General features: G+C 58.9%; 52 protein-coding genes. 31 read left to right on the plus strand and 21 right to left on the minus strand.

Annotation, left to right across the window (positions count from 1 at the left end):
- Positions 1-396: 396 nt before the first annotated feature.
- Positions 397-1,617: a CaiB/BaiF CoA-transferase family protein gene (locus JUI81_RS29785; protein WP_028940048.1), complete on the minus strand. Its 1,221-nt coding sequence runs from the start codon at positions 1,615-1,617 to the stop codon at positions 397-399.
- Between the two features lie 13 nt (positions 1,618-1,630).
- Entirely contained in the window at positions 1,631-2,812 is a 1,182-nt protein-coding gene (locus tag JUI81_RS29790) for an acyl-CoA dehydrogenase (protein ID WP_019580269.1), read from the minus strand.
- Between the two features lie 157 nt (positions 2,813-2,969).
- On the opposite strand from JUI81_RS29790, the gene JUI81_RS29795 reads away from it, so the two are divergent.
- The 10 genes from JUI81_RS29795 to JUI81_RS29840 all read left to right on the plus strand — a co-directional run bounded on the left by JUI81_RS29795 (position 2,970) and on the right by JUI81_RS29840 (position 12,824).
- Positions 2,970-3,869: a LysR family transcriptional regulator gene (locus JUI81_RS29795; protein WP_018927227.1), complete on the plus strand. Its 900-nt coding sequence runs from the start codon at positions 2,970-2,972 to the stop codon at positions 3,867-3,869.
- Between the two features lie 434 nt (positions 3,870-4,303).
- Positions 4,304-5,425, plus strand: a complete 1,122-nt coding sequence (locus JUI81_RS29800) for a Re/Si-specific NAD(P)(+) transhydrogenase subunit alpha (protein WP_019580270.1) — start codon at positions 4,304-4,306, stop codon at positions 5,423-5,425.
- 15 nt (positions 5,426-5,440) lie between these two features.
- Positions 5,441-5,764 (plus strand): NAD(P) transhydrogenase subunit alpha, encoded by a 324-nt coding sequence (locus JUI81_RS29805; protein ID WP_007940759.1) that lies wholly within the window; start codon positions 5,441-5,443, stop codon positions 5,762-5,764.
- Entirely contained in the window at positions 5,764-7,212 is a 1,449-nt protein-coding gene (locus JUI81_RS29810) for an NAD(P)(+) transhydrogenase (Re/Si-specific) subunit beta (RefSeq protein WP_019580271.1), read from the plus strand. Before JUI81_RS29805 ends, JUI81_RS29810 begins: the two co-directional genes overlap by 1 nt.
- A gap of 188 nt (positions 7,213-7,400) precedes the next feature.
- Positions 7,401-8,894, plus strand: coding sequence for an acetyl-CoA hydrolase/transferase family protein (locus JUI81_RS29815; RefSeq protein WP_019580272.1), 1,494 nt, complete (start codon positions 7,401-7,403; stop codon positions 8,892-8,894).
- Between the two features lie 325 nt (positions 8,895-9,219).
- Positions 9,220-9,435, plus strand: a complete 216-nt coding sequence (locus tag JUI81_RS29820) for a DUF1127 domain-containing protein (protein ID WP_018927231.1) — start codon at positions 9,220-9,222, stop codon at positions 9,433-9,435.
- A gap of 340 nt (positions 9,436-9,775) precedes the next feature.
- Positions 9,776-10,093 (plus strand): DUF2388 domain-containing protein, encoded by a 318-nt coding sequence (locus tag JUI81_RS29825; protein WP_028940050.1) that lies wholly within the window; start codon positions 9,776-9,778, stop codon positions 10,091-10,093.
- 107 nt (positions 10,094-10,200) lie between these two features.
- Positions 10,201-10,518, plus strand: coding sequence for a DUF2388 domain-containing protein (locus tag JUI81_RS29830; RefSeq protein ID WP_018927233.1), 318 nt, complete (start codon positions 10,201-10,203; stop codon positions 10,516-10,518).
- Positions 10,519-10,545: 27 nt separating this feature from the next.
- Positions 10,546-10,866, plus strand: a complete 321-nt coding sequence (locus tag JUI81_RS29835) for a DUF2388 domain-containing protein (RefSeq protein WP_018927234.1) — start codon at positions 10,546-10,548, stop codon at positions 10,864-10,866.
- Positions 10,863-12,824, plus strand: coding sequence for a DUF4105 domain-containing protein (locus JUI81_RS29840; RefSeq protein WP_096481528.1), 1,962 nt, complete (start codon positions 10,863-10,865; stop codon positions 12,822-12,824). Before JUI81_RS29835 ends, JUI81_RS29840 begins: the two co-directional genes overlap by 4 nt.
- An 87-nt stretch (positions 12,825-12,911) precedes the next feature.
- Here the strand turns inward: JUI81_RS29840 and trpA are convergent, their stop codons facing one another.
- Together trpA and trpB are read right to left on the minus strand one after the other, a co-directional pair.
- Entirely contained in the window at positions 12,912-13,724 is an 813-nt protein-coding gene (gene trpA / locus JUI81_RS29845) for a tryptophan synthase subunit alpha (RefSeq protein WP_019580275.1), read from the minus strand.
- A complete protein-coding gene (trpB, locus tag JUI81_RS29850) occupies positions 13,724-14,959 on the minus strand; it encodes a tryptophan synthase subunit beta (protein WP_007940749.1) in 1,236 nt (411 codons plus the stop codon). Before trpB ends, trpA begins: the two co-directional genes overlap by 1 nt.
- A 112-nt stretch (positions 14,960-15,071) precedes the next feature.
- On the opposite strand from trpB, the gene JUI81_RS29855 reads away from it, so the two are divergent.
- Positions 15,072-15,965 (plus strand): LysR family transcriptional regulator, encoded by an 894-nt coding sequence (locus JUI81_RS29855; protein ID WP_026331796.1) that lies wholly within the window; start codon positions 15,072-15,074, stop codon positions 15,963-15,965.
- Here JUI81_RS29855 and JUI81_RS29860 read toward each other — a convergent pair.
- Positions 15,962-16,288: a YqjD family protein gene (locus tag JUI81_RS29860; RefSeq protein ID WP_019651183.1), complete on the minus strand. Its 327-nt coding sequence runs from the start codon at positions 16,286-16,288 to the stop codon at positions 15,962-15,964. The two genes, JUI81_RS29855 and JUI81_RS29860, sit on opposite strands and share 4 nt — an antisense overlap.
- Before the next feature lie 156 nt (positions 16,289-16,444).
- Between JUI81_RS29860 and JUI81_RS29865 the strand changes: the two genes are divergently transcribed.
- Both JUI81_RS29865 and JUI81_RS29870 read left to right on the plus strand, forming a co-directional pair.
- Positions 16,445-16,660 carry a dodecin gene (locus JUI81_RS29865; RefSeq protein WP_018927240.1) on the plus strand — a complete coding sequence of 72 codons (216 nt, stop codon included), beginning with the start codon at positions 16,445-16,447 and terminating at the stop codon, positions 16,658-16,660.
- 130 nt (positions 16,661-16,790) lie between these two features.
- Positions 16,791-17,015, plus strand: a complete 225-nt coding sequence (locus JUI81_RS29870) for a DUF1161 domain-containing protein (RefSeq protein ID WP_018927241.1) — start codon at positions 16,791-16,793, stop codon at positions 17,013-17,015.
- 62 nt (positions 17,016-17,077) lie between these two features.
- Here JUI81_RS29870 and JUI81_RS29875 read toward each other — a convergent pair whose 3' ends face one another.
- On the minus strand, positions 17,078-18,079 hold the full coding sequence (locus JUI81_RS29875; RefSeq protein WP_064615703.1) for an LLM class flavin-dependent oxidoreductase: 1,002 nt from the start codon (positions 18,077-18,079) through the stop codon (positions 17,078-17,080).
- Between the two features lie 237 nt (positions 18,080-18,316).
- Here JUI81_RS29875 and JUI81_RS29880 point away from each other — a divergent pair, with 237 nt between their 5' ends.
- On the plus strand, positions 18,317-18,748 hold the full coding sequence (locus tag JUI81_RS29880; RefSeq protein WP_019580279.1) for an OsmC family protein: 432 nt from the start codon (positions 18,317-18,319) through the stop codon (positions 18,746-18,748).
- A gap of 177 nt (positions 18,749-18,925) precedes the next feature.
- Positions 18,926-19,159: a DUF1161 domain-containing protein gene (locus JUI81_RS29885; protein ID WP_019580280.1), complete on the plus strand. Its 234-nt coding sequence runs from the start codon at positions 18,926-18,928 to the stop codon at positions 19,157-19,159.
- A 6-nt stretch (positions 19,160-19,165) separates the two neighbouring features.
- On the opposite strand, the gene JUI81_RS29890 is transcribed toward JUI81_RS29885, so the two are convergent.
- Both JUI81_RS29890 and JUI81_RS29895 read right to left on the minus strand, forming a co-directional pair.
- On the minus strand, positions 19,166-19,585 hold the full coding sequence (locus tag JUI81_RS29890; RefSeq protein WP_018927244.1) for a hypothetical protein: 420 nt from the start codon (positions 19,583-19,585) through the stop codon (positions 19,166-19,168).
- Between the two features lie 40 nt (positions 19,586-19,625).
- The gene (locus JUI81_RS29895; protein WP_019580281.1) at positions 19,626-20,042 is read right to left on the minus strand and encodes a hypothetical protein; all 417 of its coding nucleotides are present in this window, start codon (positions 20,040-20,042) and stop codon (positions 19,626-19,628) included.
- A 59-nt stretch (positions 20,043-20,101) separates the two neighbouring features.
- On the opposite strand from JUI81_RS29895, the gene JUI81_RS29900 reads away from it, so the two are divergent.
- Positions 20,102-21,193 carry an aminopeptidase gene (locus JUI81_RS29900; protein ID WP_026331797.1) on the plus strand — a complete coding sequence of 364 codons (1,092 nt, stop codon included), beginning with the start codon at positions 20,102-20,104 and terminating at the stop codon, positions 21,191-21,193.
- 54 nt (positions 21,194-21,247) lie between these two features.
- Here JUI81_RS29900 and JUI81_RS29905 read toward each other — a convergent pair whose 3' ends face one another.
- Positions 21,248-21,898, minus strand: coding sequence for an HAD family hydrolase (locus tag JUI81_RS29905; RefSeq protein ID WP_019580283.1), 651 nt, complete (start codon positions 21,896-21,898; stop codon positions 21,248-21,250).
- 45 nt (positions 21,899-21,943) lie between these two features.
- Positions 21,944-22,489: a gamma carbonic anhydrase family protein gene (locus tag JUI81_RS29910; protein ID WP_007940736.1), complete on the minus strand. Its 546-nt coding sequence runs from the start codon at positions 22,487-22,489 to the stop codon at positions 21,944-21,946.
- 62 nt (positions 22,490-22,551) lie between these two features.
- On the opposite strand from JUI81_RS29910, the gene prlC reads away from it, so the two are divergent.
- The gene (gene prlC, locus JUI81_RS29915) at positions 22,552-24,642 is read left to right on the plus strand and encodes an oligopeptidase A (RefSeq protein ID WP_204125568.1); all 2,091 of its coding nucleotides are present in this window, start codon (positions 22,552-22,554) and stop codon (positions 24,640-24,642) included.
- A complete protein-coding gene (locus tag JUI81_RS29920) occupies positions 24,639-24,926 on the plus strand; it encodes a YheV family putative zinc ribbon protein (protein WP_018927249.1) in 288 nt (95 codons plus the stop codon). The genes prlC and JUI81_RS29920 overlap by 4 nt, the downstream gene beginning before the upstream one ends.
- Before the next feature lie 46 nt (positions 24,927-24,972).
- On the opposite strand, the gene JUI81_RS29925 is transcribed toward JUI81_RS29920, so the two are convergent.
- Together JUI81_RS29925 and JUI81_RS29930 are read right to left on the minus strand one after the other, a co-directional pair.
- The gene (locus JUI81_RS29925) at positions 24,973-25,620 is read right to left on the minus strand and encodes a dual specificity protein phosphatase family protein (RefSeq protein WP_026331798.1); all 648 of its coding nucleotides are present in this window, start codon (positions 25,618-25,620) and stop codon (positions 24,973-24,975) included.
- Positions 25,621-25,875: 255 nt separating this feature from the next.
- Complete coding sequence (locus JUI81_RS29930; protein ID WP_019580285.1) at positions 25,876-26,181, minus strand: hypothetical protein; 306 nt, start codon at positions 26,179-26,181, stop codon at positions 25,876-25,878.
- A 242-nt stretch (positions 26,182-26,423) separates the two neighbouring features.
- Here JUI81_RS29930 and JUI81_RS29935 point away from each other — a divergent pair, with 242 nt between their 5' ends.
- The 3 genes from JUI81_RS29935 to JUI81_RS29945 all read left to right on the plus strand — a co-directional run bounded on the left by JUI81_RS29935 (position 26,424) and on the right by JUI81_RS29945 (position 30,114).
- Positions 26,424-27,482 (plus strand): PA0069 family radical SAM protein, encoded by a 1,059-nt coding sequence (locus tag JUI81_RS29935; RefSeq protein WP_019580286.1) that lies wholly within the window; start codon positions 26,424-26,426, stop codon positions 27,480-27,482.
- 243 nt (positions 27,483-27,725) lie between these two features.
- Complete coding sequence (locus tag JUI81_RS29940) at positions 27,726-28,457, plus strand: carbonic anhydrase (protein WP_018927254.1); 732 nt, start codon at positions 27,726-27,728, stop codon at positions 28,455-28,457.
- A gap of 130 nt (positions 28,458-28,587) precedes the next feature.
- Complete coding sequence (locus tag JUI81_RS29945; protein ID WP_019580287.1) at positions 28,588-30,114, plus strand: SulP family inorganic anion transporter; 1,527 nt, start codon at positions 28,588-28,590, stop codon at positions 30,112-30,114.
- A gap of 58 nt (positions 30,115-30,172) precedes the next feature.
- On the opposite strand, the gene JUI81_RS29950 is transcribed toward JUI81_RS29945, so the two are convergent.
- Positions 30,173-30,823, minus strand: a complete 651-nt coding sequence (locus JUI81_RS29950; RefSeq protein WP_019580288.1) for a hypothetical protein — start codon at positions 30,821-30,823, stop codon at positions 30,173-30,175.
- A 372-nt stretch (positions 30,824-31,195) separates the two neighbouring features.
- Between JUI81_RS29950 and coxB the strand changes: the two genes are divergently transcribed.
- The 4 genes from coxB to JUI81_RS29970 all read left to right on the plus strand — a co-directional run bounded on the left by coxB (position 31,196) and on the right by JUI81_RS29970 (position 35,594).
- Entirely contained in the window at positions 31,196-32,323 is a 1,128-nt protein-coding gene (gene coxB, locus JUI81_RS29955) for a cytochrome c oxidase subunit II (protein ID WP_019580289.1), read from the plus strand.
- Positions 32,324-32,405: 82 nt separating this feature from the next.
- Positions 32,406-33,998 (plus strand): cytochrome c oxidase subunit I, encoded by a 1,593-nt coding sequence (ctaD, locus tag JUI81_RS29960; RefSeq protein WP_019580290.1) that lies wholly within the window; start codon positions 32,406-32,408, stop codon positions 33,996-33,998.
- A gap of 117 nt (positions 33,999-34,115) precedes the next feature.
- On the plus strand, positions 34,116-34,673 hold the full coding sequence (locus tag JUI81_RS29965; RefSeq protein ID WP_018927259.1) for a cytochrome c oxidase assembly protein: 558 nt from the start codon (positions 34,116-34,118) through the stop codon (positions 34,671-34,673).
- Positions 34,674-34,706: 33 nt separating this feature from the next.
- Entirely contained in the window at positions 34,707-35,594 is an 888-nt protein-coding gene (locus tag JUI81_RS29970) for a cytochrome c oxidase subunit 3 (RefSeq protein WP_018927260.1), read from the plus strand.
- A gap of 15 nt (positions 35,595-35,609) precedes the next feature.
- Here JUI81_RS29970 and JUI81_RS29975 read toward each other — a convergent pair whose 3' ends face one another.
- Positions 35,610-35,813, minus strand: coding sequence for a twin transmembrane helix small protein (locus JUI81_RS29975; protein WP_018927261.1), 204 nt, complete (start codon positions 35,811-35,813; stop codon positions 35,610-35,612).
- Between the two features lie 70 nt (positions 35,814-35,883).
- Between JUI81_RS29975 and JUI81_RS29980 the strand changes: the two genes are divergently transcribed.
- The 5 genes from JUI81_RS29980 to JUI81_RS30000 are packed head-to-tail and all read left to right on the plus strand — an operon-like array spanning position 35,884 to position 39,792.
- Positions 35,884-36,624 carry an SURF1 family protein gene (locus tag JUI81_RS29980; protein WP_064615678.1) on the plus strand — a complete coding sequence of 247 codons (741 nt, stop codon included), beginning with the start codon at positions 35,884-35,886 and terminating at the stop codon, positions 36,622-36,624.
- Positions 36,590-37,183, plus strand: coding sequence for a hypothetical protein (locus JUI81_RS29985; RefSeq protein ID WP_026286508.1), 594 nt, complete (start codon positions 36,590-36,592; stop codon positions 37,181-37,183). Before JUI81_RS29980 ends, JUI81_RS29985 begins: the two co-directional genes overlap by 35 nt.
- Before the next feature lie 10 nt (positions 37,184-37,193).
- Positions 37,194-38,273 (plus strand): heme A synthase, encoded by a 1,080-nt coding sequence (locus JUI81_RS29990; protein ID WP_204125569.1) that lies wholly within the window; start codon positions 37,194-37,196, stop codon positions 38,271-38,273.
- A complete protein-coding gene (gene cyoE / locus JUI81_RS29995; protein WP_018927265.1) occupies positions 38,261-39,160 on the plus strand; it encodes a heme o synthase in 900 nt (299 codons plus the stop codon). Before JUI81_RS29990 ends, cyoE begins: the two co-directional genes overlap by 13 nt.
- On the plus strand, positions 39,157-39,792 hold the full coding sequence (locus JUI81_RS30000; protein ID WP_018927266.1) for an SCO family protein: 636 nt from the start codon (positions 39,157-39,159) through the stop codon (positions 39,790-39,792). The genes cyoE and JUI81_RS30000 overlap by 4 nt, the downstream gene beginning before the upstream one ends.
- Positions 39,793-39,869: 77 nt before the next feature.
- Here JUI81_RS30000 and JUI81_RS30005 read toward each other — a convergent pair whose 3' ends face one another.
- The 7 genes from JUI81_RS30005 to zur all read right to left on the minus strand — a co-directional run bounded on the left by JUI81_RS30005 (position 39,870) and on the right by zur (position 45,450).
- Positions 39,870-40,643, minus strand: a complete 774-nt coding sequence (locus JUI81_RS30005) for a MetQ/NlpA family ABC transporter substrate-binding protein (RefSeq protein ID WP_204125570.1) — start codon at positions 40,641-40,643, stop codon at positions 39,870-39,872.
- 78 nt (positions 40,644-40,721) lie between these two features.
- Complete coding sequence (locus JUI81_RS30010) at positions 40,722-41,396, minus strand: methionine ABC transporter permease (protein WP_018927268.1); 675 nt, start codon at positions 41,394-41,396, stop codon at positions 40,722-40,724.
- Positions 41,396-42,403, minus strand: coding sequence for a methionine ABC transporter ATP-binding protein (locus JUI81_RS30015; RefSeq protein WP_007940716.1), 1,008 nt, complete (start codon positions 42,401-42,403; stop codon positions 41,396-41,398). Before JUI81_RS30015 ends, JUI81_RS30010 begins: the two co-directional genes overlap by 1 nt.
- A gap of 244 nt (positions 42,404-42,647) precedes the next feature.
- Entirely contained in the window at positions 42,648-43,364 is a 717-nt protein-coding gene (locus tag JUI81_RS30020; RefSeq protein WP_019580297.1) for a PA5502 family lipoprotein, read from the minus strand.
- Positions 43,365-43,401: 37 nt separating this feature from the next.
- The gene (gene znuB / locus JUI81_RS30025) at positions 43,402-44,190 is read right to left on the minus strand and encodes a zinc ABC transporter permease subunit ZnuB (protein WP_019580298.1); all 789 of its coding nucleotides are present in this window, start codon (positions 44,188-44,190) and stop codon (positions 43,402-43,404) included.
- Positions 44,183-44,968 (minus strand): zinc ABC transporter ATP-binding protein ZnuC, encoded by a 786-nt coding sequence (gene znuC / locus JUI81_RS30030; RefSeq protein WP_007940713.1) that lies wholly within the window; start codon positions 44,966-44,968, stop codon positions 44,183-44,185. Before znuC ends, znuB begins: the two co-directional genes overlap by 8 nt.
- Positions 44,968-45,450 (minus strand): zinc uptake transcriptional repressor Zur, encoded by a 483-nt coding sequence (gene zur, locus JUI81_RS30035; RefSeq protein WP_026286509.1) that lies wholly within the window; start codon positions 45,448-45,450, stop codon positions 44,968-44,970. Before zur ends, znuC begins: the two co-directional genes overlap by 1 nt.
- A 66-nt stretch (positions 45,451-45,516) precedes the next feature.
- Here zur and JUI81_RS30040 point away from each other — a divergent pair, with 66 nt between their 5' ends.
- A complete protein-coding gene (locus JUI81_RS30040) occupies positions 45,517-46,437 on the plus strand; it encodes a zinc ABC transporter substrate-binding protein ZnuA (protein ID WP_028940058.1) in 921 nt (306 codons plus the stop codon).
- Positions 46,438-46,459: the final 22 nt, after the last annotated feature.

Genomic DNA, 46,459 nt, shown 5'->3' on the forward strand with positions numbered 1-46,459 from the left:
GTAAGAAACATCAGCAACTTCAACCACTTGCGCTTCCGATCTCTCGTTAGCGGGAGGCGAATTCTACAGCGTTAGTCGCTGCTGTCAACACCTCTTTTTCTCCGCTTTCGACCGAGAAGATCGAACCGTCAATAAGGCGACAACTCTCTGCCTTACCAACTCCTTCTGGCTTCGATGAACTGAAGCGTAACCGCTGTCGAAAACTGCGTAACTCGTTGTTTACCAAGGAGTTTTCCGTTTCGACTGCGCCGGAAGTGGGGCGAATTATAGACGTCCAGAATCTGCCGTCAACCTCTAATTTGGCTTTTCTATCAATAGCTTGCAAAAAGCCGGAAAACCGCCCGCTTTTCTTCTATAAAGGAGAGCAAAACCACTCCCTCTATATATAAGAGGACTTCAGAGCACCCCCGCCTCTTTGAAAGCAGCGACTGCACCGGCATCCAGACCCAATACCCGCTGCAAAACCTCCAGCGTGTGCTCACCCAATAAAGGAGGTGCGCTACGGTACTCCACTGGCGTCTCGGACAGGCGTATCGGGCTCGCAACTTGAGGTACGATCCCGGCCAAAGCATGAGGCAGCTCAATAGCCAACCCACGAGCCTGAACCTGAGGGTCCGCAAACACCTGGGCCAAATCATTGATCGGTCCACACGGCACGCCTGCCTGCTCCAACTGCGCCACCCATTCAGCAGTGGTCTTGAACACGGTTGCCTGGCGGATCAGCGGGATCAGCACCGCCCGATTTGCCACCCTTAACTTATTGGTCGCAAAACGCGGATCATCCGCCCACTGCGGCTGCCCGGCCACCTCCGCAAATTTGCGGAACTGCCCATCATTACCCACGGTGAGGATGAAGTCGCCATCGGCTGTAGGGAAATCCTGATAAGGCACGATATTCGGATGGGCGTTACCCAGGCGCTTAGGCGCAATGCCCGTAGTCAGGTAGTTCATCGCCTGGTTCGCCAGACACGCCACCTGAACGTCCAGCAATGCCATATCAATGTGCTGACCGCCACCACCATGATCCCGATGAGCCAGCGCAGCCAGGATCGCTACCGTTGAATACAGCCCAGTCAGAATGTCTGTCAGCGCCACGCCGACTTTCACCGGGCCCGCACCTTCATCTCCTTCGGGGCGACCGGTCAAACTCATCAGACCGCCCAAGCCCTGGATCATGAAGTCATAACCCGCACGCTTGGCATACGGGCCGGTCTGACCGAACCCGGTGATCGAGCAATAGATCAGCTTCGGATTGGCCACCTTTAGCGACTCGTAGTCCAGCCCATACGCCGCAAGACCACCGACCTTGAAGTTCTCGATGAGGATATCCGACTTCGCCGCCAACTCACGCACCAGCCGCTGACCCTCTGGCCGCGTGAAGTCGATGGTCACCGATTGCTTGTTGCGGTTGGCGGACAAGTAATAGGCCGCCTCGCTAGTGTTCTCGCCATACGCGTCTTTAAGGAACGGAGGCCCCCAGGCACGCGTGTCATCGCCATTGCCCGGGCGCTCGACCTTGATGACGTCAGCGCCAAGGTCCGCAAGGATCTGCCCGGCCCAAGGCCCGGCGAGCACCCGCGACAAATCCAGTACCCGTAGATGCGAAAGCGCGCCCATAGCCGTTCTCCTATTAATAGAACGCCTGGAGGCCGGTCTGCGCGCGACCGAGGATCAGCGCATGGACGTCATGCGTACCTTCATAGGTATTCACCACTTCCAGATTGACCAGGTGGCGGGCCACACCGAACTCATCGGAGATACCGTTGCCACCCAGCATGTCGCGCGCCATGCGGGCGATGTCGAGGGACTTGCCGCAGGAGTTGCGCTTCATCATCGAAGTGATCTCGACCGCGGCAGTGCCTTCATCTTTCATACGTCCCAGACGCAGGCAGCCTTGCAGCGCCAGAGTGATTTCGGTCTGCATGTCGGCCAGCTTCTTCTGGATCAATTGAGTGGCCGCCAATGGACGACCAAACTGCTGACGATCCAGGGTGTACTGGCGAGCGGTGTGCCAGCAGAACTCGGCAGCGCCCAGTGCGCCCCAGGAAATGCCGTAACGCGCCGAGTTAAGGCAGGTAAAAGGGCCTTTCAAACCACGGACATCCGGGAAGATGTTCTCTTCAGGAACAAACACGTTGTCCATGACGATTTCGCCGGTGATGGATGCACGCAAGCCGACCTTGCCGTGAATCGCCGGAGCGCTCAGACCTTTCCAGCCCTTCTCGAGCACAAAGCCACGAATGTCGCCCGCATCGTCCTTGGCCCAAACCACGAATACATCAGCGATCGGACTGTTGGTGATCCACATCTTGCTGCCGGTCAGGCTGTAGCCACCGTCCACTTTGCGTGCACGAGTAATCATCGCGCCCGGGTCGGAGCCGTGGTTGGGCTCGGTCAGACCGAAGCAACCAATCCATTCACCCGTGGCCAGCTTCGGCAGGTATTTCTGCTTCTGTGCTTCGGTGCCGAATTCATTGATCGGAACCATGACCAGCGAAGACTGCACACTCATCATCGAGCGATAGCCGGAGTCGACACGCTCGACCTCACGGGCAATCAGGCCGTAGCTGACATAGTTCAGGCCGCTGCCACCGTATTGCTCAGGGATGGTCGCACCCAGCAGACCCACCTCACCCATCTCACGGAAGATCGCCGGGTCAGTCTTCTCATGACGGAAAGCTTCGAGAACACGCGGTGCGAGCTTCTGCTGAGCAAACTGCTCGGCCGTGTCGCGAATCATGCGTTCTTCTTCAGTGAGCTGTTGATCCAGCAACAGGGGATCGATCCAGTTGAAGCTAGCTTTACCGCCCATGAGTGAGTCCTCTCGAATCAGGTCAAATAACGTGGATTGATCCTAGGCCGGGTTCGGCGTCCCGGCAAACGAGGTTTTCGCATACTGTTGTGCTAATTTCTCACTTCGAAACGTTGCAAAATCGCCTTTATGCAATGCATTAGTGAGGTTGACGTACATGCGCAGGAAGATCCCCAGCACAACAGCCCTGATCAGCTTTGAAGCGGCAGCGCGCCACGAGAGCTTTACCAAGGCGGCCCAGGAGCTTTCTCTCACTCAGGGAGCGATTTGCCGACAGATCGCCAGCCTCGAGGAGTTCCTCAATGTCGAGCTTTTCCGGCGTTCACGGCGCGGAGTGAAGCTGACAGAAGCCGGGCTTTCCTACAGCCGCAGGGTGGCCACCCAACTCGACGCGGTTGAACGGGACACCTTGTCAGTGATGGGCCAACAAGGAGCCAACTCGATCGAACTGGCGGTGGTTCCGACCTTCGGCACTCAATGGCTGCTGCCACGACTCAAGGATTTCCAGCACAAACACCCGGAGGTGACAGTCAACCTCACCAACCGTACGCGCCCCTTCCTGTTTGCCGACACCGACTTCGATGCCGCCATTTATTTCGGCGACGCCGACTGGCCAGGTACCGAATCCCACAGGTTAATGGGCGAGAACCCGATGCCGGTGTGCAGCCCCACGCTGCTGGGCCAAAAAACCAACCTGAGCCCCGGTGAAATCGCCGAGCTGCCCTTGCTGCAACAGACCACTCGCCCTTATGCCTGGCGCCAATGGTTCAACTCCCAGAACCTGAATATCCCGCGAGACATGACAGGACCGCGTTACGAGCTATTCTCCATGCTCGCCCAAGCAGCGATGCATGACATGGGGATCGCGCTGATTCCGCCATTCCTGATTCAACGCGAATTGGCGGAGAAGCGTCTGGTCATTGCCAATACCCAAGCACTATCGAGCATCAAGGCCTACTACCTGATGATTCCTGATCGAAAGGTCGAATCAGCCTCTTTGAAGGCTTTTCGCGATTGGCTGGTAAATCAGGCACACAGCTACAACCTAGAAGGATAAAGGCTCACACCCATTAGTTGACCGCGTAGTCAGCAAAACAAAAGCACTACAGATATAAGTATTTGTCGCATATTGACAGACTGTACCGACAAACAGCACAAACGTCCCACAAGCGTTTGAGTACGTGGCTTTGAGCCTCTATTGGCAGGCAATGACAACCTATTCACCGTGCGGATGTGTAAATTCTTGAATTTTGGCAAAAATCCTTAGAAGCCACGGCCTGCAAGGGATTTAACGGAAAGGTGCGACATTCGGTCACGGGGTGACTTGTAGTTAATTTTCCGTCACCCGTCATAATCCCTTGAAGGGCACAAAGTTCGCCTGCAAAATGCCGCGCCCCGCCCTGATTTGGCGGGATCGTGCTGATCGGCCGCCCCAGCCGCACCATCCGAAGTGCCTGGGTTTACTCAATAAGATCACGCAGGAGATTTGACGTGCACATTGGTGTTCCTCTCGAAACCCAAACGGGTGAAACACGGGTTGCTGCAACCCCGGAAACCATCAAGAAGCTGATCGGCCAGGGTCATAAGGTCACTGTACAAAGCGGCGCCGGCATTAACGCCAGCGTTGTCGACAGTGCTTATGAAGCGGCAGGCGCAACCATTGGCAGCGCCACCGATGCGTTTGGTGCCGAGCTGATTCTCAAGGTGGTCGCCCCCAGCGACAGCGAACTGACGCTGATCAAGAGCGGCACCGTCGTGGTGGGCATGCTCAACCCGTTCAGCAATGAAACCATCGCCAAACTGGCCGAATGCGGCATTACCGCGTTTGCGCTGGAAGCTGCGCCACGCACCTCCCGCGCCCAGAGCCTGGACGTGCTGTCCTCCCAAGCTAACATCGCCGGTTACAAATCCGTATTGCTGGCCGCTCACTACTACCCTCGCTTCATGCCGATGCTGATGACCGCTGCGGGCACCGTGAAAGCGGCGCGCGTGCTGATTCTCGGTGCCGGCGTGGCCGGTCTGCAGGCGATCGCCACCGCGAAACGTCTGGGTGCCGTGATCGAAGCGTCCGATGTGCGTCCTGCGGTGAAGGAGCAAATCGAATCCCTGGGTGCGAAATTCGTCGACGTGCCGTACGAAACTGATGAAGAGCGCGAATGCGCCGTCGGTGTCGGCGGTTACGCGCGTCCCATGCCGGCCAGCTGGATGCAGCGTCAGGCCCTGGCCGTACACGAACGCGCCAAGCAGGCTGATATCGTCATCACCACGGCACTGATCCCGGGCCGCAAGGCGCCGACACTGCTCAGCGCCGAAACTGTGGCGCAGATGAAGCCAGGCTCGGTGGTTATCGACCTCGCCGCAGCCCAGGGCGGCAACTGCCCGCTGACCGTGGCGGACCAGGTCGTGGTCTCGAATGGCGTGACCATTGTCGGCCCGACCAATCTGGCCGGTGCGGTGGCGGCAGACGCTTCGGCGCTGTACGCACGCAACCTGCTGGACTTCCTGAAGCTGGTCTTCAACAAGGAAGGCCAGTTCGAAGTGAACCTAGAAGACGACATCGTCGCCGCGTGCCTGATGTGCCGCGACGGCCAAGTCATCCGCAAAAACGCCTAAGCAGGGATTCAGACGATGGAAGAGCTTATCTCCCCCGGTATCTACAACCTGATCATCTTCGTGCTGGCGATTTATGTCGGTTATCACGTGGTCTGGAACGTTACACCTGCACTGCACACGCCATTGATGGCGGTGACCAACGCCATTTCGGCGATTGTGATTGTCGGCGCGATGCTGGCGGCCGCTTTGACCGTAACACCATTGGGCAAAACCATGGGCACCCTGGCGGTGGCTCTGGCGGCCGTGAACGTGTTCGGTGGTTTCCTGGTCACCCGTCGCATGCTTGAGATGTTCAAGAAAAAAGCCCCGAAAGCCGTACAAGAAGAGGCGCCCAAGTAATGAGCATGAATCTGGTAACGACGCTGTACCTGATCGCGTCGATCTGCTTCATCCAGGCCCTCAAAGGCCTGTCGCACCCGACCACGTCGCGGCGCGGCAACGTGTACGGCATGCTCGGCATGGCCTTGGCGATCCTCACCACCATCGGTCTCATCTATAAGCTGGCAGCGCTCTCCATTGAGCAAGGCGGTGCTACCGCCGGCATCGGCTACGTCATCGTCGGTCTGCTGGCCGGCGGTACCGCCGGTTCGATCATGGCCAAGCGCGTTGAAATGACCAAAATGCCGGAGCTGGTCGCCTTCATGCACAGCATGATCGGTCTGGCAGCGGTGTTCATCGCCATTGCAGCCGTCGTCGAGCCGCAATCGTTGGGCATCGTTAAACATCTGGGCGATTCGATTCCGGCGGGTAACCGTCTGGAGCTGTTCCTCGGCGCGGCCATCGGTGCAATCACCTTCTCCGGTTCGGTGATCGCGTTTGGCAAGCTGTCGGGCAAGTACAAGTTCCGCCTGTTCCAGGGCGCACCAGTACAGTTCAGCGGTCAGCACAAACTGAACCTGCTGTTGGGTCTGGCGACGCTGGCACTGGGTGTCACGTTCATGCTGACCGGAAACTTCAGCGCCTTTGCCCTGATGCTGGCCCTGGCCTTCGTGATGGGTGTGCTGATCATCATCCCGATCGGCGGCGCCGACATGCCCGTCGTGGTGTCGATGCTCAACAGCTACTCCGGTTGGGCAGCAGCGGGTATCGGCTTCTCGCTGAACAACTCGATGCTGATCATTGCCGGCTCGCTGGTGGGCTCAAGCGGTGCGATCCTCTCGTACATCATGTGCAAGGCGATGAACCGTTCGTTCTTCAACGTACTGCTCGGCGGCTTCGGCAACACCGCGGATGCTGGCCCGGCGGGCTCCAAAGAAGCCCGTCCGGTGAAATCCGGTTCGGCTGATGACGCCACCTTCTTGCTGACCAACGCCGACACCGTGATCATCGTTCCAGGCTATGGCCTGGCGGTAGCACGGGCGCAGCACGCCTTGAAAGAGCTGACCGAGAAACTGAGCCACCGCGGCGTAACCGTGAAGTATGCGATTCACCCGGTTGCCGGCCGGATGCCTGGCCACATGAACGTATTGCTGGCCGAGGCCGAAGTGCCTTACGACCAGGTGTTCGAGATGGAAGACATCAACTCCGAGTTCGGCCAGGCCGACGTGGTGCTGGTGCTCGGCGCCAACGACGTGGTGAACCCGGCAGCCAAGAACGACCCGAAATCGCCGATTGCCGGCATGCCGATTCTCGAAGCGTTCAAGGCCAAGACCATCATCGTCAACAAGCGCTCGATGGCCAGCGGCTATGCCGGTCTGGACAACGAGTTGTTCTATCTGGACAAGACCATGATGGTTTTCGGCGACGCCAAGAAAGTCATCGAAGACATGGTTAAAGCCGTCGAGTAAACCCCTTCGGCAACCTGAACGCCCCGACTCGTCGGGGCGTTTTTGTTTGCGTCTGTTACCGATCCTGTAAAGGTGTTTTGCCTGAAAGCACCGGAATAGACGCCCCGAATGCGACCTTGGTAGCGGGACGGGCACCGCTCGAATTCACTAGACTGCGTACCTTGCTTCCGTTGCCCGAGATAACAATCATGTACCGTGACCGTATTCGCTTGCCTTCATTGTTGGACAAGGTAATGAGCGCCGCCGACGCTGCCGCTCTGATTCAGGACGGCATGACCGTCGGCATGAGCGGCTTTACCCGAGCCGGCGAAGCCAAGGCCGTGCCTCATGCACTGGCCGAGCGCGCCAAGGTCACGCCGCTGAAAATAAGCTTGATGACCGGCGCCAGCCTGGGCAACGACCTCGACAAACAGCTGACTGAAGCCGGTGTACTGTCGCGACGCATGCCGTTCCAGGTGGACAGCACTCTGCGCAAGGCGATCAATGCCGGCGAAGTCATGTTCATCGACCAGCACCTGTCGGAAACCGTAGAGCAGCTGCGTAACCAGCAACTCAAGCTGCCGGACATCGCGGTGATCGAAGCCGTGGCGATCACCGAGCAGGGCCATATAGTGCCGACCACTTCGGTAGGCAACTCGGCCAGCTTCGCGATTTTCGCCAAACACGTGATCGTCGAGATCAATCTGGCGCACAACCCGAATCTCGAAGGCTTGCACGACATCTATATCCCTACCTACCGGCCTACCCGCACGCCTATTCCACTGGTGAAGGTCGATGACCGTATCGGCAGCACTGCCATCCCGATACCGCCGGAAAAAATCGTCGCGATCGTGATCACTAATCAATCCGACTCGCCCTCTACTGTGCTGCCGCCGGATGTGGACACCCAGGCCATCGCCGACCACCTGATCGACTTCTTCAAGCAAGAAGTGGCTGCCGGTCGCATGACCAACAAACTCGGCCCGCTGCAAGCCGGTATCGGCAGTATCGCCAACGCGGTGATGTGCGGCTTGATCGACTCGCCATTCGAAGACCTGACCATGTACTCCGAAGTGCTGCAGGATTCGACTTTCGATTTGATCGACGCCGGCAAGTTGAGCTTCGCTTCGGGCAGTTCGATCACCCTGTCGAGCCGGCGCAATGCCGATGTATTCGGGAATCTGGAGCACTATAAGGACAAGCTGGTGCTGCGCCCCCAGGAAATCTCCAATCACCCCGAAGTGGTGCGGCGCCTGGGCATCATCGGCATCAACACTGCGCTGGAGTTCGACCTGTACGGCAACGTCAACTCCACTCACGTCTGCGGCACGCGGATGATGAATGGCATCGGCGGCTCGGGCGACTTCGCGCGCAATGCGCACCTGGCGATTTTTGTCACCAAGTCGATCGCCAAGGGCGGGGCGATTTCCAGCGTGGTTCCCATGGTCAGCCACGTCGATCACACAGAACATGACGTCGATATTCTCGTGACCGAGATCGGCCTGGCCGACCTCCGAGGCCTGGCGCCGCGTGAGCGTGCCCGCGTCATTATCGATAACTGTGTTCACCCGGACTATCGCCCGGCCCTGAATGACTACTTCACTGCTGCTTGCGCAGTCGGCGGGCATACCCCGCATATCCTGCGTGACGCACTGAGCTGGCACATGAACCTGGAAGAAACCGGGCGCATGCTGGCGGTGTAATTGATACAGATAGCAGCTGACGCAAACACAGTTTCGTCAGCTCGCTGTTGCAGCATTCTTTTCAATCAAAAACTGTACTGCTGTACCGGTCTTTTCCTACCGTAATTGCCTACCTTTTCCAGCCTAACCCCTATAAATGCACCACAATGGTGCCGATAGGTACAGTTGCCTCAATTTAGACCAGTACACCACCGTTTAACAGTTAACTGGTCTCTCACAATACAGGTGAACTGTATCTACAGAGACTGGCCAAACGAGAGGATCATTGGCATCAGTCAAAGTTAAACCACTACCTAATCCCGCCATAAGCGGAAGGATGTCAACCATGGAACGTACACTCAGTTCCGAGCTGTTCTTCGAAGACACTGCTGCAAAAACCCAGGCTTCCCTGCCTTTGCGCGTTATCGCCAACCTGATGCTGTGGCAGCGCCGCATCTCCAGCCGCCATCAACTGGCTCGCCTGGATTCGCGTCTGCTGGCTGACGCCGGGATTAGCGAAGCACAACGCTACGAAGAGCTGAGCAAGCCGTTCTGGCGCTAAGTTAGCGTCGCTGGCTCTGACCCACCGGGTCCACCGCCAGCAACCCGAATTGAACAAACAGAACCCGTCGTGGGAAACCACGACGGGTTTTGTCGTTTCAGGGCTTCATATTGGGGGCGTACAGAAGAGAAAATCACCGACATTTACAGTTTTTAAATATATAAAAACAACCAGTACAGTTTATTCTAAGTGTGTCTGCGCTCGCCTGCATGAACAAGCGGGACTGTTCTAACCGATGCATGCAGGCCTAATATCTGTATAAAACGTGGCGAACGCTTTAAGACGACAGGCGTCTGATCCTGTGCCACCTCTCTATCGGTCTATCCAAAGGAGCTACCTCATGTCCCCCCTTCGCCTGCTCAGCGCTGCAGCCCTGCTTGCCATGACTGCCAATGCCCACGCCTCCAGTTTTATCGTGACCACCGACTCCATCGTTAATGGCCTGAAGGCTTCCTCCGACGCGACTTCGGATGTCTCGTCCTCCTTTCGCGACAACAAAATCGTCCGTGCTGCCCGTGACGATGCCGCCAGCTTCGTTGCCAGTGAAGGTGCCATCCGTGGCGTGAAACTGGAAAGCGCGCTCAACCATATCCGCCAACAGGCTCCACAACTGAATGCGACCGACGCACAGCTGGCCCAGGCCATCCTGACGATCTAGGCAACTGCGCTGAACCGGGACACGCCCGTCGTGTCCCAATGTTTCGGCGCTGGCTCTAGCCCGGGCATTGCGCTAGCCTTGGGGCTCGCTTTCAGCTATCGAGCCTCATGCGTTTTCTTTCAAGTCTGTTGATCACTCCGGTTTTTCTCGCGGCCTGCTGGTCGGGTTCGGCCCATGCCTTCGACGCTTTCAACCTGTCTACACAAGGCACCGTAGCCAGTGGTTACGCCACCAGCATGGTGACCTCCGCGCCCTTCGACCATAAAATGCTGATCGCCGCCCGGGATGACGCTGCAGCGTTCATCGCCAGTGACGGCCAACTGCGAGGAGCACAACTGGAATCGGCCTTGATCTACCTGCGCCGGACCCAGCCAAAACTTCATGCCAGCGACCTTGAACTGGCGCAGGCAATTCTCGTCCAATAGTTATCCTTGTTTCTCCGGAGTCACTCCATGCGTAGCCCGCTGATTGCTGCCACCCTTGGCCTGCTGTTGTTGGCCGACGTGGCCCAGGCCCACACCCTGGTAGCCACCAGTAACATGATCATTCGTGCCTCCCAGCGCACGCTTGATTTCACTTCCGATACCACCACGTCCATCCGTGATTCGAAGATCGTCCGTGAAGCCCACGACGATGCGGCCAGTTTCGTCGCCAGCGAGGGTGAAATCCGTGGTGCACACCTGGAAGCGGCCTTCGACACCTTGCGCACCCGCGTACCGGAAGCCCGCGACGCCAGTGATCAGGTTCTCGCCGAAGCCATCCTCGCACTGTGAAATCACTAAGCGCCTGGCTGCTGGCCGGGGTTGTGTTGCTGCTTGGCAACACGGCCCAGGCCGGCCTGCAATTACGGCTCAAGACCGAAGGCCTGAGCCCCGCGCAACAGCAGGCCAGTCAGGGGCTGCTCGATGAAGCCATGCAGGCGTTACCGCCACGCTTCATCGAGCAGCTGGACCGGCACATCGATGTCGGCTGGACCGACAACATGCCGAGCAATGCCTATGGCCAGGCATCGCTGGTGTCCGAGCTCGACCTGAATCGCAACCTGCTCGCCAGCCTCACCGACGGCAGCGCCGCGACCAAAAAAACCTATCGTCCCCACGGCACCGTGCGCCAGGAACTGCTCGCCACGGTGTTGCACGAACTCACCCACATCTACGACCGCGCACGCCTGTGGCCGGACGCCGAGCGCACACTGATCCAGCGCTGCACACAACGTAACAGCAGCTCCGGACTGATCGGCATCCCGGATCAGTGCCGCGGACAGACCGACCGACGCTGGACCCTCAGCGACGACCCTCGCCTGCTCGATCTGGCCGGCTGGCCGCAATACGTCGGTCGGCGCGGTGAGCGCGAACAGCACAACCGGCAGATTGCCCGCAGCCCGGACATCTACGAGACGAGCAGCCCGAAGGAGTTCGTCGCGGTCAACATGGAGTACTTCCTCCTCGACCCAAGCTATGCCTGCCGTCGCCCTGCGCTGTATCGCTACTACAAAGAACACTTCGGCTGGGCGCCCGCCGCCAAAGACACCTGCGCCCGATCATTCGCCTTCCTCAATGCGGGTAACGATTTCGCCAAACAGCCCTTGGGCCAGGTCGATCCGGAACGGGTGTATGCCGTCGACTATCTGCTGGCAGAAGCCAACCAGAACTGGGTCAGCCGCTGGGGTCACAGCATGCTGCGACTGGTGATCTGCGCGCCCGGTCGGCCTCGCGGGCCGGATTGCCGCCTCGATCTGGATCAACATCTGGTGCTGTCCTACCGCGCCTTCGTCGGCGACGTACAGTTGTCGAGTTGGGATGGGCTGGTGGGCAAATACCCATCGCGCCTGTTTGTGTTGCCGCTGGCCCAGGTGATCGACGAATACACCAAGACCGAACTGCGCAGCCTGGCCTCGGTACCGCTGAACCTGTCGCGCAGCGAGATCGAAGATGTGGTGGAACACGCCGCCGAGATGCACTGGAGTTACGACGGCAATTACTTCTTCCTGTCCAACAACTGCGCCGTGGAAAGCCTGAAACTGCTGCGCAGCGGCAGCAATAACGCCCAGTTGACAGGGCTCGACAGCATCATGCCCAACGGCTTGCTGGAAGTACTCAAGAGCCGCGGACTGGCGGATACCAGCGTGCTCGACGACCCTCGCGAAGCGTTACGCCTGGGCTATCGCTTCGACTCCTTCCGCGAGCGTTATCAAGCGATGTTCGAGGTGCTGAAAAAGCATTTGCCGATCAAGCAGGAAAAGGTCGAAGACTGGCTGGCATTGAAAGCTGATGAGCGCCGCAAATGGATTGACCAGGCGGACCTGCGCACCAGCGCGGCATTGCTGTTACTGGAGCAGGCGAGCTTCCGCCAACAATTAGTGTTGGCTCAGGACGAAGTCAAACAGCGCTACCTGGGCGCTCGGGAATTGAATAACGGCGGTATGGATAAAGCCAACGCGACCTTGCAGCAGATTCTCGCCAATAGCGGCTTCCTCAGCCGTCCGGCCGAACTGCTCGGCACTGGTGGCTATGGCTTGCCGCAGCCGAACGAGTGGACACGCCTGGAGTCGGAAAGCAATCTGCGTCAGAAGCAGCTTCAAGTGCTGACCGGGGACCTCGACAAGGAAGTGCGAGCGCTGCTCGAGCCAAGCCGCGCTGCTGAAATGGCCGCCAACGAAGAGAACCTGAAACAGGTTGGCGAACATTTGAGGAAGTTGCACAAGGCTGCGGGTGGGTTGGAGTTGCCCTGAAAGCAAAAAGGGCTTCAGAACGTAGTCCTGAAGCCCTCGGTCTTGCTGTATGTGCTGTGCCGCGAGGCACTAATTCCTCTCTTACTTTCAGCTGACCCGCGCTTTACGCACGCCATCGGACAAGGCCGCGCACAGGCTGAGTACGCCCTCCACAGCCTGATCCGGGGTCGAGGCGTTGGCGATGTGATCGATCAGCGCCGATCCCACCACCACACCATCGGCCAGACGCGCGATGGCCGCTGCCTGTTCCGGTGTGCGAATACCGAAGCCGATACTGATCGGCAGATCGGTATGGCGACGCAGACGGGTGACGGCCTCTTCGACATGTTCCAGAGTCGCCGCACCCGCACCGGTCACACCCGCTACCGACACGTAGTAAACAAATCCGGAACTGCCATTCAGAACGGTCGGCAGACGCCCATCGTCAGTCGTCGGAGTGGTCAGACGGATGAAGTCCAGGCCCGCCGCCTGTGCCGGGTCGCACAATTCAGCGTTATGTTCTGGCGGCATGTCGACCACGATCAGGCCATCGACACCGGCTTCTTTGGCTTCAGCGATGAAACGCGGCACGCCGTACATGTGAATCGGGTTGAAGTAACCCATCAACACCAGCGGAGTCTCGCTGTTGCCTTCGCGGAACTCGCGAACCATTTGCAGGGTTTTCGCCAGGTTCTGTTTGGCGCCCAGAGCACGGATGTTGGCCAGCTGGATCGCCGGGCCGTCGGCCATCGGATCGGTGAAGGGCATGCCCAACTCGATCACATCAGCACCAGCACCGGGCAAACCTTTGAGGATCGCCAGGGACGTGTCATAGCTCGGATCGCCGGCGGTCACGAAGGTCACCAGGGCGGCGCGGTTCTGTTCCTTGAGTTCGGCAAAACGCGTTTGCAGGCGGCTCATCAGTGTTTCTCCTGCTTGGACTGCACTTGTTGAGAGTTTTCCATGTGGTGCATCACGGTTTGCATGTCTTTGTCGCCACGGCCGGACAGGTTGACCACCATCAGGTGATCTTTCGGCAGGGTCGGTGCGCGCTTGAACACTTCGGCCAGGGCATGGGCGCTTTCCAGTGCAGGAATAATCCCTTCCAGGCGGCAGCACTTATGGAATGCGTCGAGGGCTTCGTCATCGGTCACCGAGGTGTACTGGACGCGGCCGATGTCATGCAACCAGGCGTGTTCAGGGCCGATGCCTGGATAGTCGAGACCGGCTGAAATCGAGTGCGCGTCAATGATCTGGCCATCATCGTCCTGCAACAGGAACGTACGGTTACCGTGCAGCACGCCTGGTACGCCGCCGTTCAGGCTGGCCGCGTGCTTGCCGGTTTCGATGCCGTAGCCGGCCGCTTCGACGCCGATGATCTCGACGCTCTTGTCATCGAGGAACGGGTGGAACAGGCCCATGGCATTGGAACCGCCGCCGATGCACGCCACCAGGCTGTCTGGCAGACGACCTTCCTGGGCTTGCAACTGCTCGCGGGTTTCCTTGCCGATGACGGCCTGGAAGTCGCGAACCATGGCCGGGTACGGGTGCGGACCGGCCACGGTGCCTATCAGGTAGAAAGTGCTGTCGACGTTGGTCACCCAGTCACGCAGGGCTTCGTTCATTGCGTCTTTGAGGGTGCCGGTGCCCGCGACTACCGGGATCACTTCGGCGCCCAGCAGCTTCATGCGAAACACGTTGGCTTGCTGACGTTCGATGTCAGTGGTACCCATGTAGATCACGCAATCGAGGCCGAAACGCGCGGCCACGGTGGCGGTCGCCACGCCGTGCATGCCGGCGCCGGTCTCGGCGATGATGCGTTTCTTGCCCATGCGCCGCGCCAGCAGGATCTGGCCGATGCAGTTGTTGATCTTGTGCGCGCCGGTGTGGTTCAGCTCTTCGCGCTTGAGGTAAATTTTCGCGCCACCGCAAAACTCTGTCAGGCGCTCGGCGAAATACAGTGGGCTTGGGCGTCCGACGTAATCACGCTGGAAGTAGGCCAATTCTTCTTTGAATGCCGGATCTTCCTTGGCCGCTTCGTATTCACGGGCCAGATCGAGGATCAACGGCATCAGGGTTTCGGCGACGTAGCGGCCACCGAACGCGCCAAACAGGCCGTTGGCGTCGGGGCCGTTGCGCAGATTAGTCTGGGTCATGGGTCGCTCCAGTTGTATTCGAGAGGTGACGATGGGGTTCACTCTACCCCTGACATCCCATGCTGAAAACCGATAAGATCGCCACAACCTGTCAGGAAAACTCACAGATCAAATGAGCCATGACCTCCCCCCGCTGAACGCGCTTCGCGCCTTCGAAGCCACTGCCCGCCTGAACAGCGTCAGTCAGGCTGCCGAACAGCTGCACGTCACCCATGGCGCAGTCAGCCGGCAACTCAAGGTACTGGAGGAACACCTCGGCGTGAGCCTGTTCATCAAGGATGGACGCGGCCTTAAACTCACAGATGCCGGCGTTCGTTTGCGCGATGCCAGCGCCGAAGCCTTCGAGCGTTTGCGCAGCGTTTGCGCCGAGCTGACCCAAAGCACCGCCGATGCGCCGTTCGTGCTCGGCTGCTCGGGCAGTCTTTTGGCGCGCTGGTTCATTCCGCGTTTGGGGCGCCTGAATGCGGACCTGCCGGATCTGCGCTTGCACCTGTCGGCTGGCGAAGGCGATCTCGATCCACGACGACCCGGTCTGGATGCCCTGCTGGTGTTTGCCGAGCCGCCATGGCCGGCAGATATGCAGGTCTACGAGTTAGTGAGCGAACGAATCGGCCCGGTCATGAGCCCGCGATTTGCCGGCTACGAAAGGCTACGAAACGCACCAGCAAGCACACTGTTGAGCGAACCCTTGCTGCACACCACCTCACGTCCGCAAGCCTGGCCGATCTGGGCACAGCAAAGCGGCCTCGACGACAAGGCGCTGAAGTACGGTCAGGGCTTCGAGCATTTGTATTATTTGCTGGAAGCGGCAGTGGCCGGGCTGGGCGTGGCCATCGCGCCCGAGCCGCTGGTGGCCGAAGACGTGAAGGCCGGTCGCCTGGTTGCGCCATGGGGCTTCCGTGAAACCCCGGCGCAACTGGCGTTGTGGCTCCCCAAGCGCGCCGCGGACGGGCGCGCTCGGCAGTTGGCGCAGTGGCTTAAAAACGAACTGCGCCAGACACCTTAATGACCACGCTTGAACAATAAGTAGGCCGCGAGCAATCCCAGCGCACCAACGGCAACACCGGCTGTAGTCCAAGGGTGTTCCTGGGCGTAGTCACGTGTCGCGATTCCGGTTTCACGGGTTTTGACCTTGACCTCTTCATAGGCATCGGCAAGCAGATGGCGCGAGTGTTTCAGCGCGTTCTCAGCGTTGCTTTTCAACGTCTTGAGAGTTTTACGCGACTCGTCCGAGGCGTCGTCCTTCAAGCTTTCCAACGATTTCAACAGACTCTCGATCTCGGCTTCCATGCTTTGCAATGAGGCGTTGCGTAACGACGTGTTGGCCATGATGGCTCTCCTGCATTGTTGATGAGTGACGTGTGTTGGTTGGGACTTCAGGGGTTCGAGAAAGTGCAGTAAATCTGAACGTCACTACGGATTGGTCGACAGAAGAAATCAGAAAAATCACTGCTAGGCTGTATTTCACACCTCAAGGAGAACGCCATGTCTGACCATCACACCTACAAGAAAGTCGAACTGGTTGGCTCGTCCACCAGCAGCATTGAAGACGCCATCAACAACGCCCTGGCCGAAGCCAACAAAAGCCTCAAGTACATGGAATGGTTTGAAGTGACCGAAACCCGCGGGCATATCAAGGACGGCAAAGCTGCACACTTCCAGGTGACACTCAAAGTCGGGTTCCGGATTGCCAGCAGCTGAGTTTGAGCCAGCCGTCTGAACTTGCGCGCCGACTGAATGCCATAGGAAACAGCAAAGCGCTACAGGGTGAGCGCATCCAGTCGGTAGCTGGATGCCCTCCCTCTATTGATCCGACCAAGGAGTGCAACCCATGAAGAAGTTTATTCTGGCGGTAGGTTTGTTGAGCCTTGCGGGAACAGCCTTTGCCCAGGTCAAGTCGTGTGAAGAGCTGAAAGCCGAAATCGCTGCAAAACTGGACGCCAAGGGTGTTTCCAATTACACGCTGGAGATCGTCGACAAAGGCACTGCTGCCGGTGGAAAAGTCGTCGGGAAATGTGAGAAGGGCTCCAAGGTAATCGTCTACAAACAGGGCTGACTTCCCTCAATAACGAAAAGCCGACGCCACGGCGTCGGCTTTTTGTGGATGTCGTTTAAGTGTCAGCCCTTCATGACCTGCGCCAACAGTTCATAGGAGTGCACGCGATCGGCATGTTCATACAGATCACAGGTGAAAATCAGTTCATCCGCCTGGGTCTGTTCGATCAGCACCTCAAGCTTGGCGCGGATTTTCTGCGGGCTGCCGACCATCGCCAGCCCCAGGAAATCACCGACCGCTTCTTTCTCATGGGGCAGCCACAGGCCGTCCATGGTCTTCACGGGTGGGCGTTGCACCAGGCTCTGGCCACGCATCAACGCAAGAATCCGCTGGTACACCGAAGTGGCCAGGTAATCGGCCTGCTCGTCGGTGTCTGCCGCCACCAGCGGCACACCGAGCATCACGTAAGGCTTATCCAACACCGCTGATGGCTTGAAGTGATTGCGGTAGACGCGAATCGCTTCATGCATGAAGCGCGGTGCGAAATGTGAAGCGAAGGCGTAGGGCAATCCGCGCTCACCGGCCAGCTGCGCACTGAACAGGCTCGAACCCAACAACCAGACCGGGACATTGGTGCCGGTACCCGGCATGGCAATGATCCGCTGATCCGGCGTGCGTGGGCCGAGGTAGCGCATCAACTCGGCCACGTCTTCCGGGAAATCGTCGGCGCTGCCGGAACGCTCGCGACGCAAAGCGCGGGCGGTCATTTGATCGGAGCCGGGCGCGCGCCCCAGGCCCAGGTCGATCCGGCCTGGATACAGGCTTTCAAGGGTGCCGAACTGCTCGGCGATCACCAGTGGCGCATGGTTGGGCAGCATCACGCCCCCCGAACCGACGCGTATGGTCGAAGTGCCGCCGGCCAGATAGCCCAGCAGCACCGAGGTCGCCGAACTGGCGATCCCGTCCATATTGTGGTGTTCGGCGACCCAGAAGCGGTTGTAGCCGAATTTTTCGACGTGCTGCGCCAGGTCCAGGGAATTGCGCAGAGACTGGGCCGCACTGCCGTTCTCGCGCACGGGCACCAGATCGAGGGTCGAAAACTTGATCTCAGACAGTCGTTTCATAAACCTGCTTCTCCAATGGGTAAGCAGGTTTTTCACCAACGAAAACCTGCCGAGGCTATAAGCGTGTTCTCTGCAATGAGGGCATATACCCGAGTTTCAATAGAAGAGACAAAATTCCTGTGCAATTAGAGGACTGATCAGATGAGGTGAACTTTGCCCGACGGTCTATCCTCAGAACCCTGGTAACCGAAAACCACGAAGGCGTGACAGTTCGCGCCGGATCTTGAGGAGGCAGACATGGCTATCACAAAGAAAGCATCGGCTCATTGGGAAGGTGATCTGAAGACCGGCATCGGCACGATTTCCACGGAAACCGGTGTACTCAGAGAAGCGCCCTACGGCTTCAAGGCCCGTTTCGAAGGCGGTAAAGGCACCAATCCGGAGGAGTTGATCGGCGCGGCCCACGCTGGCTGTTTCTCCATGGCGTTTTCAATGATTCTCGGTGAGGCCGGCCTCAAGGCCGACAGCATCGACACCAACGCCGAAGTTACCCTGGACCAGGTGGACGGTGGCTTTGCAATCACCGCGGTGAAACTGATCCTCAAGGCGAAAATCCCCGGGGCGACCCAGGCGCAATTCGAAGAACTGAGCAACAAGGCCAAAGAGGGCTGCCCGGTGTCCAAGGTGCTGAATGCGAAAATCAGCCTGGATGCGACGCTGGTCAGCTAAACCGATAAAAGATCGCAGCCGTCGGCAGCGCCTGGATTATTGATTGATCGGTAGGCGCTGTCGAAAACTGCGATCTTTTTTGCGTTGAAACAAAACCTGGCTGGCGTAATTGTGGTCGAATAAATGACAGCAGCTTTAGCGCATCACCGTGCGCGCTGCCTCAAGGGAGCTTCAACCATGAAACGTTTTGCCTTGGCGGTTATCTGTTGCACGCTGGCCACATCGGCTCTCGCGGCACCGAAATCCTGTGAAGAACTCAAGGCCGAGATCGAAGCCAAGATCCAGGCCAATAACGTTTCGTCCTACACCCTGGAAATCGTCACCAACGACGAAGTGCACGATCAGAATATGGTGGTCGGCACGTGCGAAAGCGGCACGAAGAAAGTCATCTACCAAAAAAATGACAGTTGATTCACCTCACATGAGGCAGTAGCTCTCGCGATCTTCGGCGACAATCTCCCGCTTGGCGTTATACAGCCGGGCGCTGGGGGTGAACGCTATGGAGCGAGCTTCCAGCAGATAACGCTGGCCGGCCTCGAAATGGTCGTAATTGATGGTCAGGTAGCATATTCGCTCCAGAGGAGTGTTCAGCAAACCCGGCCCTCCGCCAAACACTTCAAAGTCAAAACGTACCCTGAGCTCATGACTACCCGGGGTGACCTGAAAGTAACGGCCATCGCTCAACCGCTGGTTGTCCAGACGATCGGCCATCAGCAGTTTCCCGCCGGGAACTGGCGTAGCGAAGTCGACCCAGGCCATCTGCGGATTGACCGCCGGCAACGGACTCGTGCAGCCGACAAAGGCACCTGCAGCGAGCAACAGCAACAACCTGCGCATGATGAATATCCCAAGGACTGGTCATTCAGCATAGCGCCGATCAGGTGCGTTGGCAGCCCGCTGGCTTACCCTGCCCAATCACTTTTCGCTGCTGATCATAAAGCTTTGCCCACGGCCGAAAGCCGATATTCCCCGCTTGCAGCTGATACCGCTGCCCGGCGTTGAAGTCCTTGAATTTCACATTCAACTGGCAGTCACGCCACAACGGCTCGGCATCGGGGCCAATGTTGGTCGGCTGGACCGCAAACAAGTAGCGAACCTTCAGCTCATGGCTGCCGGGCTGCACCTGGAAATAGCGCTTGTCGATGGAAGCCTTGTTATCGACTTCCAGCGCTTGCAGCGCGGTGTCCTCCTGCCGTGAATCCAGATCGATCCAGGCCTGCGAAGGATCAGGGGTGGGCAATCCGGCACAGCCGGCCAGCATCAGCAGGCCTCCCGTCAGCATCAATTTGCGCATAGCGGAGCTCCAATAGGCGGGATAGTCTTGCGGGCAGACTTTCCAGGAATTTTTTTATTTTGATCAGGCCGCGTCCAAGCCTTGGGTTACTTGATCGCGTTTTACGCATTTTGTTTCCGGGTGTTTTTCTTTTGTCGCTCAACGGCTGCGCGAGCGTCAGCTATTACGGCCAATTGGCCAGTGGTCAGCTGCACTTGCTGCGGGCCCGGGAACCGATTGCCAATGTGATTGCCGACCCCGACCGCGACCGGCAATTGCGTGCGCACCTGGCCCAGTCACAAAAGGCCCGAACATTCGCCAGCCAACACCTGCATCTGCCGGACAACCAGAGCTACCGTTTGTACGCCGACATCGGCCGGCCATATGTGGTCTGGAATGTCTTTGCCACGCCGGAGTTTTCGCTGAAGCCACAGAACCATTGCTTCCCCGTTGCCGGCTGCGTCGCTTATCGCGGTTTTTACAGTCAGAGCGCTGCCCGCGGTGAGGCCGCCTTGCAACGCCTGCAAGGTATGGACGTGTCGATCGGCGGCGTCGAGGCCTATTCGACGCTCGGTTGGTTCAACGATCCGATTATTAGCTCGATGATGGCGTGGGGCGACGAACGGTTGGCCACGCTGATTTTTCACGAACTCGCGCACCAACGTTTTTATGTAAAAGACGACACCGAGTTCAACGAGTCCTTCGCCACGTTCGTCGAACAGGAAGGCACTCGCCAATGGCGCGCATTCCGAGACATGCCGCCGGATAATGGAGCGTTGGTACGCCAACGCGACCAGTTCATCCAATTGATTCTGGACACCCGCACCCGGCTTGAACGGCTTTACGCCCTGCCGCTGCCGGCCGACCAAATGCGTGAGCGAAAAGCGGCCGAGTTCGAACAACTGCGCCGTGAGTACAGGACCCTGCGCGACAGCCAATGGGCTGGCAACAATCGCTACGATGCATGGATCAACGCCCCGATGAACAACGCCCGATTATTGCCGTTTGGTTTGTATGACCAGTGGGTGCCAGCGTTTACCGCACTGTTCAGGCAGGTCGATGGTGATTGGGTGAGGTTTTATGCGGCAGTGGAGAAGGTGGGCGCGTTGCCGGTTGGGGAGCGCAAGGCGGCGTTGAGGGCGTTGGCAGGATCAGCGAATTCCGGTGGCTGAACGGGCACCTTCGCAGGCGGTGCGGCGATCCGACTTGCCCGCGAAGGGATTTGATCAGCGCTGCAAAAACGCCTGATGCAACTCATCCAGCGTCTCGAAGTGATACGCCGGTACTTCGGCGCTCAATTCTTCCCGGCTGCCAAACCCATAACCCACCGCTGCCGCGTCCAGCCCATTGCTGCGGGCACCGATCAGGTCGTGCTTACGGTCGCCGATCATCAGCGTATTGGCCGGGTCGAGACCTTCTTCGGCCATCAAGTGTGCAATCAGCTCGACCTTGTTGGTCCGCGTGCCATCCAGCTCACTGCCATAAATCATCTTGAAATGCTTGGCGAAGTCGAAGTGCCGGGCAATTTCCCGGGCGAAAACCCATGGCTTGGAGGTCGCGATGTACAGCTGTCGCCCTTGCCCACCGAGGGTTTCCAGCAACGGTATAACCCCGTCGAACACACGGTTTTCATACAGGCCGGTGACCTTGAAGCGTTCACGATAGAAGTTCACTGCCTCCCAGGCCTTGGGTTCGTCGAAGTCATAGAACTGCATGAACGCCTGCAACAATGGCGGGCCAATGAAATGTTCGAGCCTGGTCAGGTCCGGTTCATCGATACCCAGTTTGCTCAGGGCGAACTGGATGGAGCGGGTGATGCCTTCGCGCGGGTCGGTCAGCGTGCCATCGAGGTCGAACAGTACGGTTTGGTAATGCATGGAAATTCCTGAGCAATAGCGAGACGCTTTCCGTTATCAAGAGGCTTAGAGCTGGTCGTAGCCTTCGGCCAGATGCAGGTCCTTGAGCTTCACGTAATTCGCTGCACTGTAGGTGAAAAAGGCTTTTTCCTTGTCCGTCAGCGGCCGGATCTGCTTCACCGGGCTCCCGACATAAAGAAAACCGCTTTCCAGGCGCTTACCCGGTGGCACCAGGCTACCGGCGCCGATGATCACATCGTCCTCGACCACCGCACCGTCCATGACGATGCTGCCCATGCCGATCAGAATCCGGTTGCCCACGGCGCAACCATGAAGCATGACTTTATGCGCGATGGTCACATCGTCGCCGATCAGTAACGGAAAGCCATCGGGGTTGAATGGCCCTGCATGGGTGATGTGCAACACGCAGCCGTCCTGCACGCTGGTGCGCGCACCGATCCGGATGCGATGCATGTCGCCGCGGATCACCGTCAGCGGCCAGACGGAACTGTCTTCGCCGATTTCGACGTCGCCGATCACCACTGCCGAGCCGTCGACAAAAGCGCCTTTGCCCAGCAGCGGCGTGTAGTTCTGATACTTGCGAAGGGTCACGATAGGGTTTCTCTCTGTTGCCGATAGCTGCGGTGAGCGTCGATTGTAATTAAGATGGGCGCATGTTTCTTCCCGCATGTTTTCCAGCCAAGGTGCCAACCGTGAGCGTGAACAACCCTCTTCTGCAGTCCTACGACCTGCCGCCGTTCTCGGCGATCCGTGCCGAACACGTGCAACCGGCCATTGAAAAGATCCTGGCTGACAACCGCGCCGCCATTGTCGAAATCCTCAAGACCCAGGCCAAACAACCGACCTGGGCCGGCCTGGTACTGGCGATGGACGAACTCAATGATCGTCTGGGCGCCGCCTGGAGCCCGGTCAGCCACCTCAATGCCGTGTGCAACAGCGCTGAGTTGCGCGAGGCTTACGAGTCCTGCCTGCCGGCCCTGAGCGCCTACGCCACCGAGCTGGGCCAGAACCGTGAACTGTTTCAGGCCTATGAAGCGCTGGCGAACAGTCCTGAGGCCGCCGGTTTCGACGTGGCGCAGAAAACCATCCTGGAGCACGCCCTGCGTGACTTCCGCCTGTCGGGTATCGACCTGCCTGAAGCCGAACAAAAGCGTTATGCCGACGTGCAGAGCAAACTGTCGGAGCTGGGCAGTCGCTTCTCCAACCAGTTGCTCGACGCCACTCAGGCCTGGACCAAGCACATCACTGACGAAGCCGCCCTCGCCGGCCTGACCGATTCGGCCAAGGCGCAGATGGCCGCCGCCGCGCAAGCCAAAGACCTCGACGGCTGGCTGATCACCCTGGAATTCCCGAGTTACTACGCGGTGATGACCTACGCCCAGGACCGCGCCCTGCGCGAAGAAGTCTACGCCGCCTACTGCACCCGTGCGTCGGACCAAGGCCCGAATGCCGGTCAGAACGATAACGGCCCGGTCATGGAAGAAATCCTCGACCTGCGTCAGGAACTGGCAAAACTATTGGGTTTCACCAGCTTCTCGGAGCTGAGTCTGGCGACCAAAATGGCCGAATCCAGCGATCAGGTTCTCAGCTTCCTGCGCGACCTGGCCAAGCGCAGCAAGCCGTTCGCCGTCCGGGATCTGGAGCAGCTCAAGGCCTACGCCGCCGAACAGGGTTGCCCGGACCTGCAAAGCTGGGACAGCGGTTTCTACGGTGAAAAACTTCGCGAGCAGCGCTACAGCGTTGCCCAGGAAACCCTTCGCGCGTACTTCCCAATCGACAAGGTTCTGAGTGGGCTGTTCGCCATCGTCCAGCGCCTGTACGGCATTGAGATCGCCGAGCTGAAAGGCTTCGATACCTGGCACCCGGACGTTCGCCTGTTCGAAATCAAGGAAAACGGCCAGCACGTCGGCCGCTTCTTCTTCGACCTCTATGCCCGCGCCAACAAGCGTGGCGGTGCCTGGATGGACGGCGCCCGCGATCACCGCCGCACAATCAATGGTGTGCTGCAAAGCCCGGTGGCGAACCTGGTGTGCAACTTCACCCCAGCCGACAGCGGTAAACCAGCCCTGCTGACCCACGACGAAGTGACCACCCTGTTCCATGAATTCGGTCACGGCCTGCATCACCTGCTGACCCGCGTCGAGCACGCTGGTGTGTCCGGCATCAACGGCGTGGCCTGGGATGCGGTCGAGCTGCCAAGCCAGTTCATGGAAAACTGGTGCTGGGAGCCGGAAGGTCTGGCACTGATTTCCGGTCACTACGAAACCGGCGAACCGTTGCCTCAGGATCTGCTGGAGAAAATGCTCGCGGCGAAGAACTTCCAGTCCGGCCTGATGATGGTCCGCCAACTGGAGTTCTCGCTGTTCGACTTCGAGCTGCACGCCACCCACGGCGACGGCCGCGGCGTGCTGCAAGTGCTCGAAGGCGTGCGTGATGAGGTTTCGGTCATGCGTCCACCGGCCTACAACCGTTTCCCCAACAGCTTCGCCCACATCTTCGCCGGTGGTTACGCAGCGGGTTACTACAGCTATAAATGGGCAGAAGTATTGTCGGCCGATGCCTTCTCGAAGTTCGAAGAAGACGGCGTGCTCAATGCCCAGACCGGTCGTGCCTTCCGCGAAGCGATCCTGGCACGAGGTGGTTCCCAGGAACCGATGGTGCTGTTCGTCGACTTCCGTGGCCGTGCGCCATCGATTGACGCACTCTTGCGCCACAGCGGCCTGACCGAGGACGCGGCAGCATGAGTGAGGGACCTGTGATTACCAAAAAACGCTTTATCGCCGGGGCGGTCTGCCCGGCCTGCAGCGAGCCCGACAAGTTGATGATGTGGAACGAAGATACCGTTCCACATCGCGAGTGTGTGGCCTGCGGTTATTCCGACACGCTGAATGAACAAGGCCTGTCGGTGCCCAAGGAATTGGGCACCCGGGTTAACACCTCGGCACTCAAGGTGCCGGACGCCAAGGTTCAGGCCGTGCAGTTTTTCCCGAACCCGAAGCTGAAGAAAAAGCCTGACGAGCAACACTGAGTATCGAAAAACACCTTCCACTGCGCAACGCAGTGGAAGGTGTTACTTACTCGACATGGGCCGAGTTGAACCAACTCTTCATCGAACACATGGCAAACGGACTTGTGCTGCAATCACCATTGGCCAGCGCCGTACGAAGTTTGTCGACATCGGCCTGCATCATGTAGCGAATGCCGTCCTTGAAGTGGGTGCTATCGCCAAAACCGCCCTGAGTCATTTCACTCAGCGCATCTTCCTTACTCCAGCCCTGCACCACCACCCGGTACATCGCCGCCATCAGGCCGGTGCGATCCGAGCCGTGTTTGCAGTGCATAAGCACAGGTCCTTTGGCCTCGGCGCTCTGAATCGTGCGAAGGGCCTTGAGCACATCACTGTCATCCACATGATTGGTGCGGTAGGGCAGCTGTATCTGGGTGATTCCGGGTTTGGACAACCAGCTTGAGTCCGGTTCAGGCAGGAAGTTGATGACGGTGGCGACCTTGAGTTTTTCCAGCAACGGCACCGCCCCCTTGTCCGGCAACGCACTGCGATAGAGGGTCGGGGACATCTGATAGAGGTTGTACTGAACCTCCACCGATTGAGCCCAGTCCGCAGGCCGGGATAGAGCAGCGTCATCAGCGTGGGCCAGCGTCAGGTTGAAAAGTGCGGCCAGCGACAAAAGAAACGTCGCAGGTAGAAGGCGCAGTAGGGACATGCTCAGGCGACCGTGAAGTGGTGGATAAGTGATCGATAGCCTGAACTCGGGACAGTCAAAGACCTGTGAGGGCACTGTCAAAGAATCGTGAATAGAACAGCAAATGCCCGAGGCTGGTTGTCATTCAGATCAGTCAGACTGTCCGACATCGCTAGTTGACTGAGAGACACTATCCGGCAAGACCTTGAGTTAATAGACGCCGATAAAACCAGGCCTGCATGGAGTCTCATGCAGACCTGGCAACAACTATCAACTTCAGGGATTTACGATACTGGAATAAGCCTTGGCCAAGGCCAGCAATTTTGCCTTGTCGTTACCATCGATATCGCCATCACCGTCCACATCGCTGTTAATGGTTTTGATCGTGAAGGACTGACCACCATCGCTGGAAACCGCTGTCACATAGACGGAATCGACCAGCGCCTCTGTCTGCACTTCATTTACCGCCTCCCACCCCAGCTCTTTACGGGCAAGTTGCATCGATACTTGTGCTTCGCGAGGATTGGTTATGCTGGGCGCCAACAGTTGTAAAAAAATACCACGCTGATTAAAAAACGACATGACTAAATCCTTTTAATTAATAATCCACGACAACTTCGTGTGGCGAGGATAGTACTAACAGCCTTTGTAATTGCGCTACTTGATATATATTTCCGGTGATGACAGTTGCGCAATGCGCTTGATCCAGAAACTTGTATGGTTAGTTCCTTTATATAATCTCCGACATTCACTCGCCGAACGGCACTGGCTTGTCGCTTGCCCCCTTGATACTGTATGCACATACAGTCAACGGACTTTTATCGATGAACACGCCTCTGCCACCCCGCGGTCGCGGCACCGCCACCAACCCGCACAACCGTTTCGCACCGAACCGTTCGGTGGCCGAGGATGACGGTTGGTATCAGGAAGCGCCGATCACCCAAGGCACCGAGGTGCGCATCGAGACGGCGAAGACCATCATTACCCGCAACAACTCGCCGGACTTGCCCTTCGACCGCTCGATCAATCCCTATCGTGGCTGCGAGCATGGCTGTATCTATTGCTACGCTCGGCCCAGCCACGCCTACTGGGACATGTCGCCAGGGCTGGATTTCGAAACCAGACTGATCGCCAAGACCAACGCCGCCGATGTGCTGGAAGAACAACTGTCCAAACGCGGCTATCAATGCGCGCCGATCAACCTGGGCTCCAACACCGACCCTTATCAGCCGATCGAGCGTGAACACAAAATCACCCGCAGGACCCTCGAGGTGCTGCTGCGCTATCGCCATCCGGTGACCATCATCACCAAGGGCTCGCTGATTCTGCGCGATCTGGACTTGCTGGCCGAACTCGCCGAACAACGGCTGGTGGCGGTAATGATCAGCCTCACCACTCTGGACGATGAGCTCAAACGCATCCTCGAACCCCGTACGGCTGCGCCCAAGGCACGACTGCGGGCGATCCGGGTAATGCGTGAAGCGGGGATTCCGGTGGGTGTCTTGTGTTCACCGATGATTCCGATGATCAACGACAGCGAACTCGAAAGCCTGCTGACTGAGGCCCATGCGGCCGGAGCGCAAACTGCGGCTTACATGATGTTGCGCCTGCCGCTGGAAGTGGCGCCGCTGTTCGAAGAGTGGCTGGCCGCCCACTATCCTCAGCGTGCAGCTCATGTGTTGAGCCTGATCCGCCAGAGCCGTGGTGGGGAGCTTTACGACAGTCGGTTTGGCGCCCGTATGCGCGGTGAAGGACCATTTGCCGATCTGCTGGCGCAGCGTTTTGCCAAAACCATCAAGCGCCTTGGGCTCAACCGTCGGGAAGGTTTCGATCTGGACTGCAAAGCTTTTTGTCCGCCGGGTCGCCAGATGTCATTGATTTAAGGACAATTGGACCTATGGTGGAGTAGTGAAAAAGGTACGTCGCGTTCAAGCTGGTCATATTTCTTATGACCTGGAACGCACGTTCTAGAGCGTTTGATTCAGTTTGAGTTAAGCTTCGGCCGCTACCTTGTTCATCGAGTGACTGACGGGTCTGCTTTTCGACCTGGATGTTTTTTATACAGCCACTGGCTTCACATCGGACAAAACGGGAAAATTCCCTGACTCCGCCAAAGAGGATGAATCATGAGTGACAAGGATAAACAGCCTTTGGCTGCGTCGGCTTCAGCCCAACCCGAGGCGGAAACCGCCGATGCAGCGCTGCAGCATATCGTTGACGGCTTTTTGCATTTTCATCACGAGATCTTTCCGCAGCAGGAAGAACTCTTCAAAAAACTCGCCACGGCCCAGCGGCCTCGGGCGATGTTCATCGCATGCGCCGATTCGCGCATTGTTCCCGAGCTGATCACCCAAAGCGCCCCCGGCGACCTGTTCGTCACCCGTAACGTCGGCAACGTCGTGCCGCCTTATGGGCAAATGAACGGTGGTGTTTCCACAGCCATCGAATACGCAGTGCTGGCGCTCGGCGTGCAGCACATCATCATCTGTGGCCACTCCGACTGTGGCGCCATGCGCGCGGTACTCAACCCGCAGAGCCTGGAAAAGATGCCGACGGTCAAAGCCTGGCTGCGCCATGCAGAAGTGGCGAAAACCATGGTTCAGGACAACTGCCATTGCTCGAATGAAAGCGAGAGCATGCACATCCTTACCGAAGAGAATGTGATCGCTCAGTTGCAACATTTGCGCACGCACCCGTCGGTGGCCTCGCGCATGGCCAACGGTCAGCTGTTTATCCATGGTTGGGTGTACAACATCGAAACCAGCGAAATCCAGGCTTACGACGCGGATCAGGGTTGTTTCCTGCCGCTCGATGGCAGCCATCCGATTCCGGTGGCGACGCCCAAAGCGCGCTTCTAAATCCTCTTCGTAGCCTGTCTCACAACTACGTTTGCGAGACAGGCCACCAGATCCCTGTGTGGTTTAGCCGAGGCTGCTGATCAAGCAGCCCGGCTTTGCCATGCCTGAAGAAAACCTCGGGAGAGTCACCATGCGTGCCGCTCAATTAAAAGCTGTTCTGCCACGGGAGCTGCTGGCTTCGGTGGTTGTATTTCTGGTTGCCCTGCCTTTGTGCATGGGCATCGCCATAGCCTCCGGGCTGCCACCGGCCAAAGGCCTGATCACCGGCATCATCGGTGGACTGGTGGTTGGCTGGCTTGCCGGTTCACCACTGCAAGTCAGCGGCCCGGCGGCCGGTCTGGCGGTATTGGTGTTCGAACTGGTGCGCCAACATGGAATCGCCATGCTCGGGCCGATCCTGCTACTGGCGGGTTTTCTGCAATTGGTGGCCGGGCGTTTGAAACTGGGTTGCTGGTTTCGGGTCACGGCGCCGGCTGTGGTGTACGGCATGCTCGCCGGCATCGGCGTGTTGATCGTGCTGTCGCAGGTGCATGTAATGCTCGATGCCGTGCCCAAGCCCTCGGGGCTGGATAACCTGGCGGCCTTCCCTGCTGCAGTGATTCAGGCTTTGCCTTCGTTTGGCTGGCAAGCGGGTTTGCTCGGGCTGTCGACCATTGCCGTGATGTGGCTGTGGGAAAAATTCCGCCCGCATTCCCTGCGTTTCGTTCCCGGTGCATTGCTCGGGGTCGGTCTGGCAACGATCGCCAGCCTGGCGCTCGCCTTGCAAGTCAAACGTGTGGAGGTCCCGGCTAACCTCGCGGAGGCCATCGATTGGCTACGCCCGGCGGATCTGCTCAACCTGGCTGACCCAACCCTGCTGATCGCCGCCTTCGCCGTGGCCTTTATCGCCAGCGCCGAAACTCTGCTCTCGGCCGCCGCCGTGGATCGCATGCACAGCGGTCAACGCTCGGACTTCGACCGCGAATTGTCGGCGCAAGGTGTGGGCAACATGTTGTGTGGCCTGCTCGGCGCGCTGCCGATGACCGGGGTGATCGTGCGCAGCTCGGCCAACGTTCAAGCCGGCGCCACCACCCGCCTGTCGACGGTGTTCCATGGCCTGTGGTTGCTGGCTTTCGTGCTGCTGCTATCGAGCGTGCTGCAAAGCATTCCGGTGGCGAGCCTGGCGGGCGTGCTGGTTTACACCGGTTTCAAACTGGTAGACCTCAAGGCCTTTCGCGGTCTGGGCCGTTATGGCCGGATGCCGATGTTCACCTATGCGGCGACCGCACTGGCAATCATCTTCACCGACCTGCTGACCGGTGTGCTGATCGGCTTCGGCCTGACGCTGGCCAAGCTGGCCTGGAAAGCGTCGCGCCTGAAAATCAGCCTGATCGATCTACCGGCGGACGGCGAGATGGAACTGCGACTGGTGGGGGCGGCGACCTTCCTCAAGGTGCCGGCGTTGACCCAGGTGCTGGGGAGCATTCCCGCAGGCGCGACGGTGCATGTGCCGCTCAATAACCTGAGCTACATCGATCACTCGTGCCTTGAGTTGCTGGAGGAGTGGGGCCGGGCCAATGCGGCCAAGGGTTCGAAGCTGTTGATTGAAGCGCGGGGGTTGAAGCGCAGGCTTGAAGGGCGGTTGCGGACCACGACGGGCGTAGGTTCCGCCGGATAGATAACCGTGTGGGAGCGAGCTTGTTCGCTCCCACAGGTATTCGGTTCTTACCGTTGGATCAAGCCGCTGGCTGATCCAGCTCCAGCTCGACACCCAATTGGCGCGACAGGCACGGCCAGCGCTTCCACGCGGCGCCGGTGTCCGGGCTGTTGAGTTTCTCGCGGTAGGCCTCCACCGACTCCAGCGCGAAACTTTCATCGTCAAGCATCTCGTCCACGGCGTGATGCACCGCCTCATCCAGTTGGTTGGCAAATTCCTCGCCAATCAATTGGTGGGCAATCAGGTTGGCGACAGTCATGTCCAAGGGGATCAATGGCTGGCCAAAATGCTTGATGTACAGGTCGTTGACCTCTTCGACCAAGCGGTGCGCCAGATAAGCTTCGTCCAGCAGACTGTCCAGGCCAACGTGACCGGCCATGATCGCCGGCGGCTGGAGGAAGAACTGCTCGGCGATTGTCAGCACCGGCTTGATCTGCGATTCGATGCCCGCTTCCCTGGCGACTTCATTGGCTGCATCCAGCAGGTCTGGCACTTGTTCTATATACGCGGCCACAAAACGCGTCATCACGCCGTTGGCGTCGACATCCGGCAATTGGATGGCGGAGTGAAGGTGCGGCAGTTGGGTTTCCAGCTGACGAGTCAGCAGGCCGGTCTCGGCCTCGTGTTGCAGGGCTTTTTGGATCTGCTCGCGCAATGCGGCGGTGTTCATGAAAACTCCAGGAAACAAAGGCAATGAAATAGGGAAGACATAACTTAGCTGGCTCAGGAAAAAGGCTAAGACGCATTTGTCATAATTATTTCATTCTTGAGACGCCTGCGTTATATCGATTTGCCACCACTCGTCTGCATCCTTCTCCATTCGTGACCTGGAACGCAAGTCCAACCTGTTTCAGCTGATTTACCCCATCGCGTTGCGAGGTGGCAGTCGCTGTCTATACTCGGTTCTGAATGGAGTTAGCTGATGACACCCGACTGCATATGCAGCAAGGCTCGGCGATTCAAGTTCGTGGTCTGAAAAAGCCGCTCCCTTGCCGCAGGCGTTACGCCTACGGGATAACAAGAACGATAAGGGGAACCCGCAATGATGCGACATCCACATGTCTGGATGGGCCTCCTGTTGTGGTCGATTTTCAGTCAGGCGCAAGCGGCCTGGACTGTCAATATGGCGCCTGGAGCGACTGAGATCAGTCACGCAGTATTCGATCTGCACATGACCATTTTCTGGATTTGTGTGGTGATCGGCATCATCGTCTTCGGCGCCATGTTCTGGTCGATGATGATCCACCGCCGCTCGACCGGGCAGGTGGCCGCAAAATTTCATGAAAGCACCACCGTTGAAATCCTCTGGACCATCGTCCCCCTGCTTATCCTGGTGGCCATGGCGGTCCCTGCAACCGCCACACTGATCAAGATGTACGACAACACGGAGCCGGATATCGATATCCAGGTCACCGGCTATCAGTGGAAGTGGCATTACAAATACCTGGGTCAGGACGTCGAATTTTTCAGCAACCTGACTACCCCCGCCGATCAGATCCACAACAAGGAAGCCAAGGGCGAGCATTACTTGCTGGAGGTCGACAAGCCACTGGTGCTGCCGATCGGTGCCAAGGTGCGTTTTCTGGTGACCTCCGCCGACGTCATCCACTCTTGGTGGGTGCCGGCCTTCGCAGTCAAGCGCGATGCGATTCCGGGCTTCGTCAATGAATCCTGGACCCGAGTCGACAAGCCCGGCATCTACCGCGGCCAGTGCGCCGAGCTGTGCGGCAAGGACCACGGCTTCATGCCGATCGTGGTTGAGGTCAAGGAAAAGGCCGACTACGAAAAATGGCTGGGCGAGCGCAAGGCGGAAGCCGCGCAACTCAAAGAGCTGACCAGCAAGGAATGGACCCTCGACGAGCTCAAGGAGCGCGGCGACAAGATCTATCACACCACTTGCGTGGCCTGTCACCAGGCCGAAGGCCAGGGCCTGCCGCCGATGTTCCCGGCACTCAAGGGCTCGAAAATCGCCACCGGGCCGAAAGAAGCTCACCTGAGCCTGGTCTTCCATGGCAAGCCCGGCACCGCCATGGCGGCGTTCGGCAAGCAGCTCTCGGAAGTCGATATCGCGGCGGTCGTGACCTACGAACGTAACGCCTGGGGCAACAACAAAGGCGACATGGTCACCCCTAAAGAAGTGCTGGAGCTGAAACAGGCGGAAAGCAAATGACCCGGTCTATTGCGTACTCAAGGAATCGGTCGGGGCATGACGTCCCGGTTCGCCCAGCCCAGCCGTTTGCAGGAGACAGGACATGACTGTTGTAGTCGATGACCATGTTCATACCGATACCGCCCACGCCCACGGCCCCGCCAAAGGCCTGATGCGCTGGGTGCTGACTACCAACCACAAGGATATCGGCACGCTGTACCTGTGGTTTGCGTTCACCATGTTCCTGCTGGGCGGCTCGTTCGCCATGGTGATTCGTGCCGAGCTGTTCCAGCCGGGGCTGCAAATCGTCCAGCCTGAGTTCTTCAACCAGATGACCACCATGCACGGCTTGGTGATGGTCTTCGGTGCGGTGATGCCGGCCTTTGTCGGCCTCGCCAACTGGATGATCCCGTTGATGATCGGCGCGCCGGACATGGCCCTGCCACGGATGAACAACTTCAGCTTCTGGCTGTTGCCGGCGGCGTTCCTGCTGCTGGTATCGACCCTGTTCACCCCCGGTGGCGGGCCGAACTTCGGTTGGACCTTCTACGCACCGCTGTCGACCACCTACGCGCCGGAAAGCGTGACGTTCTTCATCTTCGCCATCCACTTGATGGGGATCAGTTCGATCATGGGGGCGATCAACGTGATCGCGACCATCCTCAACCTGCGCGCCCCCGGCATGACGTTGATGAAAATGCCGCTGTTCGTCTGGACCTGGCTGATCACCGCGTTCCTGCTGATCGCGGTGATGCCGGTACTGGCCGGCTGCGTGACCATGATGCTGATGGACATCCACTTCGGCACCAGTTTCTTCAGTGCCGCCGGTGGTGGTGATCCGGTGCTGTTCCAGCACGTATTCTGGTTCTTCGGTCACCCCGAGGTGTACATCATGATCCTGCCGGCCTTCGGTGCCGTCAGCTCGATCATTCCGGCGTTCTCGCGCAAGCCGCTGTTTGGCTACACCTCGATGGTCTATGCCACGGCCAGTATTGCGTTCCTGTCATTCATCGTCTGGGCGCACCACATGTTCGTGGTCGGCATTCCGCTGGTGGGCGAGTTGTTCTTCATGTACGCCACGCTGCTGATCGCAGTGCCGACCGGCGTGAAGGTGTTCAACTGGGCCAGCACCATGTGGCAAGGCTCGCTGACCTTCGAGACGCCGATGCTGTTCGCCGTGGCGTTCGTGATCCTGTTCTCCATTGGCGGATTCTCCGGGTTGATGCTGGCCATCGCCCCGGCGGACTTCCAGTACCAGGACACCTACTTCGTGGTCGCGCACTTCCATTACGTGCTGGTGCCGGGGGCGATCTTCGGGATCTTCGCCTCGGCTTACTTCTGGCTGCCGAAGTGGACCGGCCACATGTACGACGAAACCCTCGGCAAGCTGCACTTCTGGCTGTCTTTCATCGGCATGAACATGGCGTTCTTCCCGATGCACTTCGTGGGCCTGGCGGGCATGCCGCGGCGGATTCCGGACTACAACCTGCAATTCGCCGACTTCAACATGGTGTCGTCGATCGGCGCGTTCATGTTTGGTGCCACGCAGATCTTCTTCCTGTTCATCGTGATCAAGACCATTCGCGGCGGCGAGCCGGCACCGGCCAAGCCGTGGGATGGTGCCGAAGGGCTGGAATGGAGCATTCCATCGCCCGCGCCGTATCACACCTTCACCACACCGCCGGAAGTGAAATGAAACGCCTCGGTCCTGTAGGAGCCGGCTTGCTGGCGATGAACGCAGCGCGGTGTGTCAGACACTCCGCCTTCGCTGGCAAGCCAGCTCCTACAGGATATGGCGTAGAGGCTGGAAATAATGGCTGACTCGATCTCGATGAAGAAACTGGTCACCCGCCTGTTACTGGTGGTGGCGGCGATGTTTGTCTTCGGCTTTGCCCTGGTGCCGATCTACGACGTGATGTGCAAGGCATTCGGCATCAATGGCAAAACCGCCGGGCAGTATGAAGGCGAGCAAACGGTCGACGCCTCGCGGCAGGTTCGCGTGCAGTTTCTGTCGACCAACGCTGCTGACATGCCCTGGGATTTCTATCCCAAGACGGATGAGCTGACCGCGCACCCCGGGGCGGTGAACGAGATGATTTTTATCGCCCACAACCCCACCGACCGGCCGATGAGCGCCCAGGCGGTGCCGAGTATCGCGCCGAGTGCAGCTGCGGCGTACTTCCACAAGACCGAATGTTTCTGCTTTACCCAGCAAGTGCTGCAGCCCGGTCAACGCATCGAGATGCCAGTACGGTTCATCGTTGACCGCGACATGCCCAAGGATGTGAAGCACCTGACGCTGTCCTACACGCTGTTCGATATCACCGCACGTCATCCGCCCGTGGCTGTTGCAGCAAGCACAGGTGGCTAGGCGTTAAAGCGTGCCCGATAAGGAGAACAATAAATGGCAACTCATGAACATTATTACGTTCCAGCCCAGAGCAAATGGCCGATCATCGCCACGATCGGCATGCTGGTCACGGTGTTCGGCCTGGGCACCTGGTTCAACGACCTGAAGGCTGCGCGGCCAGAATCCCATGGCCCGCTGATCTTTTTCGTCGGCGGACTGCTGCTGGCCTACATGCTGTTCGGCTGGTTCGGGACGGTGGTCAAGGAGAGTCGCGCGGGGTTGTACAGCCCGCAACTCGACCGCTCGTTCCGCTGGGGCATGAGCTGGTTCATTTTCTCGGAGGTGATGTTCTTCCTGGCCTTTTTCGGTGCGCTGTTTTATGTGCGCAACATCGCGGGCCCGGCACTGGGTGGTGAAGGCACCAAAGGCATCGCCCACATGCTGTGGCCGACGTTCGAGTTCACCTGGCCGCTGCTGAACAACCCGGACTCGAAACTCTTTCCTCCCCCCAAGGAAGTCATCAGCCCCTGGGGTCTGCCGCTGCTCAACACCGTACTGCTGGTGAGTTCCAGCGTCACCGTGACCATCGCTCACCACGCCTTGAAGAAAGGCCATCGCGGGGCGCTGAAAATCTGGCTGGCGCTGACCGTGTTGCTCGGTTGCGGCTTCCTGGGCTTTCAAGCCAAAGAATACCTGCACGCCTACCACGAGCTGGGCTTGACCCTCGGCTCCGGCATCTACGGCGCAACGTTCTTCATGCTCACCGGTTTCCACGGTGCCCACGTGACCATCGGCACCATCATTCTGTTCGTGATGCTGATGCGCATCATGCGCGGGCACTTCAATGCAGACCACCATTTCGGCTTCGAGGCGGCGACCTGGTACTGGCACTTTGTGGATGTGGTGTGGATCGGGTTGTTCGTTTTCGTCTACGTACTTTGAGCCTGGCACTCATGACTACCAAGGCACGTGGGACACCAGCTGGCCGCTGAAAAAACCCCAGGCGATCAAGCCGACAGTAATGGCGGCCAGCGCAACACGAATACTCAAGGCGATGACCAGGCGATTCGAGCTGCTGTCGTCCTTGACCAGAAAAAACAGGCCGCTGAACAGGCTGACAACCGTGGCAATCAGCATCAGGACGATGGCTGCTTTGAGCATGGTGACACTCCGGGGGACAGGCGATGCATGTGAGTATAGCTATCGCGATGACCGACTTTCTGGCGACGCCATGAAGCGCTTCCGGCTGGGCCTCGTGCCGACTCTGGTGGTCGCGGTGCTGCTGCCCTTGCTGGTGTCACTCGGCTTCTGGCAGTTGAGCCGGGGCGCGGAGAAAAGCGCGCTGCTGCAAAATTACGCCGAGCGCCGGGCGGCCGAACCGATGGCCAGCACCGAACTGCAACACACCGAAGATCCGGCCTTTCGCCGGGTTCGCCTGCACGGCCAGTTCGATGCCGAACACAGCCTGCTGCTGGATAACCGGCAGCGCGACGGCAAGGTCGGGGTCGAGCTGTTACAACCGTTTCAGGATCAGGCCACCGGGCTCTGGCTGCTGGTCAATCGCGGCTGGCTGCCGTGGCCGGATCGGCGTACCCCGCCGTCATTCACCACACCGACTCAGGTGTTGAGCCTCGACGCCTGGGTCTACGTCTCCCCCGGCGCAACGTTCCAGTTGCACGCCGACCCCAACACCACGACCTGGCCACAACTGATCACCGCCGTTGAACCGGCCAGGTTATGGACGGCGCTTGAACGTGACGGTTTCGCCTACGAATTACGCGCGCAAAGTGGCCCTGCGACCTACCGCACCGATTGGCCGGTGGTGGCCATGGGGCCGGAAAAGCACCTGGCTTACGCCGTGCAGTGGTTCGCCCTGGCGATCGCGCTGTTCGGCCTTTATCTCTATCTCGGATGGCACAACGCAAAGGAGAACAATAATGGGAGTGGCCATGAATCCACCCGGCATGTCTGAGGCGAAAACACCGGTGAATCGGCGGCGCGGACGCTTGCAGTTGTTGCTGATTTTATTGGGGGTGATCGGTCCAATGATCCTCGCCACCGGCATGTACAAATTGCAGTTCTGGGTGCCCGAAGGCCGCAGTTATCACGGTGAACTGATCGGCAACGGCCAGACTCGCGCCGACATTGGCGTACAAGCGCAAGAAGAACGCTGGCAGTTGCTGGTGACGGCACCCAAGGACTGCTCGGTGGACTGCCAGCAGCTGGTTTATCTGGCGCGGCAGATCCAGATCGGCCTCGGTCGCGATGCTGCCCGTGCCAGCCATGCACTGGCCATCGCGCAGCCGCTGAACAGCGATTACGAGACTAAACTTCAACGCGAGTACCCACAGTTGCAACGCTATTCATTGGACCTGCCGTCCTACATCAAAGGCGCGCAGAGCAATGACACGCCGCACCTGTGGATCATCGACCCTCACGGCAATCTGGTGCTGCGTTACGACCCGACGGTGAAGGGCAAGGACCTGCTCAACGACCTGCGCCACCTGCTGAAACTGTCGAACATCGGATAAGGGCATCGTCATGGCCAAACCTGGATTTCGCCTCGCGCTGTTTGCCACCTTGCTGGCACTGATTGTGGTGTTGCTCGGCGCTTACACACGCCTGACCCACGCCGGCCTCGGCTGCCCGGACTGGCCCGGCTGCTACGGTTTTATCAGCGTGCCGCAAAGCGAAGCCCAACTGGCTCATGCCGAACTGCATTTTCCAGACACCCCGGTGGAAGCCCACAAGGGCTGGAACGAAATGGTCCATCGCTACTTCGCCGGCACGCTGGGGCTGCTGATCGCGGTGCTGGCGGGCCGCGCCTGGGTCCATCGTCATCATCCGGGGCAGCCGGTGAAGTTGCCGCTGTTCCTGCTGGCGTTGGTCATTGGCCAAGCGGCTTTCGGCATGTGGACGGTGACACTCAAGCTTTGGCCGCAAGTGGTCACCGGGCATTTGCTCGGCGGATTTGCGACCTTGAGCCTGTTGTTTCTGCTGACCTTGCGCCTGTCCGGCGTATTGCCGGCGCTGACCGTGCCTCGACGTTTGCAATACTGGGCAACCGCCGGCTTGTTGTTGGTGATCCTGCAAATTGCTCTCGGTGGCTGGGTCAGCTCCAATTACGCGGCGGTAGCCTGCATCGACTTTCCGACCTGCCACGGCCAATGGCTGCCACCGGCTGATTTCGCCAACGGTTTTCACCTGACCCAACACATCGGCCCGAATTATCTGGGCGGGCAACTGGACAGCGATGCCCGCACCGCGATTCACCTGACTCACCGCATCGGCGCGTTACTGGTCACCTTTGTTCTGCTCGGTCTGGCCTGGCAACTGAAGGTCGTCGGCATGACGCGCCTGGCCGTCATGGTGCTGATCGCCCTTGCCGCACAAATCACCCTGGGCATCAGCAACGTGGTGTTCCACTTGCCGCTGCCGGTGGCCGTCGCCCACAACGCCGGCGGTGCGGCGCTGTTGCTGACGATGGTGCTGGTCAATTATCACGCGCGAACCAGCCTGGTTCGGGTCAAGCATCAGCCCCCTCGGCGCTGGCGTTTCAGCCCGCGTAAACACTCGGCCGGGCCCATAACAATAAAAGGAGAGATGCCATGGCGACTCTGATCGGCGAACGTCACAGTCAGGCCATCTGGCGAGACTACCTGGAACTGACCAAGCCGAAAGTGGTGGTGCTGATGCTCATCACCTCGCTGGTCGGCATGTTCCTCGCGACCCGCGCCGGGGTGCCATGGACGGTGCTGGTATTCGGCAATCTGGGGATCGCCCTGTGTGCCGGCGGGGCGGCGGCGGTCAATCATGTGGTGGACCGGCGCATCGACGCGGTCATGGCCCGGACCCACAAACGGCCCCTGGCCGAAGGCCGGGTGTCTCCAGCCGCTGCGCTGACCTTCGCCCTGATACTGGCAATGCTCGGTCAGGCCTTGTTGCTGACTTTCACCAACCCGCTGACAGCATGGCTGACCCTCGCCTCCTTGCTCGGTTATGCCGTGGTCTATACCGGTTTCCTGAAACGCGCGACGCCGCAGAACATCGTCATCGGCGGCCTCGCCGGAGCTGCCCCGCCACTGCTCGGCTGGACCGCCGCCACCGGTCATGTCGGCGCCGAACCATTGTTGCTGGTGCTGATCATCTTCGCCTGGACCCCGCCGCACTTCTGGGCGCTGGCGATTCACCGCAAGGAGGAATACGCCAAGGCTGACATTCCGATGCTGCCGGTGACCCATGGCGAGCACTACACCAAAGTCCACATCCTGCTTTATACCTTTGCGTTGCTGGCCGTCAGCCTGATGCCCTACGTGATCCACATGAGCGGCGTGCTCTACCTGATGTGTGCCCTTTTACTGGGTGCAAGGTTTCTGCAATGGGCCGTGGTGCTGTACCGTGGCACTCGACCGCACGCGGCGATCAACACGTTCAAGTACTCTATCTACTACTTATTCCTGCTGTTTATCGCGCTGCTCGTAGACCACTACTTACTGTTGATCCTATGACTCGAACCCAGAAAACCGTCTTCATCCTCGTTGCCCTGATCGCGCTGATCCTGGGCCTGACCGTCAATAAAGTACTGACCGGGAAAAACCAGGGCGACCCGACGGCGCTGATCGATGCAGGGATCATCTTGCTGCCCCAAAGCCGCAATCTGCCGGACGTGAAGATGACCGATCAGGACGGCAAGCCAGTGGCGGTCAACGAACTGAAAGGCAAGTGGAGTTTGCTGTTCTTCGGCTACACCTTCTGCCCGGACATCTGCCCGACCACCCTCGCCCAGCTGCGGCAGATCAAGAGTGAACTGCCGGCGGATGCGGTGAACAAGTTGCAGGTCATCCTGGTCAGCGTCGACCCGAACCGCGATACGCCCAAGCAACTCAAGCAGTACCTGGGCTACTTCGATCCGCAATTCATCGGGCTGACCGCAGCCTCGGTCGAAGACCTTCAGAAAATGGCCAACGCGGTGAGCATTCCGTTCATTCCGGCGGACACCAGCAAGCCGAACTACACCGTCGACCACAGCGGCAACCTCGCGGTGATCGGACCGGACGGAACTCAACGCGGGTTCATTCGTGCGCCGTTGAATAACCAGAAACTGGTGGCGCAGTTGCCGGTGATGCTCAACCGTCAATAAGCACCACAGGTACGGTGTTTCAGGCAAAAAAATGGGGCGCATTCAATGCGCCCCATTTTTTTCGTTAAAGCTTCAGATCAGAACGCCGGCAATACCGCGCCTTTGTACTTCTCGAGAATGAAGGCTTTCACTTCCGGGCTGTGCAGGGCAGCAACCAGTTTCTGCATTGCCGCGCTGTCCTTGTCGTCCGGACGGGCAACGAGGATGTTCACGTACGGCGAGTCGCTGCCTTCGATGACCAGCGCGTCCTTGGACGGATCGAGCTTGGCTTCCAGCGCGTAGTTGGTGTTGATCAGCGCCAGATCGACCTGAGTCAGCACGCGCGGGATGGTCGCGGCTTCCAGTTCACGGAATTTCAGGTCCTTGGTGTTCTCGGTGATGTCCTTGACGGTCGACAGGATGTTGTTCGAATCCTTCAACTTGATCAGGCCAGCCTTCGCCAGCAGCAACAGCGCACGGCCGCCGTTGGTGGCGTCGTTCGGGATCACCACGTTGGCGCCGCCCGGCAGCTCTTCCAGTTTCTTGTACTTGCTGGAGTAAGCGCCCAGCGGCTCCAGGTGCACACCGGCAACGCTGACGAGGTTAGTGCCCTTGGCCTTGTTGAATTCATCCAGGTACGGTTGGTGCTGGAAGAAGTTGGCGTCCAGACGCTTCTCGGCCACCTGTACGTTCGGCTGGATGTAGTCGGTGAAGACTTTGACTTTCAGGTCCACGCCTTCTTTGGCCAGGGCCGGTTTAACGAACTCGAGGATTTCCGCGTGGGGCACCGGGGTGGCCGCAACGGTCAGGGTGTCGGCAGCGTGGGCGGAAAAGGCTGCAACGGCAGCGAATGCGACGAGTAGTTTTTTCATTCAGCTAACTCCTTGTGAGGCGCCCGTTTGGCGCCTGCCAGCGAATGGCCGGCTCATGTCTTAAGTGACGAAAACTGTTTATTTGCGGGAGAAATGAACCACCAGCTTGTCGCCGACGGTTTGCAGCACTTGAACCAGCACCAGCAGCAACACCACGGTGACCACCATCACGTCGGTCTGGAAACGCTGGTAACCGAAACGGATCGCCAGGTCGCCCAAGCCGCCAGCGCCGACCACACCGGCCATCGCTGTGTAGGACACCAGTGTAATCGCTGTCACCGTAATCGCCGCGAAGATGCCCGGGCGGGCTTCCGGCAGCAAGGCGTTGGTGATGATCTGACGGGTCGTCGCGCCCATCGCCTGGGTCGCTTCGATGATGCCGCGATCCACTTCACGCAGGGCGGTTTCCACCAGTCGCGCGAAGAACGGCGTAGCGCCCACCACCAACGGTGGGATCGCACCGGCGACACCGAGGGAAGTGCCGGTAATCAATACGGTGAACGGAATCATCACGATCAGCAGAATGATGAACGGCAGCGAACGCAGAATGTTCACCACCAGCGACAGCATCGCGTAAACGCCTTTGGCTTCCAATAACTGACGCGGGCTGCACAAGAACAACAGCACGCCCAACGGCAACCCCAGCAGCACGGTGAACAACAGCGAACCGCCAAGCATCAGCAGGGTGTCGCCGGTGGCCAGCCAGATTTCGTACCAGTCGATATTGGAAAAGAAACTCATCAGGACTTCCATCAGCGCAGCACCTCCATGTGGACATCAGCTGCGGTGAAGTGAGCAAACGCCGCTTCCATGTCGCCACCGGTGACGGCCAGGGTCAATTGGCCGTAGGGAACCTCTTTGATGCGATCGATACGACCGGCCAGGATGCTGTAGTCCACGCCCGTTTCCCGGGCGACGGTACCCAGCAATGGTGCGTAGGTCGCTTCGCCCTGGAAGGTCAGACGTACGATGCGGCCCGGTACGTGAGCGAAGTCGTCGCGCTGTTCGTTCTCGTCGATCTGCTCGTCTTCCTGGACGAAGCGCTTGGTGGTCGGGTGCTTGGGATGCAGGAACACCTCGGCCACCGAACCTTGCTCGACGATCACACCGGCATCCATCACCGCCACCTGATCGCAGACTCGACGGATCACATCCATCTCGTGGGTGATCAGGACGATGGTCAGCTTCAGCTCGCGATTGATCTCGGCCAGCAATTGCAAAACCGACGCCGTGGTCTGCGGGTCGAGGGCACTGGTGGCTTCGTCGCACAGCAAAATTTTCGGCTTGGTTGCCAGGGCGCGGGCGATGCCGACACGCTGCTTCTGACCACCGGACAGTTGCGCCGGGTATTTTTTCGCATGGTCGGCCAGGCCAACCCGTGCCAGCAATTGCGCCACACGCTGGTCGATTTCGCTACGCGACAGCTCACCGGCGAGGGTCAGCGGCAGCGCAACGTTATCGGCCACGGTCTTGGACGCCAGCAAGTTGAAGTGCTGGAAAATCATCCCGACCTGCTGACGGAAACGTCGCAGGCCGTTGGCATCCAGCGCCGTGACTTCTTCACCATCGACGATGATCTTGCCGCCACTGGAGTTTTCCAGGCGATTGATCAGGCGCAGCAGGGTACTTTTTCCCGCACCGGAATGGCCGATCAGGCCAAAGACCTGACCGTTCTCAATCGTCAGACTGGTCGGATGCAGGGCGGGAATATCCTTACCGGCGACGCGGTAAGTTTTGTGGACGTTTTGAAACTCGATCACGTAGCGAACCTTGTGGGGCGCGTTAGAAAAGGATCAGCGGTTAGCCGGGCGCGCATTTTAGCCTGTCCGTATAGAGGTTCTTAGCATTTATTTCGCCTTCAACCAGCGATTTGGCAATAAGGCGATCAAAGGTAGGAACCTGGGACCAAGGCAATTGCGGCCTGATGCATCTAGAAAAGCAAAAGATCGCAGCCTGCGCTAACTCCTAGACGGTCCGGAGCTGCTGCAGGCTGCGATCTTTTCTTTATGGCTTGCGAGGACTCAAAACCATCTGCGCCGGAATATTACGCAGAATCTGTTTCTCCAGCTTCAGATCAAACTCCGAATCCAGCTTCTTCACCCGTTTGGTCAGCAAGGTGGCCAACCATGGGTAATCCTGGGTACGGGGAGCCTGAATGCTCACGTCGCACTGATAATTCACCACATCAGCGGCGATAGCATCGAGTTGACGACGAAGTTTGCTCATATCGGTGAGGTTCAATGCCACCGTCGTGCTTTCAGCCGTCGGGTCGATCACTTTGGCCTGCGGTTTGGCTTCGGCAGCCTTGAGGGCCGCTTCGGCTTTATCCAGTTCAGCCTTACGTGCATGAACGATGGCATTGTTAACGCCACCGGTCAGCGCCGGGGCCTTGGGCATCAATACCCGGGCACGGCTGAGGGCAGTGGCCGCGGCATTCACATCACCTTTTTGCAACACGATCTGGCTGCGCAGTAAATAGGCTTCGGCCAATTGCCGCTGGTATTGCTCAAGGGATTGATCGTTGGGCGACTCGGCCTGCAAGGCCGCCAATTGATCCTCGGCGGTGGCCAGCTCGCTGCTGGCCAGGCTTTGTTCCAGTTGTGCAATAGCCGTGGCCCGTGCATCGGGGGCCTCGGTGGCCGCCGGCGGCGTGCTTTGGCAAGCACCCAGTAGCAGCGAAAATGCGACAAGGAGCAGATAACGGGAGGCGAACGGCTTCATTCCTGCGACTCTCTATTTGCGCAAAAAACGAGCAAGTCTACACCCCTCGGCGGGGCAGGACAAAACTCAGCAGAAACAACGCGGCGGCCGCCACCACAATCGACGGGCCAGCCGGGGTGTCCTTGAACCAGGACAACGCCAGCCCGCCACACACCGCGAGCATGCCCAGCAGGCTCGCGCCCAGTGCCATCTGCTCCGGCGAGCGGGCGTGACGCTGTGCCGCAGCCGCCGGAATAATCAGTAACGAAGTAATCAGCAACACGCCGACGATTTTCATCGCCACCGCGATCACCACGGCGATCAGCAACATCAGGACCAGACGCAACGCCGCCACCGGCAAACCTTCCACCCTGGCCAGTTCTTCATGCACGGTGATCGCCAGCAAGGGTCGCCACAGCGTGACAAGCAATACCAGCACCGCCGCGCTGCCGCCGAGGATCCAGGCCAGATCGGTCGGGCTGATCGCCAGCAGGTCGCCAAACAGATAGGCCATCAGGTCGATCCGCACTTCATGCATGAAGCTTAGTACCACCAGGCCCAGGGAGAGCGTGCTCGGTGCGAGAATTCCCAACAGCGTGTCAGACGCCAATGGCTGCCGCTGTTGCAGCGTCACCAGCAACACTGCCAGCAACAGGCAGCCTACGGTGACAGCCACGGTCGGGCTGACATCCAGCAGAAAGCCCAGCGCCACACCCAGCAGCGCGGCGTGGGACAGGGTGTCGCCAAAATAAGCCATGCGCCGCCAGACCACGAACGAACCCAGCGGACCCGCGACCAACGCCAAGGCCAGACCTGCAAGCAGGGCGAAAAGCAGAAAATCAGCCATGCTTGCAGCTATCTCCATGAACGTGGGTATGGGCCGACGGGGTCGCAATGACCACCGAGCCATGCAGGTCGTGAGCGTGGTCGTGATGATGGTGATAAATCGCCAGACTTTGTGCGTTCTTTCCGAACAGTTCGACGAACGCGGGATCGCCGCTGACCTGCTCGGGATGCCCGGAGCAGCAGACATGGCGATTCAGGCACACCACCTGGTCGGTGGTGCTCATCACCAGATGCAAATCGTGAGAGACCATCAATACGCCGCAGCCATGACGGTCGCGCAGGCGTGTGATCAGGCTATAGAGCTCGGCTTGACCGGCCACGTCGACGCCTTGTACCGGCTCATCGAGCACCAGCAACTCCGGCTCGCGCAGCAATGCCCGGGCCAGCAGTACTCGCTGCATTTCGCCACCGGAAACACTTTGTACCGGGCTGTCGATCACCTGCTCGGCGCCGACTTCCTTGAGGGCGGCCAAGGCCCGAGCGCGGTCCACGCCAGGGACCAGACGCAAGAAACGCAGCACTGATAGCGGCAGGGTTGGATCGACATGGAGTTTTTGCGGCATGTAACCGACGCGCAACTTCGGCTTGCGCCAGACGCTGCCGCTGTCCGGCTTCAACAGACCGAGCACCGCGCGCACCAGCGTGGTTTTACCGGCGCCATTAGGGCCGATCAGGGTAACGATCTGCCCCGGCTCGACGCTCAGTTCGATGTTATCCAGCACGTTTTGCCCGGCAAAAGTGACGGCCACCTGCTCAAGACGGATCAGCGCATTGCTCATTAAGCCCCCTGGCAACCCGAGCAGAGACCGATGACTTCAACGGTCTGGGCCTCGACAATAAATCCGACGTCCCTGGCACTGCCGACGATCGCGTCGCTGATGGACTTCTGTTCAAGCTCGATGGCGGCGTGGCATTGGCGGCAAATCAGGAACTGGCCTTGGTGAGCGTGTTCCGGGTGATTGCAGCCGACGAAGGCGTTCAGCGAGGAGATGCGGTGTACCAGGCCGTTTTCCAGCAGAAAATCCAGCGCGCGATACACGGTCGGCGGCGCAGCACGGCGGCCGTCCTGCTCGCTGAGCACCGCCAGAATGTCGTAGGCACCCAGCGGTTTATGGCTTTGCCAGACCAGTTCCAGCACCCGCCGGCGCAAAGCGGTCAGGCGTAGCCCCTGACGTGCGCACAAGGCATCGGCCTCAGACAATGCGCTATGGACGCAATGAGAGTGGTCGTGGGGACGACTGGCAATCGGTGTTTTAGGCATGAGCGGCGACGAGTGTTGTGAGAGACGTTATTATGTTACCCGTTCTCGCCTCTTCGAGTGGTCATCGTGTCCCGACTTTTTTCTATCTTTGTCGCATTTGTCGCAAGTTTTCTGCTGATCGGTTCAGCCCAGGCCGAAGTCAACGTCCTTACCAGCATCAAGCCGCTGCAGCTGATTGCTGCTGCGGTACAGGAGGGTGTGGCGATTCCGGAAGTGTTGCTGCCGCCCGGGGCATCACCGCATAACTATGCCTTGCGCCCATCCGACGTACGGAAGGTGCAGTCGGTAGACCTGGTTTACTGGATCGGTCCGGACATGGAAGGTTTCCTGCCTCGCGTACTGAAAGGTCGTACGCTACCCAGCGTCGCAGTACAGGATTTGCCTGGCCTGAAACTGCGACATTTCGCCGAAGACAGCCACTCCCACGCCGAAGAAGCCGACGAGCATGACCACGATCATCGCCCTGGCAGCCTCGATGCGCACTTGTGGTTGTCACCGATCAACGCCCGAGTGATCGCCAGCAAAATGGCGGCCGATCTAAGTGCAGCCGATCCGGCTAACGCGGCGCGCTATCAGAGCAACCTCAAAGCCTTCGATGAACGCCTGGATGCCCTGGACCTACGCCTGAAGGCTCGCCTGGCAGGGATCGCGAACAAGCCTTACTTCGTGTTCCACGAAGCCTTCGACTACTTCGAAGACGCCTACGGCCTCAAACACGCCGGTGTGTTCAGTGTCGCCGCCGAAGTGCAGCCCGGTGCCCAGCATGTCGCGGCGATGCGTACGCGGTTGCAGGAAGTCGGCAAAACTTGCGTATTCAGCGAACCGCCGCTGCGTCCGCGCCTGGCAGAAACCCTGGTGGCCGGGCTACCGGTGAAACTGGCGGAGCTGGATGCATTGGGCGGATACACACCAGCGACTGCCCAAGGGTATGAGCAGGTGCTGGAAAAGTTGGGGAATGATTTGGCCGGGTGCCTGGAGTCGTTGTAAGCGGGAAGTTTGGTGGTGAATC

Origin of the sequence: Pseudomonas sp. 008, from assembly GCF_016861935.1 — a bacterium.
Taxonomy (GTDB): Bacteria; Pseudomonadota; Gammaproteobacteria; order Pseudomonadales; family Pseudomonadaceae; genus Aquipseudomonas.

Coding starts and splice junctions, on each gene's coding strand:
- JUI81_RS30005 (WP_204125570.1), bottom strand. CDS start 40,643: ATGAAAAAACTACTCGTCGCATTCGCTGCCGTTGCAGCCTTTTCCGCC.
- JUI81_RS30010 (WP_018927268.1), bottom strand. CDS start 41,396: ATGGAAGTCCTGATGAGTTTCTTTTCCAATATCGACTGGTACGAAATC.
- JUI81_RS29930 (WP_019580285.1), bottom strand. CDS start 26,181: ATGTCGTTTTTTAATCAGCGTGGTATTTTTTTACAACTGTTGGCGCCC.
- JUI81_RS29830 (WP_018927233.1), top strand. CDS start 10,201: ATGCGTTTTCTTTCAAGTCTGTTGATCACTCCGGTTTTTCTCGCGGCC.
- JUI81_RS29785 (WP_028940048.1), bottom strand. CDS start 1,617: ATGGGCGCGCTTTCGCATCTACGGGTACTGGATTTGTCGCGGGTGCTC.
- JUI81_RS29975 (WP_018927261.1), bottom strand. CDS start 35,813: ATGCTCAAAGCAGCCATCGTCCTGATGCTGATTGCCACGGTTGTCAGC.
- JUI81_RS29825 (WP_028940050.1), top strand. CDS start 9,776: ATGTCCCCCCTTCGCCTGCTCAGCGCTGCAGCCCTGCTTGCCATGACT.
- JUI81_RS29890 (WP_018927244.1), bottom strand. CDS start 19,585: ATGCGCAGGTTGTTGCTGTTGCTCGCTGCAGGTGCCTTTGTCGGCTGC.
- JUI81_RS29870 (WP_018927241.1), top strand. CDS start 16,791: ATGAAGAAGTTTATTCTGGCGGTAGGTTTGTTGAGCCTTGCGGGAACA.
- JUI81_RS29865 (WP_018927240.1), top strand. CDS start 16,445: ATGTCTGACCATCACACCTACAAGAAAGTCGAACTGGTTGGCTCGTCC.
- JUI81_RS29790 (WP_019580269.1), bottom strand. CDS start 2,812: ATGGGCGGTAAAGCTAGCTTCAACTGGATCGATCCCCTGTTGCTGGAT.
- JUI81_RS29895 (WP_019580281.1), bottom strand. CDS start 20,042: ATGCGCAAATTGATGCTGACGGGAGGCCTGCTGATGCTGGCCGGCTGT.
- JUI81_RS29885 (WP_019580280.1), top strand. CDS start 18,926: ATGAAACGTTTTGCCTTGGCGGTTATCTGTTGCACGCTGGCCACATCG.
- prlC (WP_204125568.1), top strand. CDS start 22,552: ATGTTTCTTCCCGCATGTTTTCCAGCCAAGGTGCCAACCGTGAGCGTG.
- JUI81_RS29940 (WP_018927254.1), top strand. CDS start 27,726: ATGAGTGACAAGGATAAACAGCCTTTGGCTGCGTCGGCTTCAGCCCAA.
- JUI81_RS29990 (WP_204125569.1), top strand. CDS start 37,194: ATGGCCAAACCTGGATTTCGCCTCGCGCTGTTTGCCACCTTGCTGGCA.
- JUI81_RS29820 (WP_018927231.1), top strand. CDS start 9,220: ATGGAACGTACACTCAGTTCCGAGCTGTTCTTCGAAGACACTGCTGCA.
- zur (WP_026286509.1), bottom strand. CDS start 45,450: ATGCCTAAAACACCGATTGCCAGTCGTCCCCACGACCACTCTCATTGC.
- JUI81_RS29980 (WP_064615678.1), top strand. CDS start 35,884: ATGAAGCGCTTCCGGCTGGGCCTCGTGCCGACTCTGGTGGTCGCGGTG.
- JUI81_RS29985 (WP_026286508.1), top strand. CDS start 36,590: ATGGGAGTGGCCATGAATCCACCCGGCATGTCTGAGGCGAAAACACCG.
- JUI81_RS29810 (WP_019580271.1), top strand. CDS start 5,764: ATGAGCATGAATCTGGTAACGACGCTGTACCTGATCGCGTCGATCTGC.
- JUI81_RS29970 (WP_018927260.1), top strand. CDS start 34,707: ATGGCAACTCATGAACATTATTACGTTCCAGCCCAGAGCAAATGGCCG.
- JUI81_RS29905 (WP_019580283.1), bottom strand. CDS start 21,898: ATGCATTACCAAACCGTACTGTTCGACCTCGATGGCACGCTGACCGAC.
- znuB (WP_019580298.1), bottom strand. CDS start 44,190: ATGGCTGATTTTCTGCTTTTCGCCCTGCTTGCAGGTCTGGCCTTGGCG.
- JUI81_RS29920 (WP_018927249.1), top strand. CDS start 24,639: ATGAGTGAGGGACCTGTGATTACCAAAAAACGCTTTATCGCCGGGGCG.
- JUI81_RS29815 (WP_019580272.1), top strand. CDS start 7,401: ATGTACCGTGACCGTATTCGCTTGCCTTCATTGTTGGACAAGGTAATG.
- JUI81_RS29860 (WP_019651183.1), bottom strand. CDS start 16,288: ATGGCCAACACGTCGTTACGCAACGCCTCATTGCAAAGCATGGAAGCC.
- JUI81_RS30020 (WP_019580297.1), bottom strand. CDS start 43,364: ATGAAGCCGTTCGCCTCCCGTTATCTGCTCCTTGTCGCATTTTCGCTG.
- cyoE (WP_018927265.1), top strand. CDS start 38,261: ATGGCGACTCTGATCGGCGAACGTCACAGTCAGGCCATCTGGCGAGAC.
- JUI81_RS29875 (WP_064615703.1), bottom strand. CDS start 18,079: ATGAAACGACTGTCTGAGATCAAGTTTTCGACCCTCGATCTGGTGCCC.
- JUI81_RS29945 (WP_019580287.1), top strand. CDS start 28,588: ATGCGTGCCGCTCAATTAAAAGCTGTTCTGCCACGGGAGCTGCTGGCT.
- JUI81_RS29835 (WP_018927234.1), top strand. CDS start 10,546: ATGCGTAGCCCGCTGATTGCTGCCACCCTTGGCCTGCTGTTGTTGGCC.
- JUI81_RS29880 (WP_019580279.1), top strand. CDS start 18,317: ATGGCTATCACAAAGAAAGCATCGGCTCATTGGGAAGGTGATCTGAAG.
- JUI81_RS29855 (WP_026331796.1), top strand. CDS start 15,072: ATGAGCCATGACCTCCCCCCGCTGAACGCGCTTCGCGCCTTCGAAGCC.
- JUI81_RS29965 (WP_018927259.1), top strand. CDS start 34,116: ATGGCTGACTCGATCTCGATGAAGAAACTGGTCACCCGCCTGTTACTG.
- trpA (WP_019580275.1), bottom strand. CDS start 13,724: ATGAGCCGCCTGCAAACGCGTTTTGCCGAACTCAAGGAACAGAACCGC.
- JUI81_RS29925 (WP_026331798.1), bottom strand. CDS start 25,620: ATGTCCCTACTGCGCCTTCTACCTGCGACGTTTCTTTTGTCGCTGGCC.
- ctaD (WP_019580290.1), top strand. CDS start 32,406: ATGACTGTTGTAGTCGATGACCATGTTCATACCGATACCGCCCACGCC.
- JUI81_RS29805 (WP_007940759.1), top strand. CDS start 5,441: ATGGAAGAGCTTATCTCCCCCGGTATCTACAACCTGATCATCTTCGTG.
- JUI81_RS30000 (WP_018927266.1), top strand. CDS start 39,157: ATGACTCGAACCCAGAAAACCGTCTTCATCCTCGTTGCCCTGATCGCG.
- JUI81_RS29935 (WP_019580286.1), top strand. CDS start 26,424: ATGAACACGCCTCTGCCACCCCGCGGTCGCGGCACCGCCACCAACCCG.
- JUI81_RS29950 (WP_019580288.1), bottom strand. CDS start 30,823: ATGAACACCGCCGCATTGCGCGAGCAGATCCAAAAAGCCCTGCAACAC.
- coxB (WP_019580289.1), top strand. CDS start 31,196: ATGATGCGACATCCACATGTCTGGATGGGCCTCCTGTTGTGGTCGATT.
- trpB (WP_007940749.1), bottom strand. CDS start 14,959: ATGACCCAGACTAATCTGCGCAACGGCCCCGACGCCAACGGCCTGTTT.
- JUI81_RS29795 (WP_018927227.1), top strand. CDS start 2,970: ATGCGCAGGAAGATCCCCAGCACAACAGCCCTGATCAGCTTTGAAGCG.
- znuC (WP_007940713.1), bottom strand. CDS start 44,968: ATGAGCAATGCGCTGATCCGTCTTGAGCAGGTGGCCGTCACTTTTGCC.